Annotated in this window: 60 protein-coding genes (1 of these 60 cut by a window edge); 15 read left to right on the top strand and 45 right to left on the bottom strand. The window is 49.0% G+C overall.

The window, feature by feature from the left end; translation table 11 throughout:
• The 13 genes from ACO9K6_RS08705 to ACO9K6_RS08645 all read right to left on the bottom strand — a co-directional run.
• Window positions 1-638 carry the 5' portion of an anti-sigma factor domain-containing protein gene (locus ACO9K6_RS08705; RefSeq protein ID WP_424767163.1) on the bottom strand. It extends 607 nt beyond the left edge of the window, so 638 of the gene's 1,245 nt are visible here — the first part of the coding sequence; its start codon is at window positions 636-638; the stop codon falls past the left edge of the window.
• Complete coding sequence (gene sigI / locus ACO9K6_RS08700) at window positions 638-1,381, bottom strand: RNA polymerase sigma-I factor (protein ID WP_424767162.1); 744 nt, start codon at window positions 1,379-1,381, stop codon at window positions 638-640. Before sigI ends, ACO9K6_RS08705 begins: the two co-directional genes overlap by 1 nt.
• A 225-nt stretch (window positions 1,382-1,606) precedes the next feature.
• A complete protein-coding gene (gene fur / locus ACO9K6_RS08695; RefSeq protein ID WP_424767161.1) occupies window positions 1,607-2,086 on the bottom strand; it encodes a ferric iron uptake transcriptional regulator in 480 nt (159 codons plus the stop codon).
• Between the two features lie 150 nt (window positions 2,087-2,236).
• On the bottom strand, window positions 2,237-3,019 hold the full coding sequence (locus ACO9K6_RS08690) for an SDR family NAD(P)-dependent oxidoreductase (RefSeq protein ID WP_424767160.1): 783 nt from the start codon (window positions 3,017-3,019) through the stop codon (window positions 2,237-2,239).
• 20 nt (window positions 3,020-3,039) lie between these two features.
• A complete protein-coding gene (locus ACO9K6_RS08685) occupies window positions 3,040-3,450 on the bottom strand; it encodes a hypothetical protein (RefSeq protein WP_424767159.1) in 411 nt (136 codons plus the stop codon).
• 271 nt (window positions 3,451-3,721) lie between these two features.
• Window positions 3,722-5,800, bottom strand: a complete 2,079-nt coding sequence (locus tag ACO9K6_RS08680) for a transglycosylase domain-containing protein (RefSeq protein WP_424767158.1) — start codon at window positions 5,798-5,800, stop codon at window positions 3,722-3,724.
• Window positions 5,801-5,989: 189 nt separating this feature from the next.
• On the bottom strand, window positions 5,990-6,589 hold the full coding sequence (wrbA, locus tag ACO9K6_RS08675) for an NAD(P)H:quinone oxidoreductase (RefSeq protein WP_424767157.1): 600 nt from the start codon (window positions 6,587-6,589) through the stop codon (window positions 5,990-5,992).
• A 414-nt stretch (window positions 6,590-7,003) separates the two neighbouring features.
• The gene (locus ACO9K6_RS08670; protein WP_424767156.1) at window positions 7,004-8,074 is read right to left on the bottom strand and encodes a sulfate ABC transporter substrate-binding protein; all 1,071 of its coding nucleotides are present in this window, start codon (window positions 8,072-8,074) and stop codon (window positions 7,004-7,006) included.
• A 34-nt stretch (window positions 8,075-8,108) separates the two neighbouring features.
• Window positions 8,109-9,173 (bottom strand): sulfate/molybdate ABC transporter ATP-binding protein, encoded by a 1,065-nt coding sequence (locus ACO9K6_RS08665; RefSeq protein ID WP_424767155.1) that lies wholly within the window; start codon window positions 9,171-9,173, stop codon window positions 8,109-8,111.
• A 3-nt stretch (window positions 9,174-9,176) separates the two neighbouring features.
• Entirely contained in the window at window positions 9,177-9,974 is a 798-nt protein-coding gene (locus ACO9K6_RS08660; RefSeq protein WP_424767303.1) for a sulfate ABC transporter permease, read from the bottom strand.
• Window positions 9,974-10,789: a sulfate ABC transporter permease subunit CysT gene (cysT, locus tag ACO9K6_RS08655; protein ID WP_424767154.1), complete on the bottom strand. Its 816-nt coding sequence runs from the start codon at window positions 10,787-10,789 to the stop codon at window positions 9,974-9,976. The genes ACO9K6_RS08660 and cysT overlap by 1 nt, the downstream gene beginning before the upstream one ends.
• Window positions 10,790-11,024: 235 nt before the next feature.
• Window positions 11,025-11,657 (bottom strand): YigZ family protein, encoded by a 633-nt coding sequence (locus ACO9K6_RS08650; protein ID WP_424767302.1) that lies wholly within the window; start codon window positions 11,655-11,657, stop codon window positions 11,025-11,027.
• Between the two features lie 39 nt (window positions 11,658-11,696).
• The gene (locus ACO9K6_RS08645) at window positions 11,697-13,046 is read right to left on the bottom strand and encodes a glucose-6-phosphate isomerase (RefSeq protein WP_424767153.1); all 1,350 of its coding nucleotides are present in this window, start codon (window positions 13,044-13,046) and stop codon (window positions 11,697-11,699) included.
• Between the two features lie 191 nt (window positions 13,047-13,237).
• Here ACO9K6_RS08645 and ACO9K6_RS08640 point away from each other — a divergent pair, with 191 nt between their 5' ends.
• A complete protein-coding gene (locus ACO9K6_RS08640) occupies window positions 13,238-14,131 on the top strand; it encodes an NAD(P)-dependent oxidoreductase (RefSeq protein WP_424767152.1) in 894 nt (297 codons plus the stop codon).
• Between the two features lie 64 nt (window positions 14,132-14,195).
• Here ACO9K6_RS08640 and ACO9K6_RS08635 read toward each other — a convergent pair whose 3' ends face one another.
• From ACO9K6_RS08635 to ACO9K6_RS08615, 5 genes are all read right to left on the bottom strand, one after another.
• Complete coding sequence (locus ACO9K6_RS08635; protein ID WP_424767151.1) at window positions 14,196-14,747, bottom strand: DUF420 domain-containing protein; 552 nt, start codon at window positions 14,745-14,747, stop codon at window positions 14,196-14,198.
• Between the two features lie 208 nt (window positions 14,748-14,955).
• Window positions 14,956-15,273 (bottom strand): pyrimidine/purine nucleoside phosphorylase, encoded by a 318-nt coding sequence (ppnP, locus tag ACO9K6_RS08630; protein WP_424767150.1) that lies wholly within the window; start codon window positions 15,271-15,273, stop codon window positions 14,956-14,958.
• A gap of 53 nt (window positions 15,274-15,326) precedes the next feature.
• Window positions 15,327-17,345, bottom strand: a complete 2,019-nt coding sequence (gene tkt, locus ACO9K6_RS08625) for a transketolase (protein WP_424767149.1) — start codon at window positions 17,343-17,345, stop codon at window positions 15,327-15,329.
• Window positions 17,346-17,527: 182 nt separating this feature from the next.
• A complete protein-coding gene (purU, locus tag ACO9K6_RS08620) occupies window positions 17,528-18,430 on the bottom strand; it encodes a formyltetrahydrofolate deformylase (protein ID WP_424767148.1) in 903 nt (300 codons plus the stop codon).
• Between the two features lie 61 nt (window positions 18,431-18,491).
• On the bottom strand, window positions 18,492-19,622 hold the full coding sequence (locus ACO9K6_RS08615) for a deoxyribonuclease IV (RefSeq protein WP_424767147.1): 1,131 nt from the start codon (window positions 19,620-19,622) through the stop codon (window positions 18,492-18,494).
• Window positions 19,623-19,723: 101 nt separating this feature from the next.
• On the opposite strand from ACO9K6_RS08615, the gene ACO9K6_RS08610 reads away from it, so the two are divergent.
• The 3 genes from ACO9K6_RS08610 to ACO9K6_RS08600 all read left to right on the top strand — a co-directional run bounded on the left by ACO9K6_RS08610 (window position 19,724) and on the right by ACO9K6_RS08600 (window position 21,716).
• Window positions 19,724-20,161, top strand: a complete 438-nt coding sequence (locus ACO9K6_RS08610) for a DUF2621 domain-containing protein (protein ID WP_424767146.1) — start codon at window positions 19,724-19,726, stop codon at window positions 20,159-20,161.
• A gap of 125 nt (window positions 20,162-20,286) precedes the next feature.
• Window positions 20,287-20,772, top strand: a complete 486-nt coding sequence (locus ACO9K6_RS08605) for a hypothetical protein (protein WP_424767145.1) — start codon at window positions 20,287-20,289, stop codon at window positions 20,770-20,772.
• Between the two features lie 41 nt (window positions 20,773-20,813).
• Window positions 20,814-21,716 carry a TIGR01777 family oxidoreductase gene (locus ACO9K6_RS08600; protein WP_424767144.1) on the top strand — a complete coding sequence of 301 codons (903 nt, stop codon included), beginning with the start codon at window positions 20,814-20,816 and terminating at the stop codon, window positions 21,714-21,716.
• Between the two features lie 36 nt (window positions 21,717-21,752).
• Here the strand turns inward: ACO9K6_RS08600 and ACO9K6_RS08595 are convergent, their stop codons facing one another.
• The 15 genes from ACO9K6_RS08595 to ACO9K6_RS08525 form a co-directional block, all read right to left on the bottom strand.
• A complete protein-coding gene (locus tag ACO9K6_RS08595; RefSeq protein ID WP_424767143.1) occupies window positions 21,753-23,270 on the bottom strand; it encodes a DUF6382 domain-containing protein in 1,518 nt (505 codons plus the stop codon).
• Between the two features lie 32 nt (window positions 23,271-23,302).
• Window positions 23,303-23,857 (bottom strand): A24 family peptidase, encoded by a 555-nt coding sequence (locus ACO9K6_RS08590; RefSeq protein WP_424767142.1) that lies wholly within the window; start codon window positions 23,855-23,857, stop codon window positions 23,303-23,305.
• The gene (locus ACO9K6_RS08585) at window positions 23,850-24,740 is read right to left on the bottom strand and encodes a hypothetical protein (RefSeq protein WP_424767141.1); all 891 of its coding nucleotides are present in this window, start codon (window positions 24,738-24,740) and stop codon (window positions 23,850-23,852) included. Before ACO9K6_RS08585 ends, ACO9K6_RS08590 begins: the two co-directional genes overlap by 8 nt.
• Before the next feature lie 55 nt (window positions 24,741-24,795).
• Window positions 24,796-27,057 (bottom strand): hypothetical protein, encoded by a 2,262-nt coding sequence (locus ACO9K6_RS08580; RefSeq protein WP_424767140.1) that lies wholly within the window; start codon window positions 27,055-27,057, stop codon window positions 24,796-24,798.
• Between the two features lie 54 nt (window positions 27,058-27,111).
• Window positions 27,112-27,873 (bottom strand): TadE/TadG family type IV pilus assembly protein, encoded by a 762-nt coding sequence (locus tag ACO9K6_RS08575; protein ID WP_424767139.1) that lies wholly within the window; start codon window positions 27,871-27,873, stop codon window positions 27,112-27,114.
• Entirely contained in the window at window positions 27,866-28,051 is a 186-nt protein-coding gene (locus ACO9K6_RS08570) for a Flp1 family type IVb pilin (protein WP_424767138.1), read from the bottom strand. Before ACO9K6_RS08570 ends, ACO9K6_RS08575 begins: the two co-directional genes overlap by 8 nt.
• A 26-nt stretch (window positions 28,052-28,077) precedes the next feature.
• Entirely contained in the window at window positions 28,078-28,965 is an 888-nt protein-coding gene (locus ACO9K6_RS08565; protein WP_424767137.1) for a type II secretion system F family protein, read from the bottom strand.
• Between the two features lie 17 nt (window positions 28,966-28,982).
• Window positions 28,983-29,819 carry a type II secretion system F family protein gene (locus tag ACO9K6_RS08560; protein ID WP_424767136.1) on the bottom strand — a complete coding sequence of 279 codons (837 nt, stop codon included), beginning with the start codon at window positions 29,817-29,819 and terminating at the stop codon, window positions 28,983-28,985.
• A gap of 28 nt (window positions 29,820-29,847) precedes the next feature.
• Window positions 29,848-31,083, bottom strand: a complete 1,236-nt coding sequence (locus tag ACO9K6_RS08555; RefSeq protein ID WP_424767301.1) for a CpaF family protein — start codon at window positions 31,081-31,083, stop codon at window positions 29,848-29,850.
• Between the two features lie 8 nt (window positions 31,084-31,091).
• Window positions 31,092-32,225: a P-loop NTPase family protein gene (locus ACO9K6_RS08550; RefSeq protein WP_424767135.1), complete on the bottom strand. Its 1,134-nt coding sequence runs from the start codon at window positions 32,223-32,225 to the stop codon at window positions 31,092-31,094.
• A 146-nt stretch (window positions 32,226-32,371) separates the two neighbouring features.
• Window positions 32,372-33,013, bottom strand: a complete 642-nt coding sequence (gene fsa, locus ACO9K6_RS08545) for a fructose-6-phosphate aldolase (RefSeq protein ID WP_424767134.1) — start codon at window positions 33,011-33,013, stop codon at window positions 32,372-32,374.
• Between the two features lie 15 nt (window positions 33,014-33,028).
• Window positions 33,029-33,430: a nucleoside-diphosphate kinase gene (gene ndk, locus ACO9K6_RS08540; protein ID WP_424767133.1), complete on the bottom strand. Its 402-nt coding sequence runs from the start codon at window positions 33,428-33,430 to the stop codon at window positions 33,029-33,031.
• 35 nt (window positions 33,431-33,465) lie between these two features.
• A complete protein-coding gene (locus tag ACO9K6_RS08535; RefSeq protein ID WP_424767132.1) occupies window positions 33,466-34,266 on the bottom strand; it encodes a pyruvate, water dikinase regulatory protein in 801 nt (266 codons plus the stop codon).
• Window positions 34,263-34,934: a CBS domain-containing protein gene (locus tag ACO9K6_RS08530; protein WP_424767131.1), complete on the bottom strand. Its 672-nt coding sequence runs from the start codon at window positions 34,932-34,934 to the stop codon at window positions 34,263-34,265. The genes ACO9K6_RS08535 and ACO9K6_RS08530 overlap by 4 nt, the downstream gene beginning before the upstream one ends.
• A 161-nt stretch (window positions 34,935-35,095) precedes the next feature.
• The gene (locus ACO9K6_RS08525; RefSeq protein WP_424767130.1) at window positions 35,096-36,877 is read right to left on the bottom strand and encodes a M3 family oligoendopeptidase; all 1,782 of its coding nucleotides are present in this window, start codon (window positions 36,875-36,877) and stop codon (window positions 35,096-35,098) included.
• A 114-nt stretch (window positions 36,878-36,991) separates the two neighbouring features.
• On the opposite strand from ACO9K6_RS08525, the gene ACO9K6_RS08520 reads away from it, so the two are divergent.
• Window positions 36,992-37,162, top strand: coding sequence for a YycC family protein (locus ACO9K6_RS08520; RefSeq protein WP_424767129.1), 171 nt, complete (start codon window positions 36,992-36,994; stop codon window positions 37,160-37,162).
• Window positions 37,159-37,389 carry a hypothetical protein gene (locus ACO9K6_RS08515; protein ID WP_424767128.1) on the top strand — a complete coding sequence of 77 codons (231 nt, stop codon included), beginning with the start codon at window positions 37,159-37,161 and terminating at the stop codon, window positions 37,387-37,389. The genes ACO9K6_RS08520 and ACO9K6_RS08515 overlap by 4 nt, the downstream gene beginning before the upstream one ends.
• A gap of 7 nt (window positions 37,390-37,396) precedes the next feature.
• On the opposite strand, the gene ACO9K6_RS08510 is transcribed toward ACO9K6_RS08515, so the two are convergent.
• Both ACO9K6_RS08510 and ACO9K6_RS08505 read right to left on the bottom strand, forming a co-directional pair.
• Window positions 37,397-38,137, bottom strand: coding sequence for a DUF2225 domain-containing protein (locus ACO9K6_RS08510; protein WP_424767127.1), 741 nt, complete (start codon window positions 38,135-38,137; stop codon window positions 37,397-37,399).
• A 5-nt stretch (window positions 38,138-38,142) separates the two neighbouring features.
• On the bottom strand, window positions 38,143-38,532 hold the full coding sequence (locus ACO9K6_RS08505; RefSeq protein WP_424767126.1) for a globin domain-containing protein: 390 nt from the start codon (window positions 38,530-38,532) through the stop codon (window positions 38,143-38,145).
• Between the two features lie 494 nt (window positions 38,533-39,026).
• On the opposite strand from ACO9K6_RS08505, the gene ylbJ reads away from it, so the two are divergent.
• Complete coding sequence (gene ylbJ / locus ACO9K6_RS08500; RefSeq protein WP_424767125.1) at window positions 39,027-40,040, top strand: sporulation integral membrane protein YlbJ; 1,014 nt, start codon at window positions 39,027-39,029, stop codon at window positions 40,038-40,040.
• 95 nt (window positions 40,041-40,135) lie between these two features.
• Complete coding sequence (locus tag ACO9K6_RS08495; protein ID WP_424767124.1) at window positions 40,136-40,933, top strand: NAD kinase; 798 nt, start codon at window positions 40,136-40,138, stop codon at window positions 40,931-40,933.
• A gap of 41 nt (window positions 40,934-40,974) precedes the next feature.
• On the opposite strand, the gene ACO9K6_RS08490 is transcribed toward ACO9K6_RS08495, so the two are convergent.
• Entirely contained in the window at window positions 40,975-41,724 is a 750-nt protein-coding gene (locus ACO9K6_RS08490) for a YutD family protein (RefSeq protein ID WP_424767123.1), read from the bottom strand.
• Window positions 41,725-41,751: 27 nt separating this feature from the next.
• The gene (gene lipA / locus ACO9K6_RS08485) at window positions 41,752-42,696 is read right to left on the bottom strand and encodes a lipoyl synthase (protein ID WP_424767122.1); all 945 of its coding nucleotides are present in this window, start codon (window positions 42,694-42,696) and stop codon (window positions 41,752-41,754) included.
• 122 nt (window positions 42,697-42,818) lie between these two features.
• Here lipA and ACO9K6_RS08480 point away from each other — a divergent pair, with 122 nt between their 5' ends.
• Window positions 42,819-43,883, top strand: a complete 1,065-nt coding sequence (locus tag ACO9K6_RS08480) for a M23 family metallopeptidase (protein WP_424767121.1) — start codon at window positions 42,819-42,821, stop codon at window positions 43,881-43,883.
• Window positions 43,884-44,004: 121 nt separating this feature from the next.
• On the opposite strand, the gene yunB is transcribed toward ACO9K6_RS08480, so the two are convergent.
• Both yunB and ACO9K6_RS08470 read right to left on the bottom strand, forming a co-directional pair.
• Window positions 44,005-45,159 carry a sporulation protein YunB gene (gene yunB, locus ACO9K6_RS08475; protein ID WP_424767120.1) on the bottom strand — a complete coding sequence of 385 codons (1,155 nt, stop codon included), beginning with the start codon at window positions 45,157-45,159 and terminating at the stop codon, window positions 44,005-44,007.
• Between the two features lie 207 nt (window positions 45,160-45,366).
• Window positions 45,367-46,257, bottom strand: a complete 891-nt coding sequence (locus ACO9K6_RS08470) for a sugar phosphate isomerase/epimerase family protein (protein WP_424767119.1) — start codon at window positions 46,255-46,257, stop codon at window positions 45,367-45,369.
• Between the two features lie 220 nt (window positions 46,258-46,477).
• Here ACO9K6_RS08470 and ACO9K6_RS08465 point away from each other — a divergent pair, with 220 nt between their 5' ends.
• Window positions 46,478-46,693: a hypothetical protein gene (locus ACO9K6_RS08465; protein WP_424767118.1), complete on the top strand. Its 216-nt coding sequence runs from the start codon at window positions 46,478-46,480 to the stop codon at window positions 46,691-46,693.
• A 187-nt stretch (window positions 46,694-46,880) separates the two neighbouring features.
• Here ACO9K6_RS08465 and ACO9K6_RS08460 read toward each other — a convergent pair whose 3' ends face one another.
• The 4 genes from ACO9K6_RS08460 to ACO9K6_RS08445 form a co-directional block, all read right to left on the bottom strand.
• Entirely contained in the window at window positions 46,881-47,897 is a 1,017-nt protein-coding gene (locus tag ACO9K6_RS08460; RefSeq protein WP_424767117.1) for an HD-GYP domain-containing protein, read from the bottom strand.
• A 163-nt stretch (window positions 47,898-48,060) separates the two neighbouring features.
• Window positions 48,061-48,294: an HPr family phosphocarrier protein gene (locus tag ACO9K6_RS08455; RefSeq protein ID WP_424767116.1), complete on the bottom strand. Its 234-nt coding sequence runs from the start codon at window positions 48,292-48,294 to the stop codon at window positions 48,061-48,063.
• 196 nt (window positions 48,295-48,490) lie between these two features.
• The gene (locus tag ACO9K6_RS08450) at window positions 48,491-49,321 is read right to left on the bottom strand and encodes a TrmH family RNA methyltransferase (protein ID WP_424767115.1); all 831 of its coding nucleotides are present in this window, start codon (window positions 49,319-49,321) and stop codon (window positions 48,491-48,493) included.
• Window positions 49,322-49,329: 8 nt separating this feature from the next.
• Window positions 49,330-49,995 (bottom strand): potassium channel family protein, encoded by a 666-nt coding sequence (locus ACO9K6_RS08445; RefSeq protein WP_424767114.1) that lies wholly within the window; start codon window positions 49,993-49,995, stop codon window positions 49,330-49,332.
• Window positions 49,996-50,161: 166 nt separating this feature from the next.
• On the opposite strand from ACO9K6_RS08445, the gene sspI reads away from it, so the two are divergent.
• A complete protein-coding gene (gene sspI, locus ACO9K6_RS08440) occupies window positions 50,162-50,395 on the top strand; it encodes a small acid-soluble spore protein SspI (RefSeq protein WP_424767113.1) in 234 nt (77 codons plus the stop codon).
• Here sspI and ACO9K6_RS08435 read toward each other — a convergent pair.
• Window positions 50,389-51,594 carry an alpha-D-ribose 1-methylphosphonate 5-triphosphate diphosphatase gene (locus tag ACO9K6_RS08435; RefSeq protein WP_424767112.1) on the bottom strand — a complete coding sequence of 402 codons (1,206 nt, stop codon included), beginning with the start codon at window positions 51,592-51,594 and terminating at the stop codon, window positions 50,389-50,391. The two genes, sspI and ACO9K6_RS08435, sit on opposite strands and share 7 nt — an antisense overlap.
• Before the next feature lie 610 nt (window positions 51,595-52,204).
• Window positions 52,205-52,765, bottom strand: coding sequence for a GbsR/MarR family transcriptional regulator (locus tag ACO9K6_RS08430; RefSeq protein WP_424767111.1), 561 nt, complete (start codon window positions 52,763-52,765; stop codon window positions 52,205-52,207).
• A gap of 242 nt (window positions 52,766-53,007) precedes the next feature.
• Here ACO9K6_RS08430 and ACO9K6_RS08425 point away from each other — a divergent pair, with 242 nt between their 5' ends.
• From ACO9K6_RS08425 to ACO9K6_RS08410, 4 genes are all read left to right on the top strand, one after another.
• Window positions 53,008-54,216, top strand: a complete 1,209-nt coding sequence (locus tag ACO9K6_RS08425) for a quaternary amine ABC transporter ATP-binding protein (RefSeq protein WP_424767110.1) — start codon at window positions 53,008-53,010, stop codon at window positions 54,214-54,216.
• On the top strand, window positions 54,203-55,039 hold the full coding sequence (locus ACO9K6_RS08420; protein WP_424767109.1) for an ABC transporter permease: 837 nt from the start codon (window positions 54,203-54,205) through the stop codon (window positions 55,037-55,039). The genes ACO9K6_RS08425 and ACO9K6_RS08420 overlap by 14 nt, the downstream gene beginning before the upstream one ends.
• Window positions 55,040-55,048: 9 nt before the next feature.
• Entirely contained in the window at window positions 55,049-55,960 is a 912-nt protein-coding gene (locus ACO9K6_RS08415) for a glycine betaine ABC transporter substrate-binding protein (protein WP_424767108.1), read from the top strand.
• Between the two features lie 24 nt (window positions 55,961-55,984).
• The coding region (locus tag ACO9K6_RS08410) for a transposase (protein ID WP_424767107.1) at window positions 55,985-56,218 on the top strand (234 nt) is incomplete at its 3' end.

Here is a 56,218-nt window from a genome sequence, read left to right as displayed (position 1 = left end):
AGGATCGACAGCCATTCATTTAGAGACAGCTTCTTTTCTAAGGCTTGCTCGTATACGACTTTGTCTGCATGCTCGATTTTTACAGTCCCTTCCAAATGATTCGATTGAAGAGTTTTTGCAACGACTGCCTCAATAGTCGCAGCATCTACTTCGGATTTCCCTCTTATTTTCACAATAGTAATCACAATATTATTTTCTTTGCCCTTTTCCACATACCCGAGAGCAATCGATTTAGACAGCACCTGTTCAACGGCATCTTCAATTTGCAATTTCCTGAGTGAAAGCTCTTTTAACAGCTTTTCCGCGTCGGCATTTAAAGGAACTGCCTTCATGACCTCTCTATCTGAATTTAAATACAGCTCGAGGCTTGGATTGATATCGATCGCTACTACTTGATCATACTGCGGCTTCATCGTCTGCGCCCATACAATAGCTCCAAAAAAAATGAACACGCATGCTGCTGCCGCAAATAGCCAGGAAGTCGAAATTTGTTTTTTGCGCATGATAGGAACCGTTATCCGTTCGCCAACAAGTGGATTATTTTTCATTAGGGGCTGATTGCGAAATTTACCGTCGTCACACAATACTACGATAAATTTATCGGTAACTTTCATGACAAGTCCGCTTGTTTCGAGCATTACTTCCGCCTCCTTGCTAAATCTGGGAATACTATCGACGATGTCAAATGAGGAAGATCCTTTGCAATAAGAATAACGATAAGAGCGATCAAATATTTTCTGCCCCGTTCCACCGTTTTGCGGCTAACATTGGTAAAACCAAGGACCTGCTTAAGCGGAAGCTGTTTCGTTTTCAAGAGCGTTTCAACTAAATCTGTGCGCTGGACAAATTCGTAAGCAATTTGCACCAAATTCCCCCTTGCGTCTGCCCGATCAGGAGAAGCGTCTTCTAATTCTTCGAAATAAATTCCAAACTCCTCGAGTCTCTCGCTGTATATATGTATTTCTTCTACACGCTCTTGAATTTGCTTTTGTTCATGATATTGCTGCCAGGACTGCTTAATCTCAGCTGGATTTCCTTCAAATTCTTCAAATTCCGTAAATTGCACCAGTGCATCCAAGCTCATTGCAGCTTGCTGCCGTCCTTCTTTTCTGTAGTAATCGATCAGTCTGGAGTGTATGATAATGGTCGCATAACGATGGAAATTATCATTTTGAGAGCTCTCGTATCTATCAATGGCTTCGTTAAGCGCAATAAGACCAATACTCATTTCATCATCATTCCATGAAACTATCCGCTTGCAAATTTTAGATGTGGCCCGCTCCACGAACGGCTTATTATAATGAATAAGCTGCTGCCTGCTTTGTTCATTTCCTTGCTGCGCTTGTGTAATCAATTCTTTTAGAACAGCATCTGCAAGCATGATTCTCTCACCCCTCATAATGTCACATAGCCTAATACGTATCGAAGCAGCCTTAACTGTCCGTCCTAACCGCTTAGTCATAAAATAATATCGGAAATAGCTCCATCATTTTAAACACGCCGCTATTCATTAATGCAAAGATCACCTCCTGTAAACAAGCAAAGGGAGCCTATCCATCTAGCTGATGGATAGACTCCCTTTTATACCAATGGTTGAGCCCTGAAATCAGGACACCGCTTTACATTCTCTTTTGCAAGCGCCGCCGCTGCTGCACTGCTTGTAAGTACCCGTAAAATCCAAACGATGATCGGTTACTGTAAAGCCGTATTCGCGCTCAAGCCGCTGTTCGAGTTCAAACAGCCAATCCTCTTTAATTTCGTGCAGCGAGCCGCATTCATCGCATATTAAGTGGTGATGCATATGCTCGTGATCCTCACCGCGAAGGTCATAACGAGCCACACCGTCGCCGAAATTCATCTTTTGCACGATATTCAGATCGGCCAGAAGTTCAAGTGTACGATAGACGGTCGCGAGGCCGATCTCCGAAAACTTCATCTTCACAAGCATGAATACGCCCTCCGCGCTCAAATGATCCTGCTCGTTTTCAAGCAGCACCCGTAATATGATTCCACGCTGTGTCGTTAACTTGTATCCGCTTGCCATCATGTGACGATTAATTCGATCCATTTCCGCTGTGATGCTCATTATGCATAGATACCTCCCTTTATAACAAAGCCAATTACTTAAAGATAGCTGCCCAATTATGTAAAGGCTTTCTTTTAGAATAATTATAATCTAATGGTAGTATACTTTTGCGAATTAATCAAACACCATTTATTTATGAGGCATTTAACTCTATAGGACAGATGAAATCCCTCCGTCAATATTGACGGCCGTGCCCGTAACGAAGGAGGCAGCTTCGGAAACAAGAAAGCCAATCACATTCGCTGCTTCCTTTGCGTTCCCGATTCTGCCAAGCGGAATACCATGCTGCGGACTCTTCGCAAATTCCTCCCACGTGAGCTGCGGTGCCTTTGCCTGCCACATCCGTTCAATTTGAGCGCTTCGGATTAAACCAATGCAAACCGCATTCACGCGGATGCCGTCTGCGGCAAGATCCTTGCTCATCGCTTTCGTAAGCGCTAGTCCAGCCGCACGGCTGACCGAAGTAGGCAGCGATGAAGCGGATGGCGTCTTCCCTCCGATCGCCGTTACGTTGACGATAGCGCCTCCGCCAGCTTTGCGCATATGAGGGAGCGCCGCTCGCGCAAACTGTACAGCTCCGAGCAGCTTCAGATCCAGGTCTGCCGTCCAAGCCTCCTCTCCAACCGCCTCGAATGGCCGCGCGGCCGATGTACCCGCATTATTTACGAGTATGTCCAGCCTGCCGAAGTGTTCCACCGTTTCAGCCACAGCTCTTTGCGCTTCGCCATGAACGGATACGTCCGCACGAATAACCAAAGCCTCCTTGCCCGTCGTCTTCTTAATTTGCTCCGCAGCGCTTTTCAACGACTCGGGCTCTCTGGCAATAATCGCTACCTCTGCACCCTCTCCGGCAAGCAGCATCGCCGTAGCGAATCCAATCCCCTTGCTCCCTCCGGTGACGATCGCCACCTTATCCCTCAGTCCAAGCTCCATCTTATGCGCCTCCTCCAAGCTTATTTTTGCACCGTCTTAATAACCTTCTGCACTTCATCATGAATATTAATAGAGGAGTGATCTGGCAAATTAACAATAAATATGCCGCCAAAAACCTGCTCGGATTTTCCATTCCAGTCAAGTATCTTATTCTTCAATATTTTCAGCTCCAACGAATAAATGACCTCCTTGCTTAGCAGCCAGTTATATCTCTTAAAATTCGATTTTTTAATGGTTTCTATATAAATAGCAATATCCTTCATAGGCTTGACCTTAATGACATCCCCAAAGGTAACCTTTTCCGTAAAAACAGGATTTTCCTCAATTTTATACGTGTTCTCATCCAGTTGCGTGACATCCAGCACCTCAATCTCATTGCCTGCTGTGTCGAAGCTGAGATGTAATTGTATGTAATCGTTAATGTCCTTCATCCAGCCCACCCTCTATACTTCATTAAAATCAAGTTCTGCTTATTAACGAAGCTCTACATTAGAATAGGGCTCAATAACACCCCCTATCTCAACAGAATAACATATCTGCCCGCAATGCTAAAAGAAGACAAAAAAATAGAGGGACAAACCGTCGATCACGCAATGGTTCTTACATTCTGCTCCTGTTCCAGCTTGGGACGATAATCAACCGCTCCTCATGACAATAACCAGCCCATATGGGCTGGTTATTGTCATGAGAGCAGTTATACATCTAGTCGTTACCATCGTCATCGTTGTCGTCTCCCCGACCACGTTCTCTATCCTTTTCTCTCTTCTTCTGTTCTTTTTCCCATTTTTTTCTTTCTTTCTGATCTTTTTTCTCTTTTTTGCGGTCGCGTTTATCTTCCCGATCTTTCCAATCCTCGTCATCATTCCACCCATTGTCTTTCTTCTTGCTCGGAAGTAATTGAGGAGCAGCGGGGAACGGGATAACCGGCTCATCCTTCATCGCCTCATTCATGACAGCCTGGAAAATGACGGCTGCGGCCTTCGAGCTTGTCGTCAAATAGTGATCGCTATCGCTTTTGTCATAACCTAACCAAACCGCACTGACAAGCTGAGGCGTATAGCCGACAAACCAGTTATCCTTAGCGCCATAACCCGAGGTTCCTGACATTTGTGTCGTCCCGGACTTTCCTGCAAGCGGTCGCCCTGTCAGTTCAGCTGCCGTGCCGGTGCCTTCTTTAATAACGCCTTCAAGCATCGCAGTCATCGTATGAGCGATTGAAGGCTCCGTCACCTGTTCTCCGGCTGAACCCTGAAATTCAGCCAGAACGGTACCATCGGCCAATTCAATCCGAGTGATCGTATGCGCATCTATCTTGATTCCATTGTTGGCAAAGACACCATAAGCCTCGGCCATATGCAGCGGCGATACGCCTTCATGAAGTCCGCCTAAAGCAAGACCTAACGTCCGGTCTTCAGCTGTTAAAGGAATACCGAAGCGCCCTGCAGCCTCCATCCCTTTATCGATGCCGATTTCATTAAGCAGTGTTACTGCTGGTATATTATAAGAGTTTATGAGTGCTTCGTAGATCGATACTTCTCCGTGAAAACGACCGTCAGCGTTACGCGGCTCGTAGCCGTTTATATTTATCGGCTCATCCATCAGCTCATCCGAAGGCTGATAGCCTTGCTCCAGCGCAGGCGTATAGACCGCAATTGGTTTAATCGTTGAGCCCGGCTGCCGCTTCAGCTGCGTCGCACGATTAAAGCCTCGGAATGGCTGCTCTCCCCTTCCTCCTACAAGCGCCCTTATGCCTCCGTCGCGTGGGTCGACCAGCACCGTACCGCTTTGTATAAGCTGATCCGCCGCACTTTGCGGGAACAGCGATTCCTGCGTATAAACCTGCTCAACCGCTTGCTGTATTTTAGTATCGAGCGCGGTATAGATTCGCAGACCTCCCTGCAGCACTTCATTTTCCGATAATCCATATTGGGTGATAGCCTCGCGAATGATTTCGTCTACGTAATAAGGATAGAGAATATCATCAACTCGATTAGGCCTCGCACTAAGCAGCTTTATCGGCTCTTTTACAGCCGCAGTATACTGATTCGCGCTAATCAGAGTCTGCTCCAGCATAAGACGCAGAACAACATCTCGCCGTTCCTTCGCTTGCTCTGCATGCTTATAAGGCGTCATCGCCGAAGGAGCCTTAATAATGCCCGCAAGCAGGGCGGCTTCGGCTATCGTAAGCTCGCTGGCCTGCTTGCCGAAATAGGTGTAAGCAGCTCTCTTGATTCCCCAAGCTCCCTCGCCGTAATAGATCTGGTTCAAATACATCTCCATAATTTCCTGCTTGCTGTAGCTTTCTTCGATTTTCTTTGCCAGCAGCACTTCATCCCATTTTCTTGAAATGGTTCTTTCATGCGACAGGAAGACGTTTTTGGCAAGCTGCTGCGTTATTGTACTTCCTCCTTGGACAGTTCCGCCTGCCGTAACATTGGTTACAAGCGCTCGGCTAATCGCCCGTAAATCCATGCCGTCATGCTCGAAGAAACGTTTATCCTCAACAGCGACAACGGCATCAATCATATGCTGCGGAATATCTTTATATCCGATTCCTTCAATTTTATTGAAGGAAATGCGAGTTGCCTCCTTCCCTTCCCGGTCATACAAGATCGTCGCAGCCGGAAGCGGCATGCTCAACTGAGCGACATCCTGCGCATTGACCATCATCCGGAAGGTCCCCCAGCCGCCCAGCAGCGTCACGACAAGCATTGCCGCGACAAAAATGATCAAGTGCTTTACATTTATTTTTCTTAGCTTAAATCGTTTATTTTTTTTCATATCCGTTCCCCCATGATCCATCCTGTTTCTTTTTTATATACATTCGCAGCTGGATGCCATTTTCAGTACGTTTAGCTCATCTCAGCAGCTTCCCAACCAAAAAAATGCCAGAAGGCATGAACCTGCTTCCTAGCATTATTTGGACTTATTTATCAATAACGAAACATGAAGTTAAAAATAGCGATGTGTTTATCTATGCAGCAGCTCTGCAACATCGAGAAGTCGTTTCGTTTGCACCTTCACGCCTTCCAATACAGCAGTGTCAAAGTTGCCGTTCTCATCGACGGTCGCGCTTGTGTCGGAAGGATTGCCGCCCGACTTGAATAATACAGAGTCTGTATAACCAGGGGTAACAACAATGGCCCCCCAGTGGTAGAACGTTGTATAAAGCGACAGGATCGTCGCTTCTTGTCCGCCATGCGGATTTAGCGTAGAGGTGAACGCCGAGACGACCTTGTTCTCCAGCTTTCCTTTACTCCACAAGCCGCCGGTCGTATCAATGAATTGGCGAAGCTGCGAAGCTGCATTGCCAAAGCGCGTCGGCGTTCCGAATAATATGGCATCGGACCATTCCAGATCGTCAGGAGTCGCAATCGGAACCTCTACCGTAGCTTCCAAGTGCTCCTTCCAAGCCGTGTTAGAGGCTACAACCTCCTCGGGAGCAAGCTCCGCCACCCGAAACAGCTTTACCTCAGCTCCTTGCTTCTGTGCAGCCTCCTTAGCAGCTAACGCCAGCTTATAGTTCGTGCCCGTAGAGCTATAATAGACAATCGCTATTTTCACAGTCATACATTCTCCTCCTCACAGCTTCAAGGTCCATAAGATCATCATGTTTGTATGGACTAACTATTACCCGTAATCAGGGAATATTAAACAAACAGAGGTTCGACTATACGATTGCGATTTTCTGATTGCAGCGAAATGTTTCAATGCAATATTACCGGGGTAATAATAGTCAACTAATCCATAAAGGGGAGTGTTCAATATGACAACGCAAAACAGAAATGTTGAGATCGAAGAACGCCACGTGGAGAAAAAATCCGATTCCAGTATGGTAGCTTCTACATTCATCAAATATGCTGCATATCTCGTTATATTCTTTGGTGCCTTATACTTCTTAGTGCGCTACGTCTTCCCGATGTTTTGAAAAATAAGGTAAAAAGAAAGCTCCTTGGGTTTTTACCCAGGGAGCTTTTTGACATGCTATAAATCCGCCAGCACCTGATACCAAATGCCCTTCTTTGAATACAAGCTCGCCTTAACCTCCGGCCAGCCTCCTAAATAAGAGATATCAAACAGCCCCTCCGGCACTTGATAACGGTCCGCAGTGTCAGCCGCCACTTTCTCATTTACCGCGCGGAAGCCATGCTCGACGAACAAACGCTGCGCTTCTTCCGTATGCAGGTAAGCTATGAATGCTTCCGCCACCTTACGCGTTCCGTGCTTGTCGGCATTCTTATCGACGACGGCGGCCGGATTCTCGATCAATATCGTGTTCTTCGGAATGACGATATGATATTCGACGCCCTTCTTAATGCGGGCCAGCAGCTCGTTTTCGTACGTTACGATGACATCGCCGACGCCGTATTCGAATGCGGCCATGGAGGCGCGTCCACTTTTGTCGAGCGATTCTACATTGGCGTGAATCGCCTTCAGAAAGTTTTTGGCATAGTCAGGGTCCTTAGTGCCAGTCTCCTCCTCGGATTTCTTAAGTCCCGCGCCATAGATTGCATTAATATCCCATTGTGCTCCGCCAGAGGTTTTCGGATTCGGATAAAGCACCTTAACGCCCTCTCGTGCCAAATCCTCCCAATCCTTCACTCCAAGCGGATTGCCCGCACGTGTCCCTATCACAACAAGCGAGCTTGTTATAAAGCCTTTATTTTTCTGAGCCTTCCAATCATGCGTGATAAAGCCGGCATCAGCTATTTTATCCAGGTCGCCCTCCATCGCAAGAATGGCTACATCTGCTTCGAAGCCGCCTGCAATCGCACGTGCTTGCGTGCCTGAAGCCTCATAGGATTCCTGGAATGTAACCTTCTGACCGGTTTCCTTCAGCCAATAGGCTTGAAATTCGGGCAGCAGTTCGGCAAAAGCGTCCTTCACAACCGAATAGGCACCGATGACAAGCGTCACATCGCCGTCCTGTACGGTAGAATCAGCGCCCTCTTCTTTTGTCTGCGAAGACTTGCCGCAACCCGCCGCGGTAAGCAGCAGCACTGCCGTAAGCAGCAGCACGAGCACGCGCTGGCCTGTTACTCGATTTATTCTCATGTTCGCACACAACTCTTTTCAGGATTTATATATTTTAAATGTGAATAGGCATCGGATCGACCTTCAGCTTGTTTTCCTCAATCCAGCTTTCATTGTCGTTGAACAAATAAGCACGGTGAACAAGCACGCTCACCTGATCACCAGGATGGAGCACTTCCTTCTCCAATGAACGATAGGTAATCAGCTTCGTATCGCCGACCAGCAGCTCAACCATCCACTCGCTGCCGCGGAAATGCAGATGCTTCACTTTTCCTGGAAGCGTAGCGGAAGCCAGCTTGATTTCACCCGGTTTGCCGATTTCAATATATTCCGGTCGAATAAGCGCTTTGGTACCTGGACGACTTGCCGCATCCTCGAAGCCTTTAAGCGCCGCAATGTTATCCACGATCGTAGACTCGCCGATAAAGCTAGCCACGAACGGGGTTTGCGGATTTTTATAAATATCCCAAGGACTACCCTTCTGCTCCAGCTTGCCCTTACTGATAATCATAATCTCATCAGCCACCTCGATCGCTTCCTCTTGGTCATGCGTAACGAAGATCGATGTAATGCCTACACGCTCGATCATTTCCTTCAGCCAGGTGCGAAGCTCGGTCCGAATCTTCGCATCGATTGCAGCGAATGGCTCATCGAGCAGCAGCAGCTGCGGCTCTGGCGCAAGCGCTCTTGCGAAGGCAACACGCTGGCGCTGTCCGCCGGATAGCTGATGCGCATAGCGGTGCTCGAAGCCTTTAAGCCCCGTAAGCTCTACCAGGTACATAACCCGTTCGCGAATCTGTTCCTTCGAATGCTTCTTAACCTTCAAGCCGAAAGCAATGTTATCATAAACGGTCATATGCTTGAACAACGCATAATTCTGAAAGACGAAGCCAATTCCACGCTCTTGAGGCGGGAGATCATTCACTCGTTTTCCATGGAACAAAATATCTCCCGAGGTCGGCGTTTCGAGACCTGCCAGCATCCGAAGAATAGACGTCTTACCGCCGCCGCTCGGACCGAGCAGGCCGATTAAATGACCCTTCTCGATCTCAAAGCTTACATCCCTAACCGCATGAAAGTCACCAAAGCTTTTATCTAAATTCCGCACTTCTATATGCATGGCTTAATGCACTTCCTTTCGCTTTTTCGCCCATTCCATAAGAAGCAGCAGTCCCACGGAAAATGCCGCAAGGACAAGCGCTATTCCGTTGGCGGCGACGACATTGAAATTCTCGACATCCTGATAAACGAGCGTAGTAGCGGTTTGCGTTTTATTCATTATGTTACCGGAGACGACGAGCACGGCACCGAATTCACCAAGCGAGCGAGCTACCGTCAGAACGACGCCATAGATGACACCCCAACGGATCGACGGCCACGTTACCTTCCAGAATGTATACCACGGGTAAGCGCCGAGCGTGGAGGCCGCTTCCTCCTGCTGCGCCCCGATCTCCTGAAGCACTGGCATTACCTCCCGCACCATGAGCGGGAACGTCACGAACAAGGTCGCGAGGATCATCCCCGGCAGCGCGTATACGATCTTGAAGCCCGCATCCTCGAACAAAGCCCCAATAACCGTGTTAGGTCCAAGAATAAGAACAATCATAAGACCGCCGATAACAGGCGACACCGCGAACGGCAAATCAACCAGGCTGTTCAGCAGCCGCTTCATCCGGCGTCCGATCCATTCGGCGCGAACAAGATACATCGCAAGCATGATGCCGAATACCGTGTTTAGCGCGGTAACGACAACGACTATAATTCCTGTCATCATCAGCGCGTGCAGTGACTGAGGTCGCGTAATGGCTTCAACAAAGCCGTCAACGCCGTCTGCCCACGAGCCGGTAAAAATCTTAATGAGCGGTGCAATAAGCAGCAAAGCGAATACAACGTAAGTTAAAGTAATCCACAATCGTCTCATCATTGGTCCGTCCTCCTAGCTTGAATGAGGTTAACGGTCCATAAAATAAGAAACGATAGCGTTAGCAGCATAACGGACACAGCCGCCGCTCCTTGCGGATTGCTGCTCTCGATTTCTCCAAAAATATACACCGATGCAATTAACGTTTTACCTGGGATATTGCCCGCAACCAGCACCACTGCCCCGAATTCCGCGAGACCGCGTGAGAATGCAAGCATCGCACCACTCAAAATACCAGGGAGCATCGTTGGAAAGATTACGCTGAAAAATGTCTTCGTGCGCGTAGCGCCTAGTGTATAAGCTGCCTCTTCCTCTGATTTGTCCATCTCCTCAAGCAACGGTTGAATCGCCCGAATAACAAAAGGGAATGTCACGAATAGCATCGCTATGACGATTGCCGGCTCGTGGAATACAATCTCGATGCCAAACTTTTCTGCCAAATTGCCTACAAAGCTATTAGGACCAAGCAGCAGTAAAATCATAAGACCGCCTACCGCGGTAGGCAAAGCGAACGGCAGATCAACCAGACTGTTAAGCAGTCTGCGCCCAGGGAAGTGATAGCGTATTAACACCCAGCCGATCATCGTCCCGAGAAACATATTGATTAGCGTTGCAATAACCGCTAATTTCACTGTAAGCAGTACGGCTTTCCAAGCCAGAGGATCAGAGACGCTTCCCCAGAATGGGGTCCAGCCCAGCGAAAATGATTGCGTATAAATGCCAACGATGGGTAATACGATAAGAATGATAAAATAAAGCATAATCGTGCTGCGGAAGCCGAAGCTCCACCCTTTTCCGCGAAACAATGCATTCACTGTGACTTAACCTCCAGACCATCGGCTCGTGCCGTAGGTATAACAAAGCGAGTAATGACATAATTCCTATTAAGTTACTAGGTATTAATAATGTAGCATCCCAATACAGATTACGTCAATGCTAATTTTAGAAATTTTGATCGAATCGATAGTCTATTCTTATACATATTTTACGACCGGTTTCCTTATGTACAAAAAAGAAAGGAGATCAGCTCAGCGCTGATGCTCCTCCTCCTTATTCACCTTCAATATAATAGAGGCTCTCACCCTCTGTAATAACAGCCTGTCCTTGCGTCAGATCGGTCATCCACGCGATAAATGTCTCTGCCTCAAGAGCTTCAGGCAAGCAGCGCACAATGACGCGATCTGTGAAATCGGTGCCGCCAACGCGCGTCCCTCTGCTGTGCAGCTCATTCTCCAGCTTTCCGTACCACGTATAATCGACATCTACGAAAACCTCGCGATGCAGCACATTGACGATTTCATCAGCTGCTTCAATGCCCGCAACCGCCCCATCCGTATAAGCACGAACAAGACCGCCAGCCCCAAGCATGATACCGCCAAAATACCGTGTGACAACGACGGCGACGTTTTTCAGCCCCTTATTCTTAATAACCTCAAGAATCGGCTTGCCCGCCGTACCGCTCGGCTCTCCGTCATCGGATGCCTTCTGGAACTGATCCCTCTCCCCGACCATATAAGCCGAACAATTATGGGTGGCTTGCTTGTGCAGCTGCCTGATCTCCTGGATGAAAGCAACCGCTTCCTCCTCCGTCTCCACAGGCTTCGCATGGCCGATGAAACGAGATTTCTTGATAACAACCTCTGCGCTCGCCTGCTGTCTGACCGTTGAATATTTATCGAGCATCATAGGCTTCTACTCCCGTATACCGTTCGAGCCGGTTGATTACAGTCTTGCTTCCAGCTCGGCTTTTTCCTTCTCGAAGCCCGGCTTGCCAAGCAGCGCGAACATATTTTTCTTGTAAGCCTCTACGCCTGGCTGGTCGAATGGATTAACGCCAAGCAGGTAGCCGCTGATTCCGCAGGCCTTCTCGAAGAAATAGACGAGGTAACCAAAAGAGTAAGGCGTCATGTCGGCAATGTTTACGATTAGGTTCGGTACTTGTCCGTCCGTATGCGCAAGCAGTGTTCCTTCGAATGCTTTCTTGTTTACAAAGTCCATCGTTTTGCCTGTCAGGAAGTTCAGTCCGTCCAGATCCGCAGCATCGTGCTCGATCGTAATTTGTTCAGCTACTTCCTTCACTTGAATGACCGTTTCAAAAATATTGCGGTTACCCTCCTGGATGAACTGACCCATCGAATGAAGATCTGTCGAAAAATCAACCGCGGCTGGGAATATGCCTTTGTAATCCTTGCCTTCGCTCTCGCCGAACAGCTGCTTCCACCACTCTGATACAAAATGCAGCGAAGGCTCGTAGTTCACGAGAATTTCGGTTGCCTTGCCTTTACGATACAATGCGTTGCGCGCAGCCGCATATTGGTATGCTTCGTTCTCCGCGAGGTTAGGGTTACTGTACTCCTTAGCAGCGTCAGCCGCACCCTGCATCATCGCTTCGATGTCGATGCCTGCAGCCGCAATCGGAAGCAACCCTACAGCCGTAAGCACGGAATACCGTCCGCCTACGTCATCAGGAATAACGAACGACTCGTAGCCTTCTTCTGTGGATAGCTTCTTCAAAGCACCTTTTTCTTTATCCGTTGTTGCATAAATGCGTTTGCGGGCTTCTTCCTTACCGTATTTCTTCTCAAGCGCTGCACGGAAAATGCGGAAGGCAATGGCAGGCTCAGTCGTCGTGCCGGATTTCGAAATCACGTTGATCGACCAATCACGGCCTTCAATCAACTGCAGCAAATGCGTTACGTAGTTGGAGCTGATGTTGTTGCCTGCGAAAAGGATTTGTGGCGTTTTGCGCTCTTCCTTCGGCAAAATATTATAGAATGAATGCGACAGCATTTCGATCGCCGCGCGTGCGCCAAGATAGGAGCCTCCGATGCCAATCACGATCAGCACCTCAGAATCCGATTTAATCTTGTTTGCAGCCTTCTGAATGCGCGCAAATTCTTCTTTATCGTAATTAGTCGGAAGGTCAATCCAGCCCAGGTAGTCCGAGCCTGCTCCCGTTCCATTATGTAATTGCTCATGCGCGAGGCGAACCGAATCCGTCAAATAATCGATCTCGTGTTGGCCGACAAATGTCAACGCCTTGCTGTAGTCAAACTTAACCGTTTTGCTCATTGAACGAAAAACCTCCTAAAAGTTTTGTGAAGCAAAACCCGCTTCGTAAGCATACGTTTTTATAACGTTTTTCAACTTAGCATCTACAATATCGGATTTGCATTATAAATACAAGCAGCGAAACCATGAAAACTTGATGAAAAATCTGTATAATCTAAATAAAAAAACATTTTGGAGCGGAGGATATAATCATGAAAAAAATCGGATTTATTGGTTTAGGCGTGATGGGGATCGGAATGGCTGCTAATTTACTGAACAAGGGCTTCGAGGTTACCGTCTATAATCGGACACCCGGCAAAACCGAGCACTTGCTGAGATTAGGGGCCAAGGAGGCTGCAAGCCCAGCAGCCTCTGCGCAGGCCTCTGATGTTGTCATCACGATGATTAGCAATGATACGGCTATCCGCGAGGTCTATTGGGGAGAGAACGGGATTTTTGCAGGAGCCCGCAGCGGGCACATCCTTATTGATAGCAGCACGATATCGGAATCGCTTGCGAAGGAGCTCGCAGCTGAGACTGAATCCATTGGCGCTTCATTCCTTGATGCTCCCGTAACCGGCAGCAAGCCTGCAGCCGAAGCCGGGACGCTTGTATTCATGGTTGGCGGCTCAGTTGAAACGATTGGCGCCGTAGAAGACATCTTACTTGCTATGGGACGCAAAGTTATTCCGATGGGTCCCAACGGCAGCGGTTCAATCGCAAAGCTGGCGCATAATACAATCGTCGGTATTAACGTAGTGGCGCTCGCTGAGGGCATGGCTATTGCTTCTAGCGGCGGAATCGACGGCAGCGCGTTCCTTGAGCTCGTACAGTCCGGCGGAGCGGCAAGCAAAGCGGCTGAGATGAAGGGGCCGAAATTACTGGACAGCAATTATGAGGTGCAGTTCTCCCTCGAGCTTATGCTGAAAGATTTGAGGCTTGCCTCTGTCCTATCGGACAGCATGCATGTGCCAACGCCGCTGCTGGAAGCGACCAAAAGCCAATTCCAAGTCGGTCACGCGATGGGACTCGACGAGCTGGATATGTGCAGCGTTGGCCAGGCCTACGAGCAATGGATCGGCCGCAAGCTGAGCGGCAAAAAGTAGCAATCGAAAAGGGGTGCCCCAAAAGGTCTGAACTGACCTAAGGGACACCCCTTCACTCATTTACTCAATAATAAGGCGAAATCATCAGGTAAACGACAACGCCTGTAAGGCTGACATACAGCCAGATCGGCATCGTCCATCTTGCGATTTTGCGATGCTTCTCGACCTTCATTTGCAGTCCTCTCACAACCGACATTAACGCAAGCGGCACCACCACGATTGCGAGTACGATGTGCGTAAGCAAAACAAAGAAATAGATGGAACGAAGAAATCCCTCGCCGCCATATTTGGTTGACTCCGTCAAATAATGGTACGTCACATACGAAATGAGGAAAAAAGTCGTAGACGTAAAGGCTAATCCGATGAAAATTCGATGCATCCGTACGTTCTTCTTCAAAATTGCGAATAAAGCGACGAGCAGCGTTATGAACGTAAAGGAGTTGAAGATCGCATTCAACATCGGAAGAATCGCAACATCGAAGCCAACCTCTCCGTCATAGGCAGGCAAAAAGAACAAAACCGTAATGATCCCTACCAGCACAACCGTTAAAAGCGCCACCAGCGGCGCAAAATTTCTCTCCTTCAAGCATACAACCTCCAGACAAATTGTATTCATGGGCTCTAGCATAATATGAGCTTACATCAAGCATCCTTCTTCTAACCTTATCCGATTTGCCCACTTGAATGCAATTTGTTTTGAGGTGCATTTGTCACGAAATATCGAATTCTGTCCATTCCGGATTGTGCTGCAAAAAAGAGGCCTTTCCGCTGGCGAGCTAACGCCGGTGCGGAAAGGCCTCTTTCCTAAGAAATTATCGCTATGATTACTCGTAAATATACGAGCAGCAGTAGTCTGTCACTTCAGCAACCTGAAGCTTGAATTTCGTGTTCGCAGGCACTTGGAATTCGCCTTCTCCTTGGATATGCAGCCACTCTGTTTCACCAGGCAGCAGCACCTTCAAGTCGCCGGCCAAAATTTCCATGATCTCGAGACAGTCCGTTCCAAACTCATAGTCGCCCGGCAGCATAATGCCGAGTGTTTTTTTCGTGCCGTCCGCGAATACAACAGCGCGGCTTGTTACTTTGCCGTCAAAGTAGATATTCGCCTTCTTGACGACTGTTACATTTTCGAATTGAGACATTGGTGTTCGCAATCTCCTTTATATATCGAATGCTAAGGCTGGCCTTGGCGTGATTACAGCAAAGCCTTTACTTTGCTAACCACATTCTCAACCGTAAAGCCGTACTCTTTGATTACACGGTCGCCAGGCGCAGATGCTCCAAAACGGTCGATGGCTAGTATGTCGCCTTGATCTCCTGTGTAACGCTCCCAGCCGAATGGATGTGCCATTTCGATCGCCAGACGCGCTTTTACCTCTGGAAGAATGACGGAGTTTTTGTATTCCTTCGATTGCTTCTCGAACAGATCCCAGCTTGGCATGCTGATGACACGAACTTGAATGCCCTCTTCAGCAAGAGCCTTCTGAGCCGCTACCGCCAATTGAACCTCGGAGCCTGTCGCCAAAATTTGCGCTTGCGGTTTGCCGTTCGCAGCATCGGATACTACATAAGCACCGCGACGAAGGTTCTCGTGAACGTTGTTTACTGTACCTTCAAGGATCGGAAGGTTCTGACGAGTCAGAACAAGTGCAACCGGGTTGCCCGTGTTCTCGACCGCATAAGCCCATGCAGCCGACGTTTCGTTGCCGTCAGCCGGACGAATGACCGTCAGGTCAGGGATGATGCGGATTGAAGCCAACTGCTCGATTGGCTCATGCGTAGGACCGTCTTCGCCTACAGCTATACTATCATGCGTCAATACGTATACAACCGGCAGCTTCATCAAAGCGGCAAGACGTACAGCAGGACGAAGATAATCTGTAAATACGAAGAATGTACCGCCGAATACTTTCAGACCGCTGTGAAGCGCAATACCGTTCATCGCTGCAGCCATTCCGAATTCACGAACGCCGAAGTAAATGTTGCGGCCGTCGTAGCTGCCTGGCTTGAATTGCGTCAAGCCTTTCAGATGAGTCATAGTCGAGCTTTCAAGGTCAGCAGAGCCCCCAACAAGGTTAGGCACGTTTTTCGCAAGTCCGTTAAGGGCGTTACCGGAAGCTACGCGAGTCGATACCGCATTGTCTGCTGTCGTATACTTCGGAAGGTCAGCATCCCAGCCCTCTGGTAATGCGCCGGAGATCGCAACCTCGAATTGTGCTGCAAGCTCAGGATAAGCTTCTTTATATGCCGCAAAGCTAGCATCCCACTGCGCATTGGCTTGCTCGCCGCTGCTTTTCACTTCTGCGAAATGAGCGCGAACTTCATCAGGAACGTGGAATTGGTGGTCTTCCGACCAGCCGTAGGCTTGCTTCGTCAATTTGGTTTCTTCAACGCCTAGCGGAGAACCGTGAGGACCCGCGTGACCGCCTTTACCGCCTTTGTTCGGGCTGCCGTAGCCGATGACTGTTTTCACTTCGATCAAAGTCGGTTTGGACAAATCTGCTTGCGCTTCAGCAACGGCTTTGGACAATGCTCCGAGGTCGTTTCCGTCCTCTACGCGCAGTACCTGCCAGCCGTAGCCTTCAAAACGTTTTTGAACGCTTTCGGAGTACGAAAGGTTTAGCTCGCCGTCCAGGGAGATATCGTTGGAATCATATAGGACCACCAATTTGCCTAGGCCAAGGTGACCTGCGAAGGAAGCAGCCTCGTGAGAGATGCCTTCCATCAAGTCGCCATCACCGCAAACCGAGTAGGTAAAGTGATTAATAATATCGTGGCCTTCTTTATTATAAGTAGCCGAGAGCTGTGCTTCTGCTATCGCCATGCCTACTGCCATCGCGATACCTTGTCCGAGCGGACCAGTTGTAGCATCTACGCCAGCCGTATGACCGAACTCAGGGTGACCCGGTGTAAGGGAGCCCCATTGACGGAAATTTTGCAGCTCTTCCAGCGGTAAATCATAGCCGGAAAGGTGAAGCAGGCTGTATAGCAGCATCGAGCCGTGACCTGCCGATAGTACGAAGCGATCGCGGTTAATCCAAGTTGGATTAGCTGGGTTGTGCTTCATGTTTTTTGCAAATAGCTGATATCCCATCGGGGCAGCGCCCATTGGCATACCAGGGTGACCTGATTTTGCTTTCTCAATCGCGTCGATCGCAAGCGTACGGATCGTATCGATCGAAAGCTGTTCAATCGTTTTTTGTGTAACCGTCATTCCAATTTCCTCCTATAATCTAGTCTCATCTAATTTGTATCGTTACATGGTTTCTCAATAACGATACAGCATCATACCAGTACGCAATAACTTTGAATATTGTATCACTCTGACTGCTTGTTTTCCAACCTAAAAATTTAGGTTTTTGCATAATGTATATAGAATGTTGCATAAAAATTCACTCAGTTGAACACGACCGTCTTGTTCTGATGTACGATAACGCGATCCTCAATATGCCATTTCACGGCGCGCGCAAGGACGACTCGTTCTATCGTACGTCCAATGCGTTTCAAATCATCGACATTATCGCGATGGCTGACTCGCTGCACATCCTGCTCGATAATCGGCCCGCCATCAAGCTCCTCCGTAACATAGTGCGCAGTAGCGCCAATTATTTTCACGCCGCGGGTGTAGGCCTGCGCATACGGCTTGCCTCCAACAAAGGCCGGAAGAAAGGAGTGGTGAATATTAATGATCCGGTTCGGAAATAGCTCGATGAACTTTGGTGAGATGATCTGCATATAACGAGCCAGAACGATAATATCTGCTTTGTCCGCAACAATTTCCATCTGCTTGCGCTCCGCTTCAGCCTTCGTGCTTGCCGTCACCGGAATATGATGATACGGAATGCCGAACGACTCAACCAGCTCGCGCATATCCGGATGATTGCTGATAACCATTGAGATATCGGCATCCAGGTCTCCAGCCTTCCACTGCCATAGAAGCTCAAGCAAGCAATGGTCCTCCTTGGAAACGAACACCGCAAGGCGCTTTTTGCGGCTCGCACGAAACGTATGCCACTTCATATCGAAACGGTCAGCTACTCTGGCAAAATCCTCTACCAGCACCGGAAGCTCCTTATCCATGTCATTCAGGTCAAATTCAAAGCGGATAAAAAACATTCCGCCTTCTGGATCCATCGTATACTGATCCGATTGCACGATATTAGCACCGTGCTCGTACAAAAAATGAGATACCGCCGCCACGATACCAGGACGATCCGGACAAGAAATGAGCATGCGCGCACGGCCGCTCTTTCCTTCGGATAGCTTTAATTGATCAAGCGGATTGGATTGAGATGACATGAAATTCAAACTTCCTTTCACTTCTGTTTAAATAAAATTTATAGCTGCTGAGCTGCTCATTTTAAGCGTTCAACAATAGCTGTTTGCCGGCAAACCATGCCGTAATACGCTGATTGATTTGCTCCTCGGTCAGCAAGGAAGGAAAAACTTCGGCCGCAGCCACAAGATCGTAGAGACGCTCCATTGGCTCGCGCGGATCAGCTTTTTTGGCCTTTGCGTCGGATTTGAGCAAATCCCAGGTGGACAGAACAAACATTCTAGGATCAATCTCCTGTTTTCCGAAGAAATGATGGAGACGCTCCACATCCTCGAAGAAAGGCTCGCCGAAGCGATGCATCGCGTTGCCGCTTAACAAAGCGATTTCCGCTTCATACATCGGGCGCTCCGTTTTATCCTCTTTGCCGATCCACGGAGTCTCCAGAATAAATGGCCGTCCTTGCAGTCCTTCATGATGAACGATTCTTTGAATCGCATCGTGCCCGAGCCAGCCCGCTCCAATTGGCGCATGACGGTCCTTGCCTGCTCCGCGTGAATTTTTGCTGTCATTCACGTGAACAACCGCGACGCGATCAAGTCCGACAATACGGTCAAACTCAGCAAGAACACCGTCAAGGTCATCAATTAAATCATATCCCGCATCGTGCATATGACAGGTGTCCATACACACTGTCAAACGCTCGTTATCTTGTACTTTGTCTATAATGGCAGCAATCTCCTGAAAGCTGCGACCGATTTCTGTCCCTTTGCCCGCCATCGTTTCCAGCGCGATGTTAACCTTCGTTTCTTTCGTGCCTGCAAGCACTTCGTTCAGACCCTCCGCAATGCGAGCTATGCCGTACTCGGCATCCTTGTCCGTATAAGCGCCGGGGTGCAGGACAATATTACGAACACCGATATAATCCGTCCGGCGAATTTCCTCCTGCAGAAAAGACACCGCAAGCTCGAATGTGTCCGGCTTATATGAGCCTAAATTAACGATATAAGGAGCATGCACAACAATCTCATTGATTCCTGCCTGCTCCATTAGCGCTTTGCCTTCTTCAATATATAGCGAGTCGATCGGCTTCCGCCTTGTATTCTGCGGTGCGCCGGTGTAAATCATGAACGTGCTTGAGCCGTATGATACAGCTTCCTGAGCAGCAGTCTGCAGCCCTTTGTCCGAAAATGATACGTGGGAACCTATTTTTAACATTTAATTAACGCCCCTTTCGGTTGATCAAACCTTATTTTACAAGGAATGTCGAAATAAATCTAGGAATACGGTATAATTCATAATTGAGGTGAAGGATACGTATGGAATTTGCGCCGGATTGGTTCATGTATTTTATCGTTTTTTGGGCAATTGTCATGGTTGGCGCCATGTCCATTGGCGGTTTCTTTATGTTTCGAAAATTTCTTAAGGTGCTTCCGATGCGGGACGGCAAGTCCAAGCTCGATTGGCAAAATTACTGGGTAGAACGCAGCCGCAGCATGTGGAGTGATGATTCTAAAGCTTTGCTCGATGAGCTTGTGTCTCCGGTGCCAAACGCTTTTCGCGATATAGCTAAACATTCCATCGCCGCCAAGATCGGACAGGTGGCCATTGAGCACGGCGCTAAGACCGTCACACGCGAGCATTGCATTGAAGGTTACATACGCGCTACTCCAAAACGCGATTACCGCAGCCTGGTTACCTTCTTGGATCGTAAAGGAATTGATTACAGTCCGTATAAGCATTTGCTGAACAAATGAGCTTAAGCCGCATGCGGCTTAGGCTCTTTTATGTATTGCTTCGGGGTATTCGTTTTTGGACAAACATAAAATTGTAACCTTTTGAGTTTCTATTTCGTTATTAATTGCAGGAGGTGGTTCTTTTGATGAACTCATCGAAGAGAAGAAAAAGCAAAAAAACAGTAGCAGCAGGAGTCATTCTTCTCACTGTTATGCTTGCAGCATCCGCATGCGGAAACACTAACAACGCAGCGAATCCAGGAAATGAACAGCCGGGAACCGTGACCGAGGGTCCGGTCGTCGATTTGCCTAACAAAAGCGGGTTAATTGATCCTGAGGTTCCAGCGCCTGAACCAACCGAAGATACTAACCAAAATGGTGGCGAGCAAGAGCCAGTCACGAATCCGGTCTTATCCGGTGAAGGGACTTACATTGGCTTGATGGACTCGCACTCTATAGAAATTGAGACTGCAGACGGACCAATGCCTTTTCAAGTAACTGATGACCTTATGGGAGCCTTGGAAGCTTTGCCGGAAAATGCGAAGGTTAAATACGAGTATACGGAAAAAGCGATCGAGGGCGAAACCGATATGAAGCAGAACTGGTTATCCAAGATCGAAGAAATCAAGTAGTGTATGATGGAGTAGAGTCTATTTGAAGGGACGCGAGTCGAATGCGGGTTGCGATTGCTGGCGGGACAGGCTTTATCGGAAGGGCGCTGACAAAAGCCTTAATAGCTAGAAATGATGAGATCTGGATAATCTCAAGAAAAAGCTCGAGTGAGCCGCAGCACTATGCCGGCCAGCATCATGCAACCTGGGAAGAAATTGCGGAAAAGCCGTCTATACTCGATGGAATTGACGCGATCATCAATCTGACTGGGGAATCCATCAATCAGCGCTGGACCGATGCTGCCAAGCAGCGCATTTTGGAATCAAGACAGTCGGCTGCAGCTCGTATCGCCACCCTTTATCAGGCGCTGAATGACAAGCCCAAAGTCGTGATCAACGCATCCGGCATATCGGCTTATGGCATATCCGCGAATCGTACGTTTGACGAATCAAGTCCGACTGCGATTACCGACTTTTTGTCGGAGGTTGTTCAGAAGTGGGAGATCGCTGCAGATGCTATTCCTGCAAGACGGCTCGTCAAGCTACGTGTAGGTGTCGTCCTTCATAAGAAGGACGGCGCTTTTCCGTTGATGGCTATGCCTTATCGCTTGTTCGGCGGCGGCAAAATCGGCAGCGGCAAGCAATGGCTCTCCTGGATTCATCTCGAAGACATGGTTCGGCTTATTATCTTCTGCTTGGATAATGACCAGATTCGCGGTCCTGTAAACGGCTGCGCTCCTGACCCTGTAACTAATGATGCATTCGGACGAGCAATCGGCAAGGCGATGGGAAGACCGCATTGGTTTCCCGTTCCGGCTTTTGTGATGAAAACCTTGTTTGGCGAAATGTCTACTCTGCTTCTCGACGGACAACGAGCCATGCCGGCCAAAGCGCTTGAGCATGGCTTTGCCTTCCGGTACCCAACCGTAGATAGCGCCATGCAGGAGCTTGTCGGGCGCAGGTAGTCTGCTCCGACTCTCTAAGCAAGTCCTTGTACAGTATCAGTTAGACCTCAACTCGTAGGAAGGACCATTTATCCCTGCTAAATGAATTATGTCACCGACTGCAAGCGTATATCCCTTATATGGAATCATCACTTGTCCATTTAGCAGGCTTCCATTTTTCGATCCCAGATCCTTCGCTTTATGCTCTCCATTCCTATATTCAATTTCAAGATGAATGCGTGAGACCCCGTTTGCTTCCTCGACATAGCTTACTTGCTCACCCGTTCTGCCAATTTTGAAGCATAAGTCGGTTAGCTCGACTCTCGTATCGTGTCCCTCCCACCTTCTATCCAACCATTTCACCTGCTTCGCCTCCGTCTCATTTGCATGCTGACGACCAAGCAGTACAGTCGGTTCAATAATTGGCTGCTGCGGCTTCGCAGCTATCCCATACAACGGCTCTGCAAAAGGATCCAAAGCTCCTCCTTCGGTATTTTTTTTGGGGGGACGCTCTTCACGCACAGCCAGCTCCTCCCTCCAATCATCCAGCTTGCGAAGAGGGCTGGGGCCCTGTACAAGCGGCTCATTCTCAAACTGCGCTTCAACGATGGATGCCTGCTGAGGCGTGTTTTTTCTCCACACCAATATGGAAGCAGTAAGAAACAGCAAGGTTATGCCTGCGCTTATCAGCAGACTATGCCGAGTTAAGGCTTCAAAATAAATAAACCGCCACACGCAAGCTGCCGCGACGACTAGTCCAGATGTAAAAATCCATTTTCTTTTCTTATCTTGCTCCTCATCTTCCTGCTCATCGATATAAGGAATATTGTCGGAATGGTTCACTAGGCTCTTATTCCCAAAAGAAATTCGCTGCTCCTGCTGCATGTATGGTTGTGGAGATGAACTGGCATCAACAAGACCTACAGGATGCTCCCGTCGAACTGCCCATCGCTCTTCTGGATCCGCCTGCCGGATAGACTCCGCATCCGTCAGAGAATGATTTTGCTGTCCAATTAAATCCAGCAATACGGAACGCAGTTCTGTAAGCGGCCATTTCGTCCCGGACATCGTCTGAAGCACGCGCTTTAACCCCTCTCCATCGATATCCTCAATATAGGAAGTGAAGCGTACGACCAGAAACAGCAGCTCACTCGCACCATTTGATTGTCCTGCTCTGCTTTCCTTCATCGGAACATAAGCAAGCCGTATATCATGCAGCTGCTCGCCAATAAATATAAACTGATCATCCAGCAGACAGCCTTCCGGACGAAGCATATAGTGCTTGCACTCATGGAGCGCATCCGTTAAGCCTAAGATCAGCATGTAATATTGCTCCATCGTAAGCGGCTGCTGCTGCAGACGGTGCAATAGCATTTTTGTGCCTGTGAGCATATATCGAAACGAGACTTGGCCATCCAATTCGAGCCAGTCCACCGGCAATAAATAAGGTATACGCTGACTGTACAGCATATTGAGCTCTATTTCATCTAAATCTGCCCTTGCAATACCAGTGTCTCGGTCCAATGTCATTTCGTGTCCGTGATTCATCGTAAAATCAATGCGATAGCTTTGCATACTGCTCGCCTCCCATTTTCTATTCGTAAATATTAATAGAGCATTGTCCATACTGTAATTACTGCCGGCGCAACCGCCAGCATAAACGGAAACCGCTTCCCCGACTCTGCCCATTTTAACCATTGGCTCTTTCTCCAGCCTGACGCGGGAACGAGGAGCGAAGCCGTCTCGGCTGCAACCTTCCTGCCGTATGAGCGATTAATCAGAATAAGACCTATACCAATTAAGCCTGCATACAAAATTGAGTACAGCGTCACTTGGAGCACAAGTCCTGCTCCAGTCCAAGCGCCAATCGCGCCAAATAGCTTAACATCCCCAGCTCCAATTCCTTTGGCCAGATGAAGCAGCAGCAATGGAACAAACCCGGCCGCAGCACCTGCTGCCGCCGTAATGAGCCCCGTCATCCCGTTCATTACAAAATCGTATAGTAAAGCAGCGACAAAGAAGCTAACCGTAAGTCGATTTGGTATGATTTGCGTTCTCACATCTGTTATAAATGCTCCAATAAATAAACTAGCTAATGCAGCTGTTTGAATAAAATCCATAATTATCCCCTCTCTGCCCGTCTCCGCCTGCCGACTATTCACTCCTGCTCCTCTTCTGAACTGCAAAATGCATCGATACCTGATTGTCTCGCTTCTCAGCCTCTGAGGCTGTAAGCTTCCATGTCCCAGGCGTCGTATTGCCCGACACAAGCCATGTCCACTGCACATATCCGTTCTCATCGGCAATGGCTTTACCAAGATGCCTCGCTCGGCTTGATCCGCTTTTGTAAATCACATCAAGCGAGATCGCAGCGTCTGGATTCGTCTTTACGATAACCGTTGCTTTTCGTCCAGGACGAAGCGGTATAGGCTCTATGCCTATAATTTGCAGCGGAAGCACTTCGGAATTTCCGTTTTCAGCCCCATACCTTGCTGGCGCTGCATCGCTTATCCATACCCGCTCCAAGGCTTGCTCCTTTAAAACAATAGGTTTGCGGTAAAAAGGCAGCATTAACGGAAACTCATATTCGACCGCTATCGCTAAGTACGGCTCACGGTTCTTCTCCAAATCAGGCAGCGTCAGCAGCTCCAAATGCAAACGCTCTGGAGATATAATCGCTTTGTCTGCAAAATCACGCAGCATAGGCTCAACGACAGAGCGGCCAACCTCTGTCGCAGCCATATTTTGCAGCGGACTGAAATCACCCCGAAGCGCGGAGGCTACAATCGTTCCAGCTGGTGATGGCAGCCATTCCGCAGCATCGGCTGCAACATCGCTCCACGACGCCAGTTTGTCAGTTGGCAGAAGCGGCGAGTTAGGTAAAGGATTGACGCCACCAGCCTGCTGCCAAGCCAATTCAGCAGGATGAATATGCGCAGCGATTTGCTTGACCGTCTGTGAGGCTGTTGAATGAAGAGCCATTTGCACCGCACATAACCTCACAAGCATGACAAATACGAGGAGTACAATAATAACTAATGGCATGACCAAGGCCGCCTCAACTACGATTGAGCCTTGCTCATTGGTATCGCTTCGACTTTCAGTATGACCAGCCAATCGTTTGTGTTGTTTCATAGCGATTGCCGACGACCTTTCCCTCCAATAGTCCAAAACGTCCTAATACTCGCATAAGACCGGGCAAAAACCACAGCTGCAAAGAGATCTGCGCTTCTCCGGTTACTCCGCTTGGTACGGCTGACAACGCTGCTCCGCTGTTCTGCTCAATAACCGCAATCATACGGGCCAGCCTAGCTCCTTCATCCGCACTGTGCATGAGCATAAATAATCGTAAATAGTCGGTATAGGAAAGCTCAGCACGTACATATTTAGACAAAGGGGCCGAGCCCCGCTCTGTAAATGCGAGTAAATCCTCGATCGTCTTCTCCAAGCCGTAAATAAGCGCCGCTGACAAAATAAGCAGTGGATGACCAAGCGAACGGCTTTCAATAAGTCCTTCCATCGTTCGAATGGCTAGACGGGTCGCAAACAACTCCCCATAAGCGGCCGCTATATTGCCAACTGGATTATGAAAGCCATAAATGATGTATTCTGCTTCCTGGTTATTGAAGGCCAAAGCATGGGAAAGCTCCGTTACCTCCCCTTCCGTCAGCATGGCGCGCAACTGCTGTGGAGCAAAGAATGAGTAGTGATGAATGACGTATTCGCCATAATAAAGAGCATCTCTTGTACGCTCGAGCATACCCGCTAGACCACTATATAAGCCGCTCATCATAGCAGAAGACTGGTCAGCGGCCTCATATGCATCCTTTGCTTGCTCATGCTGGCCGCGGCCAGCCTCCTCTTCAACGGACTGCTGATTGAACAACAAATTATCGTTATAGCTCAGCTCTACCTGCTTAAATAGCTCGACATGCTCCTCCATTTGCGGCAAAGTCGTCAAGCTGTGCAGCATTTCACGCGCCTGACTCCATAACGAGCCCGCCTTCTCCTCCTGCTGCTTCAGCTGCGCTTTAATAGGTCCGCCCTCAAGCATCTGCTTTCGATTCATGAGGACCGCAGCAGGTCGAATATATTTTTCCTCGTAAGCTCCATAGGCAAGGCGCAGGCTCGTTACTCCTTCAAGCAACGAATCTGCATTCATTCCAGTAATTGGTCTAGCCATTGAAGCTGAGCTATTGGACTGGAAGCTTCCCGCTTCCATATCAATCGCCGCTGCCGCAGCACCCTGCGCCTCCAGCTCCAGTCTGTATGAGGCAAACCAGCTATCAGGCAATAGGAGCTCATCAGCAGATTGTTTTACCTGCTCAAGCTTGGATAGCTCGCTTCCTGGTACCTGGTGCGGGTCCGCGCCTGCGACCCTGCTTCTTGCTACCGATTCGTAGCCTTCACTGATAGTGGTTTGATCGACTTGCTGAGCAAGCCGCTGCATGTCCTCATTAATCAATTGTGCCTCTTCCAGCTCCCTTAGAGCATCCCCATGCAATCGATCATGCTGTTTCTTCATATTCGCGCTCAATTGACGCAGCTCTATTACAACCGCTCTCGCTTTCTCTTCATAAGCGTCAATCTCATTCGTGTATATTGACTCTTCACCAATAGTCAGCGCCTGATCCTTCATTACCAGCGTAGCATAAGTGCTGTATTCGCTGGCGATAAGCAATGCTGTATCCTCACCCGCAGCCAGCGCCGTCGTCTGGACGGGAATGAGCGCAGCGACTCCGCTCCCGTCAATGACTGCTGCCGCCTGCTGCTGCAACTGAAGCGCGCGCGCAAAATGTGCCTCTCGCTTCTCATACTGCCTGCGCATACTCTCAAGCAGATGAAGCGTAATGGCCGATTCCTTCATCGCTCCCGCCAGCGGCATGAATTTCGATGCCAGCTCTAACGTAAAATCAACCGGCGCTTTATATTTCATCTCCTCCAGCACTTGTCTGGCGAATACATCATGGTCACCAAGAAAAGAAGCGCTGTGCAGCGCAGCAGCCTCTACCTTTGTACGTACCAGCTTCATCCCATTCTGGCTAGCCATTGGGATCCCTTCGAGATTAGCCTGCATCGCCTCCGCAAAGATCGACTGACCCTCCGTTCCTCCTCTGCCGAACAAGCCATATCGCTCATATAACGTAGAATCGTATGCGGACAAGACGGATCGAACGCTAGAGCGTAGAGCATCCTCCGTCAGCTTATGAAAGGCAGCAATGCGGGCATAATCGATAAGCAGCGAGAAAAATAACAGCAGCGAGGACAGTACGATGACCGCAAACAAAGTAACAGCTCCATCATCCTTCAGAAGGAGCCTCCTGCAGTGATGAAAATTATTAGTTCTATTGTCACTTCTCATCCTCACACCTCCTCTGTTTCCTTCAACGGCATGCCCATTACTCCGCCAACTGCTTTAGTTCCTGGTATTTCCTGTTCCTTTATAAGGAGCAAGAATTTCACCCGCGTGCGTATAAGCTTGATTCGCCCCGCCGCCTCCGTTTCCGAACTTCAAGGAGTAATAACGCACAAGATCTACGCTCCGAATAAATTCGACTGGATCAACAATTGTCGTCGCAGACACCGTCTTTGGCTCTCGCTTCAGCCAGCTTTGCTCAACTGGCTCCACCGACAATGGCTGCTTCAGCTTCACTTCAAGCTTCCGTAACAGAATGCCCCTCGAATAACTGATTTGTCCCTCGTACGCAAGCCCAGCTTGACCGAGCCATTGGCCTGCCTGCTGCATTTTACGCTCAGATAATTTAGCCTCGCTCCCTGCGATCGAATGATCGAGAGGAAGCGCAACTGTCGCTTCGGCATTGTCTCCTGCCAGACCAAAAAGGCTGCTAAGCATCTCATCCTCTCCTATACGCCAGTACAAGCTATCATAAGCCACGTTTGACAGCATGCTTGTGCTCGGATCACGATGGCTGTTATCCCAACTGAACGCAGCTCGCTCAGCCGTAATCGATGCGGCATAGTACAACACAACCTTCTGATACATGTACATACCGAAAATAATAAATAGCAGAATAAGCCCCATCAGCATTGGAAATATTAGAGTGGACTCCAGTGTAAAGCTGCCCTGCTCCTGCCGCAGCCACTTATGCAGTCTTTCTCTGGCACTGTTGCAGCGCAGCCCTCTCACAAGCTTCCCCCTGCCTGTCAGCTCAGCCAAATATTTTATCCGCTTCGTCGTCTGCTTTGCCCATCAGCCGCTCGATGAGCTCCACAATCCAATCCTTAAACAGCAGCGCAATGATAATGACTACCGCAATAATCAAAATGATTTCCAGCGTACCAAGGCCATCTTCCTCATTCCAAAATGTCTTCAACGCCTGTCCTATCTTTTTCATCTTCTCATCTTCCTCTCTATTATTAATCACGACATAAGCAGAACCGCCGGCGCAGCTACTAGAACCATAAGCACCAGAAGTATACCGACAAGCGGAAATACCAGCTTGGAGGAGGCTTCCTCTCCTCGCGATCTGGCGATCGCCTTGCGCTTCTCCCAGAGTGTATAAGACAGCTCACGAAGCGCAAGCACAAAATGCTCACCCCCGCGGCGGTAGTTCAAAAGCAATACCGTGGTGAAAACAGACACCTCCTGAACTGAGCAGCGTCTGTTAAATCGTTCGATGGCCGAGCTGAACGACTGTCCATTGCGCATACCAGAAACGACATCCAACCATTCCTTATAGAGCGGATGATAAATCATGTCCTTTCCATCCAAGCAGCGGGCCAGCGCTCGCTGTACCGTCTCGCCCGCTCCGACAAGCAGCATGAGCTTGCTTAACAGATCAGGCAGCTCCGTAATCATCTGCTGCTTGCGCTGCTCGACCTTCCTTCCAGCCTCCAGGAACGGCCGAATAGCAAATACAACCCCAAAAATCAACCCCATGAACAGAAGCAGCGGCTCCTGCCCCAGCAGACTGAGCCAAGCACAGCCTGTTAAAGCAACATAGCCATAGCCAACAGCCGCACCTGTCTCTTCCTTAGTCTGTTCGAGCGTCCAATCGCTTCCTTGGAGCAGAATCAACCTCATATGATAGCTGCCGAGTGGAAGCTGCAGGGAATCGAACACATGAAGACGCTCTAGCGAGCGTGTGAATGGTTCAATGATTATGATCCGTTTGAGCTGGAGCTTTCTGGATTTTCCAACACGTTTTATTCGTTTCATTAGCAGAAACCACAGCACATGCAGCGCCCTCCTGCCAGAGATGTAAAGCCATAACGACGTGAGTGTTAAGGCGGCTATCGCTGCAGCCATTCGACTCCCCCTCTCCTCTACATACGGATGTTCATCGTTCTTCCCATAATCCAGAAACAAAGAAGCAGCAGAAGGAGTGCACCTGTCAGTAATAAATAACCGACGCCCCCGTACAGAGGAGCCATATAATCAGGTGCAGCCAGGCCCAAAAAGGCCAGAAAAACGAACGGAACCGCCATCATAATTCGTCCCTCAAACCTTTTTTGAGCAAGCATGACGCTAATTTCCTGCTCAATTTCCAGCTTCTCGCCAATGATAACTGAGGTTCGCTTCATCACCTCAAGCAAATCGCCGCCAGAGCGCTTGCACGCAGCCAAAACATCTACGAATTGAGTAATTTCATCAATCTGCGCACGATCCGCAAAGTTGCGCAGCGCATATTCTAACGGTTCGGCATTGTCCAGACGAAAACGGATGATTTGAAATTCAAGCGACAGCTCAGTACGGGAATCCGGATAAAGCAGTGCCAAATCATCCAGCGTGGACAGAAAGGCATTCTCAAGCGAACGCCCCGCCGCAAGCGATGACGTTAACGAAAACAGCGCCTCCTTAAATTGCAGCTTCAGCCTTTCCTTCCGCATTATCAGCAACTTCTCCCGCCGGAATCGCGGCGCGATCATGGCAAGCATCGCCGCTAAGCATGCAAACACGATCGAATGATAAAACAAGTAAACAGCGGCGAATATGACTATCGCTGCGATCATAGCCGATAGCACAAACTGCTTGCGGCTCAAATGGAATTGTCCGTAATTCGTTAACAGACGCCCATCTCGCAGGCTCGCTATCGTCTCACCTCTTTCCCACCCGCACCATTCAAGCCAACTCTTCAAACGTCCTGGGCTCAACCGATTCACATGCTTTGCACCTCACCTCGTAAATAAATTATCCTGTTAAACCTCCACACAAGCTCTTTCCAGCCAGCTTCAGCTTCTCCGTCCGGAATAGGGTACTAGACGATCGCTTTAGCCCCCCAAGCACCTTGCCGTCTCTCTCGCCTTCCTCTTCAAACTGAAAAAGCGGATTAAGCAGCACCTCACCTGCTTCCACACCAATAACCTCGCAAATTTCCGTTACTTTTCGCGTGCGGTCTCGAAATCTCGACAGATGAATCACGATTTCAATGGCAGAAGCAATTTGTTGACGGATGACCTGAACTGGCAGCTCAGCAGCGCTTAGCACCATCGTCTCCAGCCGGGCCATCATATCCTTCGCACCATTGCTATGCCCAGTTGACATCGATCCAGCATGTCCCGTATTGAGTGCCTGCAGCATATCGAGCGCTTCCCCTCCGCGAACCTCTCCGACGATTATGCGATTAGGCCGCATCCGCAGCGAGGCTCTTATGAGATCGCGAATCGTAATCGCTCCTTTCCCTTCTGTGTTTGCATTGCGAGTTTCCAACGATACTAAATTGGGGAGCGTCCGAATTTGCAGCTCCGCCGAATCCTCGATTGTAACAATACGCTCGTCTGGCGAAATAAACTGTGACAGCGCATTAAGAAATGTCGTTTTTCCCGTCCCCGTACCTCCGCTTATAAAAATATTGTATTGCGATCCGATCATTTCCTTCAAAAATGCAGCAGCCTCCGGCGGCAGCGATCCAAGGGATACAAGCTGCTCCATCGTAAGCGGCTGCTCAGGAAACTTCCGAATCGTCATGCACGGGCCCCGAAGCGCAACCGGCGGCAGCACGACATGTACCCTGGACCCATCCTTGAGCCTTGCATCCACAATCGGCGACGATTCATTCACTACACGATTGACGCTCGCGACAACGGATTGGATCAAGTCCTCCAGCCTTTCTCTGCTTTCAAAGGAAACAGGCAGCAAAGTCATTTGTCCTTTGCGTTCCACGAAAATTTCGGCGTGATGGTTAATCATAATTTCACTGACCTCAGCATCCTCCATCAATGGCTGCAAAATATCGAGACCTCTAAAGGAATGGAACAGTCTGCGGACCAGCTTCACCTTCTCGGTAGCTGTAAGCGGATGCTGCTCGCACCACTCGAACACCGTTTCTTCAGCCATTCGCATCAGGCTATCATCTGACAATGCTCCGCTAAAACTGATTTTCGAGCGGATCCTGTCCCGCAGCTCAAGTACCGCTTTATCTGTCAGCAATTTCACTACTCCTTCCCATAAACGTATTTGAACAGCTTATCTGCAGCAGCCCTGAAAATCGGTGACGACAGCAGTGTCACATGAGCTGCACCGCGCCATTCAGACACCTCAGGCAATAGAACAGGGGCATATCTTAAAACATCCTGCCCTCTTCCTGACAAGTTATCAGCAGGCGTCGTATGATTCCTGACGAAGGAAAGCTTGCGCTTCAGCCTAACAAACCGCTCGCCCCACTTCTGCTCCGCATACCGCACTGCTATCTGCTGCTTGCTTCGCACGGAGCTGTTATCATTGATTAACCAGAGCACCTTGTCAGACTTCTCTAAGATGGCCATATGAAGCTCCTCCAAGCTCTCGTCCAAATCAATGACGATAAGATCATATTGGCTGCTCCCGGCAATCGCTCCTAACAGATTGAGCGCATCCTCCGCGCATAAGGTAAGACGATCCTCGAGATTTGAGCATGGCGCTAAATAATCCCCCTTGAGCAGCGGGTTATGCTTCCGATGCTCCATTAGCCAGCCTATGGATTGCTCAGGCTGCGATTTTAAACCGTATAGCAGTTCAGACAGCCCTTCACTCGTACTTGCTTCTCCCTCAGGAGAACCCAGCCATTGGTCCGATGAATTCCATCTCTCTAAATTCAGGTAAAAGGTTCTGCAGCGATGAGAGCTGGCGGCATGCGCAAGATGCAAAGCCAGCGCAGTCTTCCCCATTCCGCCCGAAGCAGAATAGACTGAAATGATCTTCACTCCCTCTGCCTTCCCGGCGTCAGCCGTCAGTTGAGCAGAAGGATTGACCAATCTCGCATAAATTTCCGATAATCGCTGCAAAAGCAGCGGAAGCGGCTGATACTGATGCAGCTCCTGCTCCTCCTTGCTTTCTCCAAGCTTCAGCACCAAAGACACCGTTGGTATCGAAGGGAAGGTTCCTCTCTTCCTCAGCTCACTCAACAGCTCCGGCTGCGCTGCCAGCAAATCAATATTGTAGCCCTGCTTCACGTATGCCAGACACGCCTCCGCATGTGTAAAAGCGATTACCTGCCACTGGTCCCCAAGCGGACTATCACGAACATAATCGGCTAAGCGCTTCAAGTACTCCTGCTCCTTAACCGCCACCGCCAGCTGATATTTCTTCAATCCCTGCTCCTCCCCTCAGCTTAGAAAAAAACAAAAAAAGCACCATATAAGGCGCAGCAATCTGCAGCCTAATACGGTGCTTCCGTGTTTGAATTGTATCTTTTCATAAAATTTACCATACCCTAAAACGATCCGTCAACCTGTATTTATTTCTGCTTGCTCCAGTCGCTTAAAAACTTCTCGATACCGATATCGGTAAGAGGATGCTTCCACAGCGACGGCAGGATCGAACCAGGGATCGTCGCAATATGCGCGCCCGCAATTGCAGCCTGCTCGAGATGGCCGATATGACGGATGCTTGCAACTATAATTTCAGTAGCATAGCCATAATTGCGAATAATGGCGTTCAGATCGCGAACCAGCTTCATCCCCTCTGCGCCAATATCATCGAGCCGTCCAACGAACGGGCTGATGAAGGTGGCTCCTGCTTTGGCAGCCATCAGGCCTTGTGCCGCTGAGAACACAAGCGTAACATTGGTCTTGATCCCCTTCTCTGACAGCGCATGCGCCGCGAACAGGCCATCCTCGGTGAGCGGCAGCTTAATGACGACATTAGGTGCCCATTCCGCTATTTCATAAGCTTCCTTCAGCATATCTTCAGCCTTCGTGCCGATAACTTCTGCGCTGACGGGACCAGATACGATGCTGCAAATTTCCTGGATGACTTGTTTAAAATCCCGTCCTTCCTTCGCGATGAGCGAAGGATTAGTTGTAACCCCATCAACGAGCCCAAGCTTGGCAATCCGTTTAATTTCCTCAACGTTCGCTGTATCCAAGAAAAATTTCATATCCGGTCATCTCCTTTATTTTCTAAAAAATAGTTGGATTTCCCGCTCTGCGCTCTCAGGAGAGTCTGAGCCATGTATGATGTTGCTTGCCACGTCGATCGCAAAATCTCCTCGAATCGTCCCTGCAAGCGCTTCTGACGGATTGGTCGCTCCGATCAGCGCTCTTGCATTCTTGATCGCATCCTTGCCTTCCCAAATCATGGCGAAGATAGGACCCGAAACAATAAAGTCGACTAGCTCGTCAAAAAATACTTTGGAGCGTAAATGCTCATAGTGCTGCTCCGCATGCTCTCTCGATAACTGCATAACCTTCGCATCCGCCAGCTTAAAGCCTTTTTCCTCGAAGCGCGCCACAATGCGGCCTACCAGTCCGCGTGCAAATCCGTCTGGCTTAACCATTACAAACGTTCTATCCATGTAGAATTCCCCCTTATCTCTAACGGTATAGCCATTTATTTATTAAGCCATTCAACAATGATACCGGCCGTTTCTTCAATTGCCCGATTTGTTACGTCTATAACGGGGCATTCGAGTGCCTTCATGACGGATTCCGCATAATCAAGCTCCTCTTGAATACGTTCGGCATTGGCATATTGCGCCGTTGCCGGCAGCCCCAGCGTCTTCAGCCGCTCTGAACGAATTTCGAGCAAATGCTCCGCTTGCATCGTAAGTCCAACAACCAAACGACCAGGCGTTGGCTTTAGCTCCTCAGGAGGTTTCACCTCAGGCATAAGCGGTAAATTCGCTGTCTTAATCCCCTTGTGGGACAAAAAAATGCTGAGCGGCGTCTTTGATGTACGGGATACGCCAATGAGCACCACCTGTGCCTGCACAAAGCCGCGCGCATCTTTGCCATCATCATATTTCACCGCAAATTCAATCGCATCCATCCGTCGGTGGTAAGCATCGTCAATGGAGTGCAGCAGGCCAGGTTCGCGCTTCGGAAAGCTTCCAAACGTATCGACGTATGCCTGCATCATTGGTCCCATCACATCAACAGCACGCACCTCGAGCCTAACCGCTTCTTCCTTCATCAGCTCACGCAGCTCCGGCTGTACAAGCGTATAGCTTATAAATCCGCCTGTGCAGGCGGCTTCCGCGACGATGCGGACAATCTCTTCCTCAGACTTCAAATGACCGTACCGTTTAATTTTCACATGCTCCGATGCAAATTGACGCAAAGTAGCTTTCGCTACTGCTTCAGCCGTCTCGCCGACCGCATCAGAGCATACATAAATCGTTTGCTGTGTCATAAATCCGGCTCCTCCAATTCCCCTACCGACGCGATGTCCGCCATCAGACGTATAATGTTCGACTTCGATACCCAGCCGGTTACTTCCGGATCCCCAGCTTGCTCCTCCCAGGGGACGATAACGGGCAGGCAATCTACCTGATGGAGCGACATTTTGCGAATCGCATCCATGACAGATTCATCGGGCATTAGCGTTACGATGTTCGGATAGCGGGTCATCACCATACTGACGGGAATGGCTGCGGCACCAGCATTTCCAAGCGTAATTTTTAACAAATCTTTAGGTGTCACAATACCGACAAAACGCTTCTGATCATTAACGACCAACAGCGTGTCAGCATTCTCAGTAAACAGCGTAACGACAGCGTCATGCACCGAAAGGGAGTCAGGCACATTTACAGGAACACCTTGCACCTCCCTAACCTTTAAAGCGTTAAATTGCTGCAGAGGCTCCCTGTTCGATCGGTAATTATTTCCTAGAAAATAACCGACCTTCGGCTTCGCATCAAGCAGTCCAAGCATGACCAGAAGTGACAAATCCGAGCGCAGCGTCGGCCGGCTGACGCCCAAATATTCTGCCAATTGCTCACCGGTAATCGGCGCATGCCTCTTCACGAGCTCAAGAAGCTCCAATTGACGTGTGGATAGCTGAATCTTACTCCCCTCCATTTCTTATATGAGTCATAATTAATTGATATAATACGATTATTCGATAAATAATATATCATATTAAATTTTATCGTACAACAAATAGAATATGATTTTCACCTCGCAAAAAAAGCTCCCCCGCTCACAGAATCCTCTGCGGGCAGGACAGCCTATTTAAATCGTTATTCGTTCGTCATTTCAATAAACTGCTCTACATCAATGGCTGTCAATGCGACCGCTTCCCGCCAGAAATCGATCTCCTCCACATTTACGTCAAGATGCTCCTTGGCCAGCTGCTCTACGCTCATCCGGCCAGTATCCCGCAGCAGAGCATCGTAGCGTTCTTTGAAGGCTGGTCCTTCCTTAAGCGCTTTAGCATAAATCCCAGCACTGAACAAATACCCGAATGTATACGGGAAATTATAGAATGGTACATCGGTTAAATAGAAATGCAGCTTTGAAGCCCAGAAATGCGGATGCGTCTCACCGAGCATATCACAATAAGCTTCCCGCTGAGCAGCCTCCATGATGGTATTCAGTTCTTCAACAGGAACAAGCCCCTCCTTACGGCGGTCATAGAACCTTGTTTCAAACAAGAAACGGGCATGAATGTTCATAAAAAAAGCTACAGAGCGCTGAATTTTATCCTCCAGCAAGCCTAGCTTCTCCTCAGGATCCGCCGCTGCCTTCATTGCGCAATCTGATACGATAAGCTCCGCAAACGTTGAGGCCGTCTCTGCTACATTCATAGCATACTCCTGAGACAAGGCCGGCAGATCATTCATCACATGCTGATGATAGGCATGACCGAGCTCATGCGCGAGCGTCGAGATGTTCGAAGCCGTACCCGAATAGGTCATAAAAATACGCGTCTGGCCGCTCTTCGGAAATGCCGTACAGAAGCCTCCTGGCCGCTTGCCTGCACGATCCTCGGCTTCAATCCATGCTTCGCGGAAAGCCATGTCGGAGAAATCGGCCAGCTCCGTGCTAAAGGTCCGGAATTGCTCAACAATAAACGATGCCGCCTTGTCATATGCGACGGTCCGCGTTGCGGAGCCGATTGGCGCTTCTATGTCATGCCAATCAAGCTTCTCTACGCCAAGCAGCTTCGCTTTGCGCTCCAAGTACCGAACAAGCACCTGCTTGCTCTCCACGATTGCAGCCCACATCGCCTGCAGCGTCGCAACGCTCATACGGTTCATTTGCAGCGGCTCTTGCAGCACCGATTCCCACCCGCGCTTTTCGTACAGCTTTAGACGAAACCCGGAAATGCGATTCAACGTCTCTGCGCAGAGCTCTGCTTGCTCCGACCATTCGCGCTCCCATTCCGCGAAGGCTGCCTGCCGCACAGCACGGTCCCCATCAGAAAGCCGATTTTGCATTTGTCCTGCCGATAGAACCTTCATCTCCTCGTCCTTGCCGACAACATTAAACTTTGCTCTCGAAACAATCAGATTGTAATAATCGCCCCAGCCATGATACCCGTCAACTGCCAGGTCTCCGGCGAGCGCTTCCAGCTCTGGAGCCATCTTCCGCTTGGCAAGCTCTCGCCGCTCAGCAAGATTGAAGGAAACGGCAGACAACTCCCCCTGCTCCAGCAGCTTGCTCCACTGCGCATCATCAAGTCCGCGAAGCGCATTATCAAACCGGGTAAGGACACCCAAAAACTTCGCGGCCAAAGTCTTTACTCGATCATTGAGCATGCTTGCTGCAGAATCCTTGATATTTTGCGCTAATAAGCATGAGACGAAGGATTCTGATTGCCGCAAGCGCAGCAGCACGCTTTGCAGCAGCTCCACGATAAGCGACAGCTCAGCAGCAGCTATAGGAGACTCTCCATCAAGCAATTGATCAAGCTTGGCAATATCTTCTCCAATTCCCTTCAGCTCTTCAGCGAAAGCGGCTGAGCCCGCGCCTCCCTTATAAAAAACGTCTAAATCCCAGCTTTGCGGATAATTTTCCATCCTCTGCTCACATCCTCTCCAATAAAAAAAGCCGAGAAGCGTCCGCGTTTTTAATTGCGCAAACCTTCTCGGCGGTGTATAACTTAATTATATCCAGATTGGAGGTATTACACCATGTCTAAACCTTTGCAAATATCAGCCGACACGGCTGTTAAGCTGGCAGAACAGCTTGGCGTGCCGATCGAGCATTTGATGCATATGCCGCGCCATATTCTGCTTCAGAAGCTCGCGGAGTTGGCCAAAAATGATTCACCGGCATCCACAGAGAGCGAAAAAAAATCATGATTCCGTTCGAGAGAGCATGGCCCTATGACATCGTTATGGGCGACCTCTATGTTGCCAGCTGTCCCTTCTGCGAAACAGAAAATGTACTGCTGCCCGTGCGTCCGTCAGAGCTTCAGGACATTCGGGACGGGATGAAGCGCCTGCTCGTATTTCCATGCTGCTATAATAAAGTAACCATTCTAGACGCAGATCAGGATTACCTGCTGACCGACCGAACGTTGCGCTAAGGTCTCATTAAGCCGATGTAGAGACCGTATGATCGGTCTGCGCGTTATTGTCCTCTTGAGATTCGTCGCCGGACGAGCTTAATCGTCTGGCTTCCATCTCCTCGCGAATAAACTGCCATTGCTCACGGCATGCCCGTATCATTGACGCATCAACGATTTTCTTATCATTCACGACTCGCGAGAACCACCGCACCGCCTCGTTCTCCTCGCCAATGCGACGATTAAGCTCACCGATAAGATACATAAGCTTAGCATTGTTAAGCGAGACTCCCTCCGACTCGTAGACGCGAACATAGGCTTGAAGGGCGAACCGCAAAAATCTTTTTTCCTCATGATGATTCGCTTCATAACGATACAGCCATGCGATGTGGTGCAGGATGCCCGCGATAACACGGTCCTTTTCTCCTACAGCTTGAGCGGAAAGGAGCGCAAGCTTATAGCTTGCCATAGCCTGCTGGGCGCTGCGCTCACTTGAAAAATCCTGGTTTTTCCAGTGTGAGCCGATTTTCTCCATGTATTGCTTTTTCTGCAGATCGTTCAGACGCTCTAATCCATTCTCAGTCGAAGCAAAGCCGCAGTTCGGGCAAACCCTAACGACATAGAAATCGGGGTTGACCTCTGCCTTGTAGTAGCCGCAAAAATCGGCATCCGTCTTTATCGCTCTCTTAAAGCTTGGTCTAACACGCGAGGTCATAAAGATTTGTTCGCAGCAGGTGCATTCGATTTTTGATTGGTAGAGCGGTTCCATAACGATCACGTCTCCTCTTCTGATGTATTTACAAAATGATGTGCAGGTCCGGATAGTCTGTCTATAACAATCGCTTGCAGTTGTTCATCTATACCCACTTCTTGCAGTGCTCTTCGCATACACTCCAACCACGCTTGCGCACGTTCCGGTGTGATCGGGAAAGGTAAATGTCTGGCCCTCATCATCGGATGGCCGTATTGATCGGAATAAAGCGACGGTCCTCCGAAAAACTGGGTCAAAAATAAATATTGTTTCTCTATAACAGGATCAATATCTTCTGGAAATAGCGGTCCAATTAATGGATGGGCTTGTACTTTTGGGTAGAATGATTCAACTATTAGTCTTAAAGTATCAGGTCCGCCCAACGCTTCATAAAGGCTTATATTCCTATTCATCGTCAAATTCATCTCCAAAGTTTAGGTATTAAGAATTATACCATAATTTTTTTTTGTTGAACAAAAAAAAGCCCGCAGCATGAGATGCGGGCCTTGTCATTTGCTAAGTACTGCATGGCTTATTAGCCTTCATAATCCTCTTCACCAGGTGCTGTAAGAGATTCTCGAATGACATAGACAAATGCACAAACCAGAATGCCAGCGATTATACTCATTCTCATCACTCCAACCGTTTCAAAGGTAATTCTATTGTAACATAAATCATCAAGGAATCCAGCTTTTTTGCAAGCGTTTTCTTTTTGAGGAAATTATTTTTTGGAATAGGGAAGTGATGGCTGTCCAGCTTTTGGCATATACGTGTAGGAAGGGTTGTACTGCAGTGGCTTGCGGCTGCTGCCCTATTAGGTTAATTCAAGGAGGCGGTCAATCTGCTCCGCACGTTCGCCCATCCTTTATCCCTAACTGCATTTAGCGCTCTGCTTATCGCACTTCTCATGGCCATCTTTCCTACAGAAGCGATAAATGCTTCTTTGCGAGGACTCTCCATCTGGTGGCAAGTGCTGTTTCCGGCTTTATTTCCCTTTTTCGTTATTTCGGAAATGCTGCTCGGCTTCGGTATCGTACATTTTTTCGGCAAGCTGTTAGATCCGCTTATGAGACCGTTATTCCGACTTCCCGGTATCGGCGGGTTCATCGTAACCATGGGCTACATATCCGGGTATCCGGTTGGGGCAAGACTTACGGCGCAGCTATGGGAGCAGCGCCTTGTCTCAAGGGCTGAAGGAGAGCGCCTTGTTGCGTTCACGACGACATCGGATCCTATATTTCTAATCGGAGCCGTATCCGTCGGCTTCTTCCAAAATGTTGCGCTTGCGCCCCTGCTTGCCGCAGCCCATTATGGGGGCGGACTGCTGATCGGCTTCCTGATGCGCTTCCACGATCGTCATGCGCCTGATTCGTCAGCCAACAAGCCTCAGCATAATGCGCGAACGGCGAAGCTTTATCGACCGTCCCGCATTGCTGAGGCGCTCAGAGCGATGCATCAAGCCAGACTGCTGGATGGAAGAGCCCTCGGAAAGCTTTTGCAGGATTCGGTGCAATCCGCGCTTAAACTGATGATCGTCGTGGGAGGGCTGGTCGTTTTTTTCTCCGTAGTCATGGAGATGCTCACCCATGCCGGCATTGTGGAGGCGCTTGCTGAAGCGCTGCGCGCTTTATTCGGTCTAATCGGTCTGCCGAAGCCGCTCGCAGATGCAGGCGTATATGGCTTGTTTGAGGTTACGTTAGGCGCTCGGGCGGCAGGCACAGCAGGTACCGGGCTGATGCATCAAGCGGCGGTTGCCGCGTGGGTTCTCTCGTGGGGAGGCTTGTCGGTCCACGCTCAAATCGCCAGTCTGATAAGCAGGACGGACCTGCGGTACCGCCCATTTATTTTAGCAAGATTGCTCCATGGTTTTATTGCCGTTGCACTTGTTTATTTACTTTGGGGCTGGTTAGGTCCCTCGTAGGATTAGCAGACATACAGAAAAAGGCCGGCTCATTGAATTCGAGCGCAATTTCCTTTAATATCTTAGATACTAAGAGTTCGGAAGGAGATTTACCTTTGAAGTATGCGGTAATCGATCGAGGCGATTCATTATCCCAATCATTAGCAGAGAAATTCCACGCTTTGGCGGCAGAACGCGGATTTATCCGGAATGAAGAAGCACCTGAAATCGTCATCTCCATTGGAGGAGACGGGACGCTGCTGCAAGCTTTTCATAATTATGTTGACCAAATCACAGATGTTGCTTTTGTCGGAGTTCACACCGGCCATCTTGGCTTCTATGCCGATTGGCAATCAGACGAGCTCGAGGAACTCGTCGTAATGATGGCCAATGAGACACCGAGAATCGCTCGATATCCGCTAGCCCAAATCGAGGTTGAGACACTGGCGGAACACCGCAACTACTTATCTTTGAATGAATTTACGCTCAAGGGCGTTGACGGCACACTCGTCGCTCAAATCAATATTAATGATGAAATGTTCGAAATGTTCCGCGGTGACGGAATTGTCATATCCACCCCTTCGGGAAGCACAGCTTATAACAAAAGTCTGGGCGGTGCGATCGTCCATCCATCAATCGAATCTTTGCAAATCGCAGAGATCGCATCCATCAACAATCGCGTGTATCGTACGCTTGGCTCGTCTGTGCTGCTGCCGCAGCATCATCACTGCGACATTATTTCAAAGAAGGAGCAGCGCATACAGCTAACAATCGACCACCTGAGCATTATGAGCAGTGACATACGCTCCATTCGCTGCAGCGTATCCAGCCGAAAGGTCAGCTTTGCCCGCTATCGCCCATTCCCCTTCTGGAATCGTGTCCGTGAAGCATTCCTTGGCTATGATGTAAAATAATCTTCCCCTATAGAAAGAGAAAGAGACACCTTGCACTCCATTTAGGAGTGCTCGGTGCCTTTTTTGTTAGGCCCATTGTTTCCTGCGGCTGCCGCTGCCGTTTCGTTCGCTGCCAGCCGGAACGGCTTTTTGCCCCGCTGATCATTACCTCGATTGTTTTTGCGCTGCGGATAATCTCGCTTGCCGCTTCCGTTGCGATGCTCGCCATTGCCACGGCTTTCGCTTCCGTCCATTCCCTCGACCGCATTGCTTTGATCGCCGCCGCTGCGATTCTCATTGCTGTGACGATTAGAGCCGTTATGACGATGATTCCCTCGGTTACCACGGCTATGTCTCTCATGCAATGATGCAAAAGCGTTTTCTCTAGTGCTTGCCACCTCATCTTCAGCGGAGTCCTCCGCCTCGATGGCTGCCGAGTAGCCTGCCTCTACCGCCGCTCGAATATCTGCTGCTTCAAGTCTTGGCCTTTGATCATCATCATCCAAATCATAGTCATCAGGTTCCTTCTTTGTGCTTTGCGTTTTTTCAAGAATGAAATAAGCGCAGCCAAAGTTGCAATATTCATTGATATAATCGGACATGCTTGAAAAATTGCAATCTTTTGTAGCCTTCTGATGGTTATCACGGAAGAAGCCCTTCAGGCGAAGCTGATTATAACCCCAATCGCCTATGATGAAATCATAACGCTCAAGCACTTCACTGTATCGATCGCGAAAAGCTTCCGCATTAAAGCCATTTCGATTTTCATGTACCAATTCATAGGCTTTGCCGCCGATATGAATCAAACCCATATTTTACACCTCATCCTAGAGCGTCGATTACATGCTGCTCGAGCAAGAGCCGGAGGAAACCTCACGGTCAAAACCTACCTGGACGGCTTCAGCTGCTATAGCCGCGTGTGCCGAATCAGTTTGCTCGTGCGCATGGTAAGAGCTGCGTACTAATGGTGCGGATTCCACGTGGCGGAAGCCGCGCTTCAGCCCTTCTTCTTTCAATTTCGCGAATTCGTCCGGGTGAACATAACGTGCAATCGGCAAATGGTTAGGCGTCGGCTGCAGGTATTGTCCCAAGGTTAAAATATTAACGTCTACCGCGCGTAAATCATCCATCGTCTGCAAAATTTCATCCCACTCCTCACCTACGCCAAGCATGATGCTCGACTTGGTAGGAATTTTGGGCTTCATTTCCTTCGCTCGCTTGAGCAGCTCCATCGTTCTGCTGTACTTCGCTTTCGCTCGAACGCGATCGGATAGTCTCTCAACCGTCTCTACATTATGATTTAGAATATCCGGATTCGCATCCATCACGATTTGCAGCGCCTCTTTGTTGCCTAGAAAATCGGGGATAAGCACCTCGACTCGGCAAAATGGCACCCGCTTGCGAATCGCGTGAACGGTTGCCGCAAATATCGATGCGCCGCCATCCTTCAAATCATCGCGAGCTACGGATGTAACGACGCAGTGCTGCAAGCCCATTTGCTCTGCAGCTTCTGCCACGCGCTCCGGCTCATCCAAATCAAGCTCGGTCGGCATGCCGGTCTTCACCGCGCAGAAGCGGCAGGCGCGTGTACAAATGTCGCCTAAAATCATAAAGGTAGCTGTTCGATTCGACCAGCATTCATAAATATTCGGGCAGCGCGCTTCCTCACAAACCGTATGCAAGGTTTTGGAGCGCATCATATCTTTGATCTCGGCATAGTTGCCGTCTGTTGCTAGTTTTATGCGAAGCCAGTCCGGCTTTTTGAGAGTCTCTTGCTGTTTCATTCGGCATTACCTGCTTTCAAGTTCATTTATAAGTCCTAAACTCATGGATTAATTATAACAGATTTCGAATAAAAACCAATGATTTGCAAAACATAACGTTATAACCGTCACGGCTTGAAAGGGTGAGACGTTTGAAACTGACTACAGCATTAGCAGCCGCTTTGACCGCAGCCTTTTTGCTCTCCGTGACGCCGGCGAGCAAAGCGCTCGCTTCCCCCGCTTCAATTAAACAGAAAGAAGCGGTTAAAGAGCAAGCGGCATTGGCAGAGCCGGATCTTCTTCAGGCAAGAAAAAGCTTGTACGACAAGCTAAGCTTAGTGACTGAAGTTCCTTGGTTTTGGATAGCGGCAATCGACCAATATGAACGTTCCATGTCGAAGGTAAAACCGAAGGTAAGACCTATGCTTGGATCAACGGTAGGGGTATTCATTGATCAAGAGCGATGGGCAGGGCCATTAAATCCGAATTCCGAGGACAGCATTCCTTTTTCGATTCGCTGGTTTAACGGCATCGGACGTGACGGCGATGGCAACGGACAGGCAGAGCGATCCAGCGATGTTGATCTGCTTTATTCGCTCGTCAAACATATTACGACCTTCGGCACTACGGAGGATGATTTCAGCATCGGACTTTGGGAGTATTATCAGAACAACCGCGCCGTACAGCGCATTCAGCAATTTGCCCGCATTTATGCCGCATTCGGTCATCTCGATCTTTTTGAGCACGCTTTTCCCCTGCCGCTTAGTGCTGACTACGCATACCGGGACACTTGGGGGACGGGGAGAAGCTGGGGCGGTCGGCGAACGCATGAAGGCACGGACATTTTCGCAAGGCATGGCGTTCCAGTAAGAAGCACCTGCTACGGCGTCATCGAGGTAAAGGGCTGGAACCCCTATGGTGGCTGGCGTATCGGCATACGCGACTTGAATAATTTCTATCACTATTACGCCCATTTGTCCGGATATGAAAAATTGCTCAATATCGGTGATGTCGTCAAGCCGGGGCAAGTGATTGGCTGGGTTGGCAGCTCCGGCTATGGAAAGCCTGGCACGCAGGGCAAGTTTCCGCCTCACCTGCACTACGGGGTGTACAGCGATCGCGGCTTGATCGAGTGGTCGTTCGATCCCTATCCGATGTTAAAGCGGTGGGAGCAGGCAGAGCGCAAACGCAATCGATCCGCAAAATAAGCATAAAACATGAAGACAAGCCTTCGTATTACGCTATGACAGAAGTTAACTCATCCATTAAAAAACGACTTTATCCTCCACAGCTGCGGAAAACGATAAAGTCGTTTTTGTATTTTAAGTTTCATTCGGAAGCTGAATTTCCTTTGTTATCTGCAGTTCCGCCCTGTGCGTCACCCGCTCCTTCATTTGGCATTTCCGCCGTCCCCCTTGAATTCAATACGCCGGCATCATTCAACCCTGAGGGTTCATTATGTTCGCTGCTCGAACTGACACCTCCGCTTCCTTGCCCGAGAGGCACGGATATATTAGGCGCCTGTGCAGCAGACTCTCCAACCGGCTTCCCATTGCTGTCGTAGTAGTACATTGGCACATCGCCCACTACGAGTAAATATGATATCGGAATATCCGTCTCAACAAGCTCCGGCTCTGTGTCGAACGGAATGATAATCGTAACCTCCGCCACGATGCGAATGTATACCTCAACCAATATCATATTGATACCCGCATCCTTCTGCCTTGTGCTTAAATCGACCTTTACCGCGCCGACCGGCTCAAACTTTACCGGTACTCTTGGTCCGAAGGAGGAAATGATCGCACTGTTCAAGGCGTGCCCGATCGGGATATGCTCTGGAATATTTTTCATTTCCGTTAACGTCGTTTGAACCGTATTGATCGTTTGCGAGGTTATGCTCATATGCTCTGCATAATTGAGCATAAAACCTGATATTTTACCGTTAATGTTCATTTTCCAATCAATCAGCTTGTCACTTTCAGCTCTCTGGGCAACCTGCTCGGTAATTGCTTTGTTGATCGCTTGCGTCGCAATTTGCTTGACTCTGATTTTAGCAATATTCATAAGTGGCGGTCGCAAATTGCGTTCCACATACACAAAGGACTGAATCGAAAAAATCATAGCAATGATAAGCGAAATGATAATGATCGTACGCCGCCTTATTCGCGGCCTCGCCGGTCCGGCTCCCCAGCTGCCGCCCGATCCGCTTACGCCTTGACTCCGGCTCCGATTGCCTAGCAGCGAGAACGGAGAACGGCGTGTTCGCCACCTTCCTCCGCCTGAGCTTGGCCGCGTGCCCCATTTCATTGAGGAGGAGCTTGAGCCGGATCCCCATTTTTTTGGAGCAGAGCCAGGTGAAGCTGTGCTGCCGCGACTTCCCCATTTGACCGTTCTTACTTTGGAAAAAGTTTGACCTGACCAAAGCTGCATCCGGCTGCTGCCAAACAGCGGAAACCGCCAGCCCCTTCTGCCCCATTTTGCCAACTTCATCCCCTCCCGCTTCATCCTGTCCGCTGTCTATATACATTCTTATGCAGGACATGGCCAAAAGAGAAGACAGCCTTTTGTGCGCTTACTTCAAAACAGAGTGCAGTTTACGCAAAATGAGATGCAGTTTTCAGACGGATGGAAAGGTCTGATAGCTGCACCTCATTTTTAAGCGTTGAGCAAATATTTGCGTTCTGCCCGCATCTACAGAAGCGAGCGGATGTAAGCGATGTTGTCGCGAAGCAGCGTCTCGGACGGGGCGGAGCCGCTGAAGTCCTCAAAGCTAAGCCAGCCGTCATAGCCGGTTGCCCGCAAATCGGCAATAACCTGCGGCCAATGAACGCTGCCCTCGGCAATCGGCGACCATGCAGCCTGCCAGATCGGGCCGTGCTGTGCATTTGCCGCTTCTGCACCAGATTTTTCTTCGATTTTTGGCAGCGGCGCATCAGTTCGCTTCCAAATTGCATTTTTCACATGGACATGCGCCAAATACTCGCCCAGTACCTCCAAGCCAAGCTTATACTGCTCATAGCCTTCAAAAACCATATTGCCCGGATCATAAATGACGCCGATACGCTCAGGATCGAAGCCCTCAACGAGCTGGCGAGCAAGGGTGGCGCTCGGAGCAATGTTGCCAAAATGAACCTCGATTGCACCCTTTACGCCATAGGCCTTGCTAAGCTCCTGTACTTCGTGCAAATAAGAGCGGCCATCCATGAGCAATTCTGTGTAATGACGGCTGCGATCGTAGCCGGGAACACCTACTCTAATGGATGGAGCGCCAAGCAGCTTGGCCGCACGCATTGCGGTCTCGGTTGCCATCAAATCACCAGCTTGAATATAAGCCGCTAAATTAGGTGCAACTAGGCCAGCCCCGTCAGCAAGACGTTTCAAAGCCATCAAATCTTCCTCCGAGCTGGTTGTCTCTACAGTAGACAAGTTATTACCCCAAAACGAGGGCGCTTCGCCGCGCTTCTCTGGAGTGCTGCTTGTAAACCGCCATTCAACGCCATCATAGCCATTGCTGCTAAGCAGCTCTATCGTTCTCTCTTGCGTACAATCAGGCAGCATTACGGTGAACACGGAAAGTTTCATTCTCCACCTCGTTAATGAATTAGTTGTTAACGCTTACTCCATCGTAGCATATTGCCTGCCCCACCTCTTCGCTCTGCTTTGCGTATAACGTCCGCCTATTTGACTGTGGTTGTTATTGCGGCTGCATTTTACATTCAAGCATAGAGGACTTTGCAAATGGGGACGCGTACGATAGACTGAATGAAATGAGAAATACGTCAGCAAACGAAGGAGTTTATTTATGGCCGTTAACCGTCGTCTAGACACTGACACAGATTTTGAAGAGGTATTCGAAAAGCAGCTGCGCGTTCGCGTGTTCCAAGACAATCAGATCGTGGAATCCAGCGCGATTGTCGTGAGATTTGATGATAGCATCGTCGTGACCCAATCAGGCGTAAGCGATATCGCGTATCATAATCGCAAAGATTGCGAATTTTTCGAGCTTAGAAAGCGTTGATTCACAGCAAAAAACGGTGCCCCCCCTCATGCATTCGCATAATAGGAGGGCACCGTTTTTCTTAGCATTCGACTCCGGCATTTGGCACCGTGCCGAAAACTCCATGATCAACAGGCTTCGCAAGCGTACTCTCAGCCCGTTCCAGATCCAACATTTTGTTTTGTCATCAGCACTTTGATCCATGATGTTATGCAATAATGGATTGAATATGGACTTCTCTTTCCTGACTCAAATCCAAGAAATAATCAACGAGCTTGATCAACGGGGTTTCAATATTATGAGGGTTGATGTAGACGACCTCACCCTCCCGCCCATCCGTTAAAAGCACCTGCTTGCCAACAAGCCTCTTCATCATATTTTCAATAAATACCGATATCACCTCAGGGTTTAAGGCACCGAACTTTCCCTCGCTCATTTGGCTTACGATCTCATGAAAGGATAGCGGTTCGTGATAAGGACGCTTGGACGACATCGCATGAAAAATATCCGCAACGGCTACGATCGAACTGAACAGGTCAATGTTGCCCTTCTTAAGGCCCAGCGGATAGCCATTGCCATCCTCACGTTCATGATGCTGCAGCGCAACGCGTGCAATTCTAATGCTGAGGCCAGTCGTCCCTTTAAGCAGCTCATATCCATAAATCGTATGCTTCTTGATCAATTGAAACTCAGCATCAGTAAGCTTTCCTGGCTTATTCAAAATTTCAAAAGGCAGCTTGATCTTCCCAACATCGTGCAGCGTAGCTGCGAGGGAAAGCAGTATCAGCTCATTTTCCTCCAAATGCATCCATCTGCCAATGAGCGTAGCGATGATCCCAACACCTACATGATGTTCATATGTATAGTCATCCTTCGCCTTCACGGCTTCAAACAGTTCGAAAATATTCGGATTTTTAGTAATCTCTAAAATTACAGGCAGCACCGCATTGCGAATATCCATTAAGGGAACCTTTCGTGTCACCCTGATCGATTCGAACAGCTCTTTCGATATGGACACGGTTTGCTGCACTCGCTCACCGATCAATACATTTTTTGATGAAACAGCTTGTGTCTCAGATAAAAGTACGACGTCTTTAATATCCACATTATGGTTTCTAATAAGTTGCAACGTTTCGAGCGTAATAACGGTGTCGGCAGGTACAATCGTTACACCGATTGTATTCAACACGTCTTCCTTAATGATCCTTCCGATCCATTTCTCCATCTTCCCACCCCTCCAAAGATGACGCTTGCTTGGTTTGGTTTAGTTTACCATAAATTCAGAGGATTGCGATCTATGGAAATTAGAAAAAGCAGATATGAAAATAGGAGAAAGCAGTCATTCCCGCTTTCTCCTCATTTGCAGACCTGTTACAGGTTTGCTGCCTTTATTCAATAACAAGATACTGCTCCAGCTCTTTAAACAGGGAAACATAATCCGCATCATCCGGAATAACAAGCGCCAGCGGCTCATTGAGCTTCAGTACGTACATTCCCAATATCGACTTCGCATCGGCCATTCCGCTTTTTCCATGAATCCAAATATCAAACTTGTACCTGCTGACGATGTGGTTGATATGCTCAATATCCTTAACATCCTTCAGCTTAATAGGTCTCATCATATCGCTTGCCTCCCAACGATTGTTTTAAGTCTGCTGCTGCTTCAAAGAATGCTGGGCCGATAGCTATTTAGCCCTCAGCCTAATAAATAAAATAGCAGATCCCATATCCTCAAAACAGTAGACAAAAACAATAAAAGGGGGATAATGCTCGGTTTTTCAAGTACGGATACATGTTACTGACCATTACTTTTTTCTTTCATATACCATTAACGTATTTCCGCTGCCGCAAACCCTCATATAAGCAAATAGTGGCAGCCATAGCCACATTAAGCGACTCCGCTTGGCCCACCATCGGTATGATCACCGATTCTTCGACCTGCTGCCGCACTTTCTCGGATAAGCCCTCTGACTCGTTGCCCATCAGCAGCCATGTCGGCTGTGTCCAGTCGTAGCTGTAGCAAGTATGCTTCGCCTGGAGACTGGTTCCAATAACCTTCACGCCCTTCGCTTTTGCCATCGGCAGCAATTCGATTAAATCGCCTTCAATGACAGGCAGGTGAAACAAGGAGCCCATCGTCGAGCGCACCGTCTTCGGATTGTACAGGTCAACGCAGCCTTTGCCAAAAATGACCGCATCTGCTCCAACCGCATCGGCACTGCGGATAATCGTGCCGGCATTTCCGGGATCGCGCACGCCGTCAAGCACAACAACGAGACAGTGTGCACCAAATAATGTCCGTTTATCCGCCTTAAGCTTAGACACCACGGCAAACACAGGCGGCGGAGTATCCGTGCCTGTGCATTTGGTCATAACCGAACGGGAGGCCTGCACCCACTCCAGGCCGAGCGTTGCCTCTGAATCATTCGTTTCTCGTTCATGCTTAAGCTCCGCAGGAATGCCGCGTTCGGTATCATAGACAATCGTTGCGACATCAGCATTGCCTTTCAGCGCTTCCAGCACGAGATGGACGCCCTCGATGAGAAATTGTCCGGAGCGATCGCGGTTTTTCTTGTCAAGCAGCGATGCCCAGTGCTTGACCTTATCGTTTTGCACCGATGTTAGTATTGAATCAAAATTTTCATTCATCGTTATCTTTAACCTTCCGAATATGCGATTTCTAATTCCTTCAATTCCGAGTTTTTACCGACGATGACAATAACGTCATCGCTGCCGATCAGGTCATCTGCGTAAGGGGCGATGTTCATCTTCGTGCCCGTTTTGATGGCCATGACATTGCATTTATATTTCGCCCGGATGTCCAGCTGCTTCAAGCTTTTGCCGATCATCTGCACAGGGGCTTTAATTTCGATGATGCTGTAATCATCGGAAATTTCGATGTAATCAAGTATGTTTGGCGATACCAAATGATGCGCGACCCGAAGACCCATATCACGCTCTGGAAAAACAACCTTGTCGGCGCCGATTTTATTCACCACTTTACCGTGAAGCTCGCTCTGCGCTTTGACGATTAGCATTTTCACGCCAAGATCCTTCAATATAAGCGTCGTTAGAATGCTGGACTGAATATCTTGACCAATGGCCACGACCACGACATCAAAGTTCCGTATGCCAAGCGCCCGAAGCGCTTCTTCATCCGTGGAATCGGCGGATACCGCATGGGTTACCGTACTGGCAACCTCCTGCACGCGCTGCTCGTTCGAGTCGATGGCCAGCACCTCGAAGCCCATTTCCGTCAACGCTTTGGCAACACTGGAGCCGAACCTCCCCATGCCGATTACTGCATATTGTTTTTTTGCCATCGTTCGTAAATCCTCCTCGTAGGATGATTGCTGCTCGCAGACTTATTCATACCGCAATAACAACAGACGCTTTCCCAGTATACCACAGCATAGTCATTCGGATGAAAGCCGGCGCTGCTGGACATAGTAAATAAGTAAATCCGAATGCGTCAGGAGGTTATTTGAGTTGAAAACGATTGATTTGCGTCAGGCGATCGTTATGCGTGTACAGGATAATTCCGCCAAAGAGCTGTCGGAGGTCATCGAAGACTCTGTTGGGGCCGATGAAAAAGCTTTGCCCGGGCTTGGAGTGCTCTTCGAGATGATCTGGCAGCAGTCCACGGAGCCGGAGCAAAGCCGTATGGTCGATTCACTTTACAAATCCCTACATCATACCGAGCATGCGAATCCGTCTCAATAACGGGTCGTTGCCGTATAGACAAGCTGGCCTCCTACAATGGTATTCGTCACCCAAGGCTGGTCTTCATAACGATCCACCACAATGAAATCGGCTGCTTTGCCGCGCTCGATAGAACCAAGCTCACTATCCGTCTGTAGTGCCTGAGCGGGGTTCAGCGTTACCATCCGAACAGCTGCCGGCAAAGCAGCAATACCATCATCCGCAAGCTTGAACACGGCTGCCAGCATCGATGACGGGTGATAGTCGGAGCATAAAATATGGGCAGCATCTGCTTTGATCGCATCTACTGCACGTAAATTTTTGTCATGCGATACGCCTCTAACGACATTCGGAGCGCCTACGCATACATGCAGACCCCGTTGGGCCGCATGCTTCGCAGTTGCCAGATTGATCGGGAACTCGCATACCGACACGCCGCATGCGAGTGATTCTTCAACCTTCTCAATCGAATCATCATCATGCGAAGCAATCGCTATGCCATGCTCTGCCGCGAGCTGGCCTAGCCTCTGCAATTGTACCCCATCCATTTGCCGGCGGCGCTCCATGAGCTCTTCCACAATAACGCGAACCTCATCCAGACTGACGCCTTGATTTTTCATCACATATCTCTCAAAGGAGCCCGGCTCACGATATTGCCCCTGCCCTGGCGAATGATCCATGAAGGATAAATAATCAATGGCGTTCTCCTTCAAATAACGCTCTACAATTGGCAGTCCCGTCAAATGTGAAACCTCGAAACGCAAATGAATACGATTGCGAATCATCGATCTTTTGCTCCGGTAGCTGAGAATATGCTCGATCATGCCTGTCAGCAGATAATCCCCTCGCAGGCTTAAACCCACACCGAGGGATAAGGAATGGTACATCGTTGTAATCCCGTGCACAGGCAGCTTCCGTTCGAATTCGAGCAAAGCCAGCTCTAATGGAAATAACGTATTGGGCCGCGGCTGTACTTCCTTCTCAATGGCATCGCAGTGGATATCAATCATACCCGGAAGCACATACTGCCCGTTCACATCCAGCGTAGCTGCAGAAGGATTCAGCTCAAGCCAAGCCTGAACGGATTCGCTTTCGGTCAGTATGGCGTCTATGCGGCCCTCTTTGACAGCTACTGCTCCTTCTGCAATTTGATCCGGCAGCACAATCCTTCCATTTGTCAGAATGATTGGCATTGCGTTCGAAATGTTGTGATCACTCATCGTACGATTGCCCCCTGCCCCATATTTATACCATTAGCTTACCATAACCATCTCTTGAAAATCATCCTGCAGCAGCGCTCTCGAACTTCAACCTATATTCCCCAGCTCACGTCTCCAAGCATAGAACTGAGGTTCGTTCATCTCATGAAGCTCAAGATGCACTCCAGGAAGCGCTTCGAATACAACCGCGTGATAATCGCCTATAGCGGCTATTACGGTCTCAACGTACTGCCCGTTCAAGGACAATAGAGGCTGCGCGGTTTTCAGTGAACATTTATCCAGAGTCCAAAACCTTCTTCATCGTGCTCAGCTTCATCACTAGGCATATCCTCCGATATCATAATTAGCGAAACGGCGGCCCCTTCCTGTCCAATCGCACAGAAAAAAAGCCATAGGCAATAAATCCCCATCGCTTCTGCTCAGAACAAAACAAAGCCCAGACGCGTCGCGTCTAGACTTCGTTAAGCTTCCGCTTTAGGAGTGAGGGGCAACGAAATAATTGATTTCCGACTGTGTCCCGGTTCATATTCATCATTGTATGCTGCTCACTCCCTTCCGTATAATTTTTGACCATTATAGCGCACCCCAAAGAGAATTATAAATCTTTTCCTCAGCTCTCATCTTTCGGGATAAAACGGTAAATATCGCCGGTTTCGAACGATTCAATCAGCCGCTCCAGCCAGTTATAATATTTCAGTGCCTCGTCAATTTTCTGCTCGTCACTTGCCAGCACCTGCAGAAAGGCCGGCTCTCCTTCATACTGCTGCTTGAGCGCTTCAATTTCCTTCATTGAACGGGCCAGGGCGCTCATGTTTTGCTCCACAGCTTTCCTCCATTTAATCGAGAAGAAATCCGCGAAGTTCTGGTGCCAGTCCGGTACCACCTCGTACAAATCCTTGCGGGAGCCTTTTCCCCAAACCTTATTTATCATCTTCAGATCATGCAGCGTCCGCATGCCTGTACTCATAGACGTCTTGCTCATCCCCATCGTCTCGCTCATCTCATCAAGCGTAACCGGTTCCTGATTGAAATACATATTTCCATATAAATGGCCAATGGATAACGTAATGCCGTACAAATCCATATTTTTGCCGATGGATTCAATGACGCGTCTGCGCGTATGCTGCAGCTTTGCGCGCTGCTCGTCCGTTAATGCTGCAAGTTCATTCATGTCGGTTCCTCCCGAGGAATATTGTTTCCCCCACTCAATCCTACAACATGTATTGTAAACAAATGCTCATCCATATGTAAAGAATGCTCTTGGTATGAAAAAGGGAGTTATTAAGAGGAAACGGTACGTAAAGTACGTAAAGTTAAAACTGTACAAATAATACGATGGCTCACGCCTTTTGACCATAACAAAGATAACCAACTACACTTGAAGAGTCGAAATATTCCACAAGGGGGCATAACATGGCGATCATAGAAGCCAAGAGGCTAACCAAAATTTTCGGAGCCGATCCGAAAAAGGCGATCCCGCTGCTGGATAAAGGATGGTCAAAAGAAAAGATTTTCGCGGAAACGAAACTTACTGTCGGTGTTAATCAAGCCGATTTCGCGATTGAAGCAGGACAAATCTTTGTCATTATGGGCTTGTCCGGCAGCGGCAAGTCAACACTCGTGCGTCTGCTTAATCGACTGATTGAGCCGACGCATGGACAGGTGCTGTTCAACGGAACGGACGTGCTGCGCATGTCAGCTGAACAGATCCGGCAGTTCCGAAGAAAGAATGTGGGCATGGTGTTTCAGAAATTCGCGCTTTTCCCGCATCGCACGGTCATCCAGAATATCGAATATGGCCTAGAGGTGCAGGGAATTAACAAGGGGAAGCGTAGAGAAATGGCGTTGCAATCGCTAGAGCTTGTAGGGCTGAAGGGCTGGGAGAACAGCTATCCCGATCAACTCAGCGGCGGTATGCAGCAGCGTGTGGGATTAGCGAGGGGACTCGCCAACGATCCGGACGTGCTGCTTATGGATGAAGCGTTCAGCGCGCTCGATCCACTTATCCGCAAGGATATGCAGGACGAACTGCTTGAGCTTCAGTCGAAAATGAAAAAAACGATCGTGTTCATCACACACGACTTGAACGAGGCTTTGCGAATCGGCGATCAAATCGCTCTGATGAAGGATGGCAGCATCGTCCAGATCGGCTCGCCGGAAGAAATATTAATGCAGCCTGCAAACAAATATGTAGAGCGCTTTGTTGAGGACGTCGATTTATCCAAGGTGCTGACCGCATCGCATGTGATGGTGAAGGCTGAGACAATCACCCTTGAGAAGGGCCCGCGGGTCGCCCTGCAGTTCATGCGCGATCGCGGCGTATCCAGCCTTTATGTTGTAGACAAGGGGATGCGGCTGCTTGGCGTTATTACTGCGGACGATGCTTCGAATGCGATTAAGAATGGGCTTAAGCTGGAGGAAGCGATGGAGCAAGAAGCGCCAACCGCCAGTCCTGACACACTGCTGCATGAATTATTTGAATTAATGAGCAATTCCAGGTTTCCGGTATCCATTACGGATGAGAACGGACGGTTAAAGGGAATCGTCATCAAAGGCGCGGTTCTCGCCGCCTTATCCGGAAGTTCAATGCTTGAGGCAGGTGTACAGCATGAATCTGCCTAAAATACCGCTAGCCGACTGGATTGAATGGCTGGAGACTTGGCTTGAAACGAATTTTGAGCCGCTGTTCAAATTGATTAAGCTTGTCGTTGGCGAGACCGTCAATGCACTTGAAGCGACTCTAAATTGGTTTCCTGCCATCGTCCTTATTCTATTATTTTCCATGCTTGCCTGGTTTATCGGCAGATGGAAGATGGCATTTTTCACGCTAATCGGTCTGCTTGTCATCGAAAACCTAGGCCTATGGAGCCAAACTATGCAGACGCTAGCGCTCGTTCTGACGTCAGCCATTATTTCGGTTGTTATCGGGGTACCCATCGGAATTTTGTGCGCGCGGAGCGTCATTATCCAAAAAATCGTTACACCTGTACTGGACTTTATGCAGACCATGCCAGCCTTCGTATATCTGCTGCCAGCAGTTACCTTCTTCTCGCTTGGCGTCGTTCCAGGCGTAATCTCATCGATTATTTTCGCGATCCCGCCAACGATACGTCTGACGAATCTAGGCATACGCCAAGTACCGTCCGAGCTGGTTGAAGCCGCTGACGCCTTCGGCTCGACGCCGACACAAAAGCTGTTCAAGCTTCAGCTTCCGATCGCATTGCCGACGATCATGGCCGGGATTAATCAAACGATCATGCTGTCACTGTCCATGGTCGTTATCGCATCGATGATCGGCGCCCAAGGCGTAGGCGAATACGTATATCGCGCGGTCTCCCAAGGTAATACAGGCGCCGGCTTTGAAGCTGGTCTTGCCGTTGTCATATTAGCCATTATATTAGACCGCCTGACCCAGCAGGTCATGGCCAAAACCAAAACATCTTAATCATAAGGAGTGATTTTTTTGAAATTGAAAAAATGGTATGTTATGTTATCCGCAATGATGGTGATCGTATTGTTGGCAGGCTGCTCCTCTTCCAGCACTAATGCCAACACCGAATCTAACGGAGACTCCATCGGAGCTGGCAATAAAAAAATAACGTTAGCATATGTCGCTTGGGATTCTGAAATTGCCAGCACGCATGTCGTGAAAGAAGTGCTCGAGCAGAAGCTGAACTATGAGGTAAGTATGCTTCAGGTCGATGCTGGACCCATGTGGGCCGGCGTCTCTGACGGAAGCGCGGATGCGATGGTAGCAGCTTGGCTGCCAACGACACATGCCTCCTACATTGAGAAATATGAAGGACAATATGACGATCTGGGACCTAACCTCGACGGTACAAAAATCGGTCTGGTCGTGCCGCAATATATGGATATTAACAGCATTGAGGATTTGAACGATACGGTAGGCGCTTCGCTTGACCACACTATTATCGGCATTGAACCAGGCGCTGGACTTATGATGTCTACAGAAAAAGTGGTCGATGAGTATAAGCTTCGGGATAGCTGGACGCTGCTGGCAAGCTCCTCCGCGGCCATGACGCAGCAGCTTGAGAAAGCTTATGCTAATGAAGAGCCAATCATTGTAACGGGCTGGACCCCCCATTGGAAGTTCGCAAAGATGGATCTGAAATATTTGGAGGATCCTAAAAATATTTATGGCGGGGATGAGCAAATTCATACGATAGCCCGCCAAGGACTAAGCGAGGATCAACCGGAAGCCTATGCTTTCCTTGATAAGTTCAATTGGTCCCCGGACGATATGGCTGCAGTGATGATTCAAATTCAGGAGGGTGAAACACCTGAAGCAGCAGCTAAAACATGGGTCGAACAAAATGCGGCTAAAGTTGAAGCTTGGCTGCAATAAAAACGCAAAAAAACAGCAGGGCGGATGATGAACTGCACCCCAATTGTTAGACACCATCTAACGATTGGAGGTGCAGTTTTTTTGACTAAATTCAATCTAGAACTAAAAAAAGAAGCCATCAATCAATATCTTTCGGGAACTGCTGGGGCAAAGAGCATTGCGAAGTCCTTAGGCGTCAATTATGAAGTCCTGCGTATGTGGATCAAGCAATACGAATATCATGGCCTGAAAGCCTTTGAAAAAAGCTATACAGCCTAC

The sequence above is a fragment of the Paenibacillus praedii genome, assembly GCF_049725345.1.
In the GTDB taxonomy this organism is placed as follows: Bacteria; Bacillota; Bacilli; order Paenibacillales; family Paenibacillaceae; genus Pristimantibacillus.
The sequence above is the reverse complement of the archived record's forward strand: the minus strand, read 5'-3'. Positions and strand labels throughout refer to the sequence as shown.

What these genes read in the sequence shown, in the direction of transcription:
- sigI (WP_424767162.1), bottom strand. Translation starts at nt 1,381, where the DNA reads ATGCTTGCAGATGCTGTTCTAAAAGAATTGATTACACAAGCGCAGCAA.
- fur (WP_424767161.1), bottom strand. Translation starts at nt 2,086, where the DNA reads ATGAGCATCACAGCGGAAATGGATCGAATTAATCGTCACATGATGGCA.
- ACO9K6_RS08690 (WP_424767160.1), bottom strand. Translation starts at nt 3,019, where the DNA reads ATGGAGCTTGGACTGAGGGATAAGGTGGCGATCGTCACCGGAGGGAGC.
- ACO9K6_RS08685 (WP_424767159.1), bottom strand. Translation starts at nt 3,450, where the DNA reads ATGAAGGACATTAACGATTACATACAATTACATCTCAGCTTCGACACA.
- ACO9K6_RS08680 (WP_424767158.1), bottom strand. Translation starts at nt 5,800, where the DNA reads ATGAAAAAAAATAAACGATTTAAGCTAAGAAAAATAAATGTAAAGCAC.
- wrbA (WP_424767157.1), bottom strand. Translation starts at nt 6,589, where the DNA reads ATGACTGTGAAAATAGCGATTGTCTATTATAGCTCTACGGGCACGAAC.
- ACO9K6_RS08670 (WP_424767156.1), bottom strand. Translation starts at nt 8,074, where the DNA reads ATGAGAATAAATCGAGTAACAGGCCAGCGCGTGCTCGTGCTGCTGCTT.
- ACO9K6_RS08665 (WP_424767155.1), bottom strand. Translation starts at nt 9,173, where the DNA reads ATGCATATAGAAGTGCGGAATTTAGATAAAAGCTTTGGTGACTTTCAT.
- ACO9K6_RS08660 (WP_424767303.1), bottom strand. Translation starts at nt 9,974, where the DNA reads ATGAGACGATTGTGGATTACTTTAACTTACGTTGTATTCGCTTTGCTG.
- ACO9K6_RS08650 (WP_424767302.1), bottom strand. Translation starts at nt 11,657, where the DNA reads ATGCTCGATAAATATTCAACGGTCAGACAGCAGGCGAGCGCAGAGGTT.
- ACO9K6_RS08645 (WP_424767153.1), bottom strand. Translation starts at nt 13,046, where the DNA reads ATGAGCAAAACGGTTAAGTTTGACTACAGCAAGGCGTTGACATTTGTC.
- ACO9K6_RS08640 (WP_424767152.1), top strand. Translation starts at nt 13,238, where the DNA reads ATGAAAAAAATCGGATTTATTGGTTTAGGCGTGATGGGGATCGGAATG.
- ACO9K6_RS08635 (WP_424767151.1), bottom strand. Translation starts at nt 14,747, where the DNA reads ATGAATACAATTTGTCTGGAGGTTGTATGCTTGAAGGAGAGAAATTTT.
- ppnP (WP_424767150.1), bottom strand. Translation starts at nt 15,273, where the DNA reads ATGTCTCAATTCGAAAATGTAACAGTCGTCAAGAAGGCGAATATCTAC.
- tkt (WP_424767149.1), bottom strand. Translation starts at nt 17,345, where the DNA reads ATGACGGTTACACAAAAAACGATTGAACAGCTTTCGATCGATACGATC.
- purU (WP_424767148.1), bottom strand. Translation starts at nt 18,430, where the DNA reads ATGTCATCTCAATCCAATCCGCTTGATCAATTAAAGCTATCCGAAGGA.
- ACO9K6_RS08615 (WP_424767147.1), bottom strand. Translation starts at nt 19,622, where the DNA reads ATGTTAAAAATAGGTTCCCACGTATCATTTTCGGACAAAGGGCTGCAG.
- ACO9K6_RS08610 (WP_424767146.1), top strand. Translation starts at nt 19,724, where the DNA reads ATGGAATTTGCGCCGGATTGGTTCATGTATTTTATCGTTTTTTGGGCA.
- ACO9K6_RS08605 (WP_424767145.1), top strand. Translation starts at nt 20,287, where the DNA reads ATGAACTCATCGAAGAGAAGAAAAAGCAAAAAAACAGTAGCAGCAGGA.
- ACO9K6_RS08600 (WP_424767144.1), top strand. Translation starts at nt 20,814, where the DNA reads ATGCGGGTTGCGATTGCTGGCGGGACAGGCTTTATCGGAAGGGCGCTG.
- ACO9K6_RS08595 (WP_424767143.1), bottom strand. Translation starts at nt 23,270, where the DNA reads ATGCAAAGCTATCGCATTGATTTTACGATGAATCACGGACACGAAATG.
- ACO9K6_RS08585 (WP_424767141.1), bottom strand. Translation starts at nt 24,740, where the DNA reads ATGCCATTAGTTATTATTGTACTCCTCGTATTTGTCATGCTTGTGAGG.
- ACO9K6_RS08580 (WP_424767140.1), bottom strand. Translation starts at nt 27,057, where the DNA reads ATGAGAAGTGACAATAGAACTAATAATTTTCATCACTGCAGGAGGCTC.
- ACO9K6_RS08570 (WP_424767138.1), bottom strand. Translation starts at nt 28,051, where the DNA reads ATGAAAAAGATAGGACAGGCGTTGAAGACATTTTGGAATGAGGAAGAT.
- ACO9K6_RS08565 (WP_424767137.1), bottom strand. Translation starts at nt 28,965, where the DNA reads ATGGCTGCAGCGATAGCCGCCTTAACACTCACGTCGTTATGGCTTTAC.
- fsa (WP_424767134.1), bottom strand. Translation starts at nt 33,013, where the DNA reads ATGAAATTTTTCTTGGATACAGCGAACGTTGAGGAAATTAAACGGATT.
- ndk (WP_424767133.1), bottom strand. Translation starts at nt 33,430, where the DNA reads ATGGATAGAACGTTTGTAATGGTTAAGCCAGACGGATTTGCACGCGGA.
- ACO9K6_RS08535 (WP_424767132.1), bottom strand. Translation starts at nt 34,266, where the DNA reads ATGACACAGCAAACGATTTATGTATGCTCTGATGCGGTCGGCGAGACG.
- ACO9K6_RS08530 (WP_424767131.1), bottom strand. Translation starts at nt 34,934, where the DNA reads ATGGAGGGGAGTAAGATTCAGCTATCCACACGTCAATTGGAGCTTCTT.
- ACO9K6_RS08525 (WP_424767130.1), bottom strand. Translation starts at nt 36,877, where the DNA reads ATGGAAAATTATCCGCAAAGCTGGGATTTAGACGTTTTTTATAAGGGA.
- ACO9K6_RS08520 (WP_424767129.1), top strand. Translation starts at nt 36,992, where the DNA reads ATGTCTAAACCTTTGCAAATATCAGCCGACACGGCTGTTAAGCTGGCA.
- ACO9K6_RS08515 (WP_424767128.1), top strand. Translation starts at nt 37,159, where the DNA reads ATGATTCCGTTCGAGAGAGCATGGCCCTATGACATCGTTATGGGCGAC.
- ACO9K6_RS08510 (WP_424767127.1), bottom strand. Translation starts at nt 38,137, where the DNA reads ATGGAACCGCTCTACCAATCAAAAATCGAATGCACCTGCTGCGAACAA.
- ACO9K6_RS08505 (WP_424767126.1), bottom strand. Translation starts at nt 38,532, where the DNA reads ATGAATAGGAATATAAGCCTTTATGAAGCGTTGGGCGGACCTGATACT.
- ylbJ (WP_424767125.1), top strand. Translation starts at nt 39,027, where the DNA reads ATGGCCATCTTTCCTACAGAAGCGATAAATGCTTCTTTGCGAGGACTC.
- ACO9K6_RS08490 (WP_424767123.1), bottom strand. Translation starts at nt 41,724, where the DNA reads ATGGGTTTGATTCATATCGGCGGCAAAGCCTATGAATTGGTACATGAA.
- lipA (WP_424767122.1), bottom strand. Translation starts at nt 42,696, where the DNA reads ATGAAACAGCAAGAGACTCTCAAAAAGCCGGACTGGCTTCGCATAAAA.
- ACO9K6_RS08470 (WP_424767119.1), bottom strand. Translation starts at nt 46,257, where the DNA reads ATGAAACTTTCCGTGTTCACCGTAATGCTGCCTGATTGTACGCAAGAG.
- ACO9K6_RS08465 (WP_424767118.1), top strand. Translation starts at nt 46,478, where the DNA reads ATGGCCGTTAACCGTCGTCTAGACACTGACACAGATTTTGAAGAGGTA.
- ACO9K6_RS08460 (WP_424767117.1), bottom strand. Translation starts at nt 47,897, where the DNA reads ATGGAGAAATGGATCGGAAGGATCATTAAGGAAGACGTGTTGAATACA.
- ACO9K6_RS08455 (WP_424767116.1), bottom strand. Translation starts at nt 48,294, where the DNA reads ATGATGAGACCTATTAAGCTGAAGGATGTTAAGGATATTGAGCATATC.
- ACO9K6_RS08450 (WP_424767115.1), bottom strand. Translation starts at nt 49,321, where the DNA reads ATGAATGAAAATTTTGATTCAATACTAACATCGGTGCAAAACGATAAG.
- ACO9K6_RS08445 (WP_424767114.1), bottom strand. Translation starts at nt 49,995, where the DNA reads ATGGCAAAAAAACAATATGCAGTAATCGGCATGGGGAGGTTCGGCTCC.
- ACO9K6_RS08435 (WP_424767112.1), bottom strand. Translation starts at nt 51,594, where the DNA reads ATGAGTGATCACAACATTTCGAACGCAATGCCAATCATTCTGACAAAT.
- ACO9K6_RS08430 (WP_424767111.1), bottom strand. Translation starts at nt 52,765, where the DNA reads ATGAATGAACTTGCAGCATTAACGGACGAGCAGCGCGCAAAGCTGCAG.
- ACO9K6_RS08425 (WP_424767110.1), top strand. Translation starts at nt 53,008, where the DNA reads ATGGCGATCATAGAAGCCAAGAGGCTAACCAAAATTTTCGGAGCCGAT.
- ACO9K6_RS08420 (WP_424767109.1), top strand. Translation starts at nt 54,203, where the DNA reads ATGAATCTGCCTAAAATACCGCTAGCCGACTGGATTGAATGGCTGGAG.